This is a genomic window from Paraburkholderia phenoliruptrix (assembly GCF_902859825.1).
Lineage (GTDB): Bacteria > Pseudomonadota > Gammaproteobacteria > Burkholderiales > Burkholderiaceae > Paraburkholderia > Paraburkholderia phenoliruptrix.
In genome coordinates, this window is sequence record NZ_CADIKB010000001.1 from 570,642 (window position 1) to 619,706 (window position 49,065).

Below are 49,065 nucleotides of genomic sequence, written 5' to 3' on the forward strand. Positions count from 1 at the left end.
TCGCCGGGACAAGGCACCTGCGCGGGCTCGGTCGCGGGGCACCCGACCGAATGTCGCGACTGGTCCGTGATGCTCAAGTACGACGCGGCGAACTTCGGCGTCGCGGCATCGTATGAAGAGCAGCGCGGCGGCACCAGTGCGCAGGCCAATTTCTTCGACGGCATCACGCCCACGCCGCTTGCCAATGGTGCGGACAAGGACGCGCGCACTCATGTCAGCGCGTACGCGCAATACGCGGGCGCGAAGCTCGGCGCCGGCTGGCTGGGCCGGCGTGTGGTGACGGATTCGCCGGCGGTGCCGAACGTGCGCTCGGACCTTTTCTTCGTCGGCGCGTCGTATTTCGTCACGCCCGCGTTCATCGTCGACGGAGAAGTGTTCCGCATCATCAACAGCGCGCACGACTCGCGCGCGACGATGGGCACCTTGCGCACCACTTATCTGCTGAGCAAGCGCTCGTCCGTCTACGCGCAGGCCGCCTACCTCGCAAACAGCACGAAGGCGCGCTATTCGGTGAGCGGCGGCGGTGGCGGCACCACGCCCGCCGCCGGCATGGGACAGACCGGCGTGATGGTCGGCATCAAGCACTCGTTCTAGGAGACATCGAATGAACAGATCGGTGATTGCAGTGTGCGTGTCGGCCACGCTGGGCGCTTGCGGCGGCGGCTCGGGGGACAACCTGTCGGCACTCCCGCAACTGATCGCGGCCCAGCCGGCGGCGCTCGCTGGAAGCTGTGCGACATTGGCCGCCAAATTGGCGTTCGCGAACACGACGTTCAGTTCTGTGCAGGACGTGCCCGCCGGAACGCTCACAGTGGCAGGCAAACCTGTCGCCGAACACTGTCTCGTGCAGGGTCAGATGAACCAGCGCGTGAGCGCGGTCGACGGCAAGACTTATGCGATCGGCTTCGAAATGCGTCTGCCGATTGCATGGAACGGGCGCTTCTTTTATCAGGCCAACGGCGGGCTCGACGGCAACGTCGTCACGGCGACGGGCGAGATAGGCGGGGGCGGCCCGCTCAACGACGCGCTGAACATGGGATTTGCCGTGATCAGTTCCGACGCGGGGCACTCGTCGTCGCAGAATCCGCTTTTCGGCCTCGATCCGCAGGCGCGGATCGACTACGGCTATAACGCGGTCGCCACCTTGACGCCGATGGCCAAGCAGGTGATTCGCACTGCGTATGGCAAGGCGCCGGATCGCAGCTATTTCGAGGGATGCTCGAACGGCGGACGCCACGCGATGGTAGCGGCGGCCAGGTCGGCGGCGGAATACGACGGCATCATTGCAGGCGATCCGGGATTCCATTTGCCGAAGGCGGCCATCGGCGAAATGTGGGGCGCACAGCAGTTCGCGAAGGTTGCGACCGCAACGACCGCGAATGGGCTGCCCGACATCAAGACCGGCTTCACGACCGCCGAGCGGCAACTGGTCGCCTCGCGAATTCTCGCGAAATGCGACGCGCTGGATGGCGCCGCCGACGGCATGGTGCAGGACATCAAGGCCTGCCAGGCAAATTTCAGCCTCGCCGCCGACGTACCGACCTGCACGGGCAACGTGCGCGACGGCACGTGCCTGACCACGGCGCAGAAAGATGCGATCGGCAACGTGTTTTCCGGCGCGCGCAATAGCGCGGGCACGGCGCTCTACGCGAGCTTTCCGTACGATGCCGGCGTGAGCGGCGCGGGCTGGGCACAGTGGAAACAAAGCAATTCGATCACGCTCGATCCCGCCGCGGCTGCCTTCACGTTCACCACGCCGCCGCAAAGCGCGTCCCTGCTCGCGCAGTTGTCGTCGTACGCGCTCAACTTCAGCATGGACAGCGACGCGCCGAAAATCTTCGCGACGAGCGGCGCCTACACGGAATCGTCGTGGTCCTTCATGACGCCGCCGGACGAAACGAATTTGAGCGCACTCAAGCAACGCGGCGCGAAGCTCATGGTGTATCACGGCACGAGCGACCCGGTGTTTTCGTCGAATGACACGACCGACTGGTATCAACGCCTGATGGCAGCCAATGGCGGCGACGCGAGCAATTTCGCGCGGCTCTATACGGTTGCGGGCATGAACCATTGTTCGGGCGGCCCCGCAGCCGACCAGTTCGACATGCTGACGCCGATGGTCGCGTGGGTGGAGCAGGGCAAGGCGCCTGATAGCGTGATCGCGACCGCACGCGACGCGAGCAATGCGATACCGAACAGCGAAGTGCCGGCAGATTGGGGTGCGGGCCGCACGCGGCCGCTGTGTCCTTATCCGAAAGTGGCGCGCTACAAGGGCGGCGACGTGAACTCGGCCGCGAGTTTTTCGTGTAGTTGATCTTTGAGCGCGGCGCCGGTGTCGACTTGGCAAAGAGTCGACGCCGGCGCAGCACTCGAAGTTCGGATCACTGCTGCTCGTACCACGAGTAAGTCGCGAGCGTGCTGACTGCGGGCGTGCCGATCTGCAAGGTGATGTCGCGCAGCGACGTGAGCTCGATGTTGCGCAGATCGCCCATGTAGCGCCGCGAATCGCCGTTGTCGTTGATGTACGCCACCACGTTGCCTGTGATGCCCGCGACGTTCGTGCTGGAGAGCGGCTGCCCCCAGATGTCGAAGAACTGGCCCAGCGTGAAGGTTTTCAGGGTCGGCGTTTCGATGTGAATGATGCCGGTCTGGTCGTGCGTGTGCATCTCGTAGTTGCACTGCGAAAGAATGCCTACGTTAGCCGGCAAAGCGAGCCACTGGCCGTCCTTGACGATCGCGAGATGCGCGTGCACGTGATAAAGCTCGGCCATGCCGGCGGCGCAGATCAAGCCGTCGACCGCGCCGCCGGTACCGCCCGTCGACGTATTGCCGTTCGGCCAGTACGCCGTGCCCACCACGCCGCCGTAAGTGAGCGTGACGGGATTCGGGTCGAAGGGCGGCGGATCGGTCCACGTATAAGTGGGAATCTGCGTGAGCGGCGTGCCGACCATGATGGTGACCTCGCCATGCGGCGGCAGCACGAGGCTCGCCGGGTCGCCGGTGTATTTCGACAGCGTGCCGCCGTCGTTCACATAGATCGTCACCGGCGATCCGCTCAGGCCGGCGACATTCGAGGCGCCAAGCGTTTCACCCCAGATCGCGAAGAACTGACCGAGCGTGTACGACGCGCCGTTCGTCGTATCCATATGGATCTTGCCGCTCGCATCCACCGTGTGAAGCGGATAGGAGCAGCCGGTCTGCGCGGCCATGGTCGGCGCCACGGCGCCGATGTTGGCCGGCACCGCGAGCTGGCGCCCGTTCTGGTAGATGGACAGATGCGTATAGGTGTACACCTTGCTCGGCAGCGCGCAGTTCAGCCCGCTGACAGGCTGGCCGAGGCCGCCCGACGCTGTCGAGCCCGTGGGCCAGTTCGAATCGCCCAGCGCGGTGCCGTCGACCACGGGCGTGGCGGCGGCCAGCGTGGGTACCGTCGCGTTCGTGCCCGAGCCGGCCGGCGCCGCGGCGCCCGCGCCGTTGGCGCCGATGTTCGAGGAGCCGCCGCCGCCTCCGCCGCCGCAGCCGGAAAGAATCAGTAAGGCGCCGATCAGGGCGAATCGCAAATCCAGCCGTTCCAACATCGCGTGCTCCATGCCGTGGTTGAAAGTGAATACGAAACCGGCAGAGGCAGCGTAGCAGATGCATTTGTGGAATAAACCGATTGAATCACAACGTTTTGCGACTTTTTATGTCGCATTCTGGGGTGTCTGTAGAAATCGGCACGCGATTTAACCGACCTGCATCGTGGAATCGGGCAGCACTGTAAAATGCGGCTGCCGCCGCACTGTGCTGGCGTCGAACCTCCCGTCAGCGATGCGTGTCGATCTCTTTACCCTCTATCTCCTCATCATCGGAACGCTTCTCGCCAGTTCCGGCATGACACTATGGGAGCACCGAAGTCATCCGCGGCGCAGCCGGGAGTTGAGCGTGCTGGCCGCAGGGTATGCGACGCTCGCCATCGGTTGCGCGGCGGCCATGTTTCGCCGTGAGCTGCCCGGCGCGTGGGGCTCCGCGCTCAGCAATCTGGTCATTCTGACGGGTTACCTGCTCGTCCTGCATGGGGTGGCGCTGCTAAGCCGCCGGCAATATCGGGCCGTGTCTGTCGGGCTCCTCTTTGTCATGGCGCTGACATGGGCGGTGGGCAGCGCGCGCTGGGAGAGCACGATCTGGGCGTATGTCAGCGCGATCCCGATCGCGCTCGCGAGCGGCATGACGTCGCGCGAACTGTTGCGCGGCGACGACTTGAAGGCGTTGCCCTCGCGCTATATCGCGGTCGCCGTGACGGGCATTCATGCGCTCACGTATGCGTTCCGGGCGCTCGCGCTGCCATGGCTCGCGGCACGGTACGGCAACGGCCTGTTGCTGGTCTCGAGCGTCGTCACCATGTATGAGGGCGTGCTGTATTCGGTCGTCCTGCCGATGACGCTGCTCAAGCTCATCCGCGAGGAAACGCATGGGCAACTGCTGCAGCAATCGCAAACCGACTATCTGACCGGCCTCGGTAATCGCAGGTGGTTCTTCGAACAAGGCGAGCGCGTGATCGGCGAGGGTGGCAAAAGCCGGCCCTTGTCGCTGCTTGCGCTGGATCTGGACCGCTTCAAGAAGCTCAACGACCGCTACGGTCACAAGACCGGCGACGAAGTGCTCAAGTCTTTCGCGGAAGTGGCTCGCGGCGCGGTGGGACACGACGCGGTGCTGGCGCGCATCGGCGGAGAAGAGTTCGCGGCGCTCTTGCCTCGCCATGACGCGGCGCGCGCGCAAGCGGTGGGCGAGATGATCGTCGCGCGCTTCGCGCAGACCGTTTCGCACCGCGTGGACGGCAACGACATTCAGGCGACGGTCAGCATCGGCCTCGCGCATTCGGCTGACGCCGCAGAGTCGCTTGCGGAATTGCTGGCCGCCGCGGACGAGGCGCTCTATCGCGCCAAGTCGCTGGGCGGCAACCGGGTCGAGGGCGCGCACAAGGCCGTGAGCCTCAAGCTCGTCAAATAGCGCGTGTTACGCCGCGGCGAGCGCACTGCGCGAGCGCCGCGCCGCGCGAAACAGCACAGACACCATGCGTTTCGGGTTCGCTGCACGGACAGGCGTCAGCCCGCCGCCTGATTGCGCCGCAACCATTCGTCGAGACCGATGCGGCCGAGGCGCGCCTCGCCGAGCGGCACGAGCGAGCGCTCGTCGACGCGGCCGCCGAAGTAGAGCGCCTCTGAGTCGCGCACCACCTCGCGCGGGTCGCCAACGGACTTCAGGTAGCGGGCGACGATCTCGTCGAACGGCGCGCGCTCCGGTCCCGCGATTTCCACGGTGCCGTTGCGCGGCGCAGCGAGCGCGACGTCCGCAACGAAGGCGGCGACGTCGTCCGCCGCAATGGGCTGGAACGAGCCGGGCGAGAGGTGGATCGCGTTGCCTTGCACGCTGGATGCCGCGATGCCGCCGAGAAATTCCATGAACTGCGTCGAGCGAATGATGGTGTACGGAATGCCCGATGCCTCGACCAGTTTCTCCTGCGCGACTTTGGCGCGGAAATAGCCGTTTTCCGGCGTGCGGTCGGTGCCCACGATGGAAAGCGCGACATGATGCCCGACGCCCGCCGCGCGCTCTGCCTGATGCAGGTTGCGCCCGGAAGTCTCGAAGAATTCGAGCACGGCCTTGTCTTCGAACGACGGCGAATTGGCAAGGTCGACCACCACTTGCGCGCCGGCCAGCGCGTCGGCGAGTCCTTCGCCGGTGAGCGTATTGACGCCGCTTTTCGGCGACGCGGCGAGCACCTCGTGCCCGGCGTTGCGCAGAATGGCGTGCGTCTTCGAGCCGATCAGGCCGGTGCCGCCGATAATGACGATCTTCATGGTCCACTCCGAGTGTCGTTGGCGGCATGTGCCGCATGAAGTCAATGGTAGGCGGGCGCGGCGTGCCGCGGTAGGCGTCCGCGCCGGCTCACCATGTTGCCTTGGCGACACCAATCGCCCCACTTGTCATTCGACTGCCGATAACTCGGGGGCCGCCGCCGTTGTTGTCGTAGCGAGGCAGTGCAGATTCATGGCGCGCGTCGCGTCAGTCATGTAGTCGACGAATACGCGGATGCGGGCAGGCAGATGCTTGCGGCTCAAATAGCAGATGTAGTGGCCGCTGTCGTCCGGCGCGTGTTGGCCGAGGCAGCTCACGAGGCGCCGCTCGCCGAGCAGATCGCACACCTGATAGGCAGGCACCTGCGCGATGCCCACGCCGTCGAGCACCGCTTGCAGAATCAGATCCGCGTCGTTGAACGTATGCTGCGCCGCCGGTTGATGCCGCTGCGTATGGCCGTCCACCTTGAACTCCCACTCCTTGATGCGCCCGGAGGCCATGCGAAAGTTGATGCAGCGATGCTGCGCCAGTTCGTCGATGCGGCGCGGCAAACCGTGCCTGCGCGCATAGGCCGGCGACGCGCAGACGATCATCTGCATCGCGATCAGTTGCCGCGCGACGATGCCGCTGTCTTCCATCCGTCCTTCGCGAAACGACACGTCGACGCGGTCGCTCGTGAAGTCCGCGGGGCGCTCGTTCAGCAGCAGTTCGAGCGTGATGCCGGGAAAGCGCGAGTGAAAACCGCGCAAGAGGGGCGCGACGATCCGGCGGCCGAAGCCGGACGTCGACGCAATCCGCAGATGCCCGCGCGGCGGCCCGCTGCGCAGCTCGCGCATGCCGTCGAGCGCCTCCACGATACGCTCGACGCCCGGCTGGCAGCGCTCGTAGAACAGTTCGCCTTCGCGCGTGAGCGACGTGCTGCGCGTGGTGCGCAGGAAAAGACGCACCTCGAGCTGCGCCTCGAGTTTCTGCACATTGCGGCTCACCGACGAACGGCCGATGCCCAGCCGGTCGCCCGCGCGCGCGAAGCTGCCTTCGTTCGCGACGGCCAGAAACGAAATGACGCCGGCATACGTGGTCGCAAAACTGCTGGCGAATGGGTCGTGAGGATCATGAGGGTCGTGGGGGGCCTGACTCCCGGTAACGGGCGAGGGTGAGGGCGGGCGGTGATCTGGCATGCGGGCACGAGTGTTCCAGTCCAAAAACGGCTAGACGTATCAGCGGCGCCGTTTGTGACATGCCCGGCCGCCCATGCGTGGGATACGTGCGGGCAGCGGGCAGCGCCCGGCCGCGCCGCGTGGCGCGGCATCGGGCGGGGCCGCGTCAGGCGTTGGCGTAGGCCGCGGCAATGCGCGCGAGCTTGTCGGGATTGCGCTGCGCCAGAATGCGCAAAATGCGCTCGTTGTCCGTTTCGAACGACAGTGCGGATTCGAGCGTGCCTTCGATAAAGCGCAACAGCGCCCACTCGCCGTTGAGCAGCGTGAGCCTGACCTGAACCTGGCTGCCGTAACGCCGCGAGCCGGCGTAGAAGAGCTGCGCAATGCGCCGCCCGCCCTCCATCGGTTTGCCCGCGCTCGGCACCTTGCCGCCGCCGTCGCCGATCAGCAGGGCGTCTTCCGCAAGCAGGGCATGAATTGAAGGAAAATCGCCGCGCTCGACGGCCTGTGCGAACATCCGCAGCAGCCGATGGTGCGTCTCGCGCGGCACGACGTGGCGTGGCCGTTCGTCGCGCAATTGCGCTTTGGCGCGGCTCACCAGCTGACGGCAGGCCGCCTCGGTCTTGCCGATCGCTGCGGCGACTTCGTCGTAATCGGCGTCGAAAACTTCGCGCAACAGGAAGGCCGCGCGCGCCTCGGGGGTGAGCCGCTCCAGCAACAGCAGAAACGCCACGGAAACGTCGTCGCTGCGCTCGACGGCTTCCTCGGGAGTGGCGGGCGAGCCGCTCAGCTGCGGTTCCGGCAGCCACGTGCCCGTGTAGTGCTCGCGCTGCGTTTTGGCGGCGCGCAAGCGGTCGATGGCCACCCGCGTCGTCACCGCGACGAGCCATGCTTCGGCGTTATCGATCGTTTCACGGGACGCCGCGTGCCAGCGCAGCCAGACATCCTGCACGATGTCTTCCGCTTCGGCCACCGAGCCGAGCATGCGATAGGCGATCTTCTGCAAGCGCGGGCGAAGGCTGTTGAAGGCGCGCGCGTCGTCGTCCATGGACAGGTTTCCTGTTGCGTGAGCAGATGCCTCGCTCGAAGCCGAGGCAGAGGCCGAAGCCGACACCCGCATATTGCCATGGACCACGGCGTGTCTTGCCGCCGCCGGCGAAATCATTCGGGCGCCGGTTCGGCCTCCTTCGCCGACCAACTGACGCTCGAGACGCCTCTTTCCATGCTGATGCGACTGGCGACCTGCTCGATGCGCGCCTGATCCTTCGGATGCGTCCGGCAAGTCGCGGTGACCTGCACGCGCGGCGGCTGACCATCGCAGTCCTGACTCGTCAGACTCTGAAACGACAAGGGCTCCGAATACATCGCGTTCGACAGCACCGCGCGAATGTGCACCTCGTCGGCTTCGCGACACACCACCGAGAGCTCGTAATCGCGCACCACGTCCGCGTTCGCGACCGGCGCGGCATTGATCGCGCGGCTGAGCTCGCGCAGCACGGTATTGGTGGCGAGCACGACCAGCGTTCCCGCGACGGCCGGTGCGAAGTAGCCCGTGCCCGATAGCACGCCGACAGCCGCGGCGCACCATAGCGTGGCCGCCGTGTTGATGCCTTGTATGGAACCCTTGTCGCGCATGATCACGCCGCCGCCCAGAAAACCGACGCCGGACACCACATAGGCGGCGATCTGCGTGATGCCGCTGCCCATCAGCATTCCTAATGAAACGAACAGGCATGCGCCGCTCGTCACGAGCGTGATGGTGCGCAGGCCGGCTGTGCGTTGACGCAGCTGGCGCTCGACGCCGATGGCGACGCCGCAGCCAAACGCGACGAGAAGCCGCCAGACGAATTCGAGAGTCATGTGCAGTCCGGTGAAAAAAGCATTCATAAGCAAAAGGCGGACGAGTGCGCCGCCTGCAAGGGCGGTTAGCGTGACATGGATGTGTGTCAGGCAATTGACACGAGCCTCGCTGCCAGGCAGCGTCTGCGCATCGGCCGGCGCGGGCCATCGTGCAGGCGCGCACGGGCACCGCCGCCAGTCGAAGCTCGCAACGCGTGGGCCGTGCGGACGCGGCGAGACCGCATCCACATGGCGCTGATCGAGGTGCACGGAAAGTTTGCTGCGATGCGCACCGTTTGCCTGGCGGCAAGACGGCGGCTTGGGAAGAAGCGCGGGCGTCCTGCCGTTCAGGCGGCGAAACAACTGGATGATCGACTACTGCTGGTTTCCAAGGCAGGGCCCCGTTTTCGAAGAACGTCGAGATTGTAGATAGGCGGATAGAGTCAGGTCAACCGGAATTGATAAGCACAGCAAACGTCATCGGGTTGAAAGCTGGCTGCTCCCGCCGTCTCACGAACCGGCTCAGGCTAGCGCGATCACCGCGATTTCCACCAGCAATTCCGGCGCGGCCAGTGAGGCTTGCACGGTTGCGCGCGTGGGCGCGCAGCCTTGCGGAACCCACGCGTCCCAGACTTCGTTCATGCCGGCGAAATCGCGCGCGATGTCCGCGAGCCAGACTTGCGCGGAGACGAGCCGGGTCTTGTCGATACCGGCCCTGTCCAGAAAGCCGTCGATTTTCTCCAGCACTTTTGCGGTCTGGATTTTCACGTCCGGCGCGTGATCCGCGGAAGTCTGGCCGCCGATAAAGACGAGGCCGCCCGCCTTGACGACACGGCTCATGCGTTGATTGGTTTCGATGCGAACGATATCGGTCATGACAATCTCTCAGGTTGAGGTCAAAGGAGGCCGCCGCGCGCTTACGAAGACGGCGCGACGCAGCAGAACAGGGCCAGCAGGTTAATGCGCGACGAGGTGCCCGGCGTGCGCGTCCGCAGAGGCGGCATGGCGCGCGAAGCGGTCGATGGCAAACGCATCGAGCGAAAGGCTCGTGGTGCCGTCGAGCATCAGTTCGGACACGAGCTTGCCGCAGCCCGGGCCGAGCTGAAAGCCGCTGCCGCAATAGCCGAACGAGTAGTACAGATTCGACGCCTTGCGGCTCGCGGAAATGACGGGCAGTTCGTCTTCGGTGAAGGCTTCGACGCCGGCCCACGCGCGGTTCACGCCGAGATGGCGTAGATGCGGAAAGAGATCCGTGACCGTGCGCGCGCTGCGCACGAGCCGCACGAAATCCACTTCGCCGTGACGGTTGGCGAGATCCGCGATACCGATCAGCTTTCCGCCGATTACCACCGTGCCGTTGTCGAACTGCTTGAACGACAGCGGTCTGCCGGTGGCGCCGAGCGTTGCCCGGCAGAACGGCGCCACGCGATGAGTGACCATCAGCATCAAACCTTCCGGATGCACGGGCACGGGCTCGCCGACCTGCTTCGCGAGTTCGCCGGACCACGCGCCCGCGGTGACGAGCAGCTTGTGCGCGCTGAACGTGCCGCGCGGGGTGAGCGCGAACCAGCGCGTGCCGCGCTGTTCGATACGGCGCACGCCGGTGCCTTGCAGAAAACGCGCGCCGAGCCGTTCGGCGGCGAGGCGAAATGCCGTGGTGGTCCGATACGGCAGCGCGTAGCCGTCGCGCTCGACCCAGATACCGCCCGTGACATGGCGCGCAAGCGCGGGTTCGAGTTCGAGCACGGTTTCGCGGTCGATCACCGTCTCGTGCGAGAAGCCGTGCGATCGGAGCAGCGCGACACGCTCGCGGCAGGCGGTGAGCTCGTCGTCGGTTTCGGCGATCTTGAGCTGGCCGGAGGCCACAAAGCCGCCGTCCTCGCCGAGCAGATCGGTCATGCCGTGCCAGATTTCACGCGACATCAGCGCCAGCGGAATTTCAGGCAGCGGGCGCCCGAGCGTGCGCACGCCGCCGGCATTCACCCCCGACGAATGACGCGCGACGTAGTCGGCTTCGAGCACGACAACCTTTGCACCGCGGCGCGCGAGATGAAACGCGCTGCTCGTGCCGTGCAGCCCGCCGCCGACCACCAGCACGTCGGCTTCCTGGATGGCGGTCGTGTCATTCACCGGCGAGTTCTCCGAGCGTGAGCGGTTTGATCGGCGGACGGATGCGGTAGTAGCCGACCTCGGCGGGCGAGACGCGCCGCGCGTCCGCGATCACTTCCGTGACCGTGAGACCGCACATGCGGCCCTGGCACGGCCCCATGCCGCAGCGTCCGAACGACTTGGCCTGGTTCGGCCCGACGCAGCCGAGCCCGACGAACTTGCGCAGTTCGCCGGCAGTGACCTCCTCGCAACGGCACACAATGGTTTCGTCGCGCGGAATACGGTTGACGTCGCGCGGACGATAGAGGCTGTCGAGAAACGGCCGGATACGCATGACGCCCGCGAGCGCGCGCCGGTGCGCGGCGGCTTCAGCATCGCGGGCTGCCGCAGGGAGCGCGCCCAGTTGCGCGGCGACCGCGAGGCCCGCGAGCGTGCCCTGCAACGCCGCTGCCTGGGCGCCGCCAATGCCCGCGCCGTCGCCCGCGACGAAAATGCCGGGCACATCGAGCTCGCCCCACGCATCGAGCTGCGGCGTGAAGCAAAGCTGCGCGTCGTCCCAACGGTGCGCCGCGCGCAGCGCCTGCGTGAACTGCGTGTTCGGCACCACGCCCTGATGCAGCAGGATCACATCCGCTTCGAGGCGATGCGCTTTGCCTTGCGTCGTGAAATGAAGCGCGGCGGCGCGCTCCACGCGGTCGGCGCCCACGCGTGCCTCGACGCGCAGATCGTCGGCGGCTTCGAAGATCGGCACGCCTGCGTCGCGCAGCGTGCGAATCAGTTGCAGGCCTTTGCTCAGAAACGGCCACGCGCGCAGCGCCGAAAGCATGTGGCGCTTTGCGCGCCAGCGGTCCTCGTGCCGGGTGGTGTCGACGAGCGCACGAATCGGCACGCCGGCGCGTACGTATTGCCAGCCGAGCAGGTAGAGCAGCGGTCCGCAGCCGGCCAGCACGGGCGGCGCGGCGGGTACTTCGCCGGCGCTCTTCAGGAGGATTTGCGCGGCGCCTGCGGTCAGCACGCCCGGCAGCGTCCAGCCCGGAATCGGAAAGGGCCGCTCCAGCGCGCCGCTCGCGAGAATCACGCGTTGCGCGTCGAAGCTGCCGATCTTGCCGTCCTTCAGATAATTGACGCCGCGCTCGCGCGTGACCTGCCAGACGGTCGCGTTGGTCAGATGACGCGCGCCGGAAGCGGCGAACGCGTCGGCGATCGCGGCGCCCGCCGCGTAATCGGGACCGAGAATCTCCTTGCGGCGCGCATCGGCGCGGCCAATCGCGCGATAGATCTGGCCGCCCACGGCGTCCTGTTCGTCGATCAGCACGGTCTTCAGGCCCGCGCGCGCGGCGCGTGTCGCCGCGCTCATGCCGGCGGGACCGGCGCCGACCACGACCACGTCGACGGCTTCGGGTGCGAAATCAGCGGCCATGAGCGTTCTCCTGCAGGGCGTCAGCGAGGTTCGTGGGCGGCAGGTCGCGTGCGCCTTCCTGCGAGCGGATCCGCATGCCGGCCTTGACTTCGACCATGCAGGCCTGGCGGCTCGGCACGCCGTCGATTTCCACGAGGCACTCGAAGCAGGCGCCCATCATGCAGAACGGCGCGCGCGGTGCGCCGGAGACCGGCGTCGCGCGAAACCGCGCGATGCCCGCGGCGAGCAGAGCGGCTGCCACCGAACGGCCGCCGGGCACGGAAAGCGGCCGGTCGTTGAACCAGATGGCGACGTTTGCCGCGCTCGCGCCTTGCGCGCCCGGCAGCGGTTTGAACAGTGTGTGAGCCGGCGTGTCAGTCGATCGGATAGTCATGTCGGGTTCAATGAGCAGGAGTCAGTTGCGCTGCACGCTCGAAGCGTTGCGCGGAGAAGGTGGGCAGTTCGTCGGGCATGCGCGCGCCCATGATCCAGGGCGCGACGCGCAGCGCGTGCGCGGCGGCGAGCGTCACGCCGCTGTGGCACGTGACCACGAATGCGCCAGGATGCGCTTGCGACTGGTCGTAGATGGGAAAGCCATCCGGGCTATAGACGCGCAGCGCCGCCCACATGCGCACGAGCCGCACGTGCCGCAGCATCGGGAACGCGCGCACGCCGCGCCGGGCGATGTCGGCCAGCACGTGCGTCGTGGTGAAATCGTCGAAGCCGGCTTCTTCCATCGAATCGCCGAACTGCACGGTACCTTCGTCGGTCTGGCGCACGTTGAGCGTGGGGTAGTGAAGGAACGGCGCGACGCGCTCGCTCACCAGCACCTGCCCGCGATTGGGCGCGACCGGCGCGTTCAGTCCGACGAACGGCGCGAGCGCGCGATTGCCCAGTCCCGCGGCGAGCACGACTTTCGCAGCGCGATACGTGCCGAGTTTGCCGCGCACCATGAAGCCGTGTCCCTGCGGCTCGATACCGAGTGCCCGTTCGGCCGATACGAGCCGCACGCCGCGCGCCTGCATTGCCGTGTGCAGCGCGCGCAGCAGCTTGAGCGGGTTCACGTGGCCGTCCATCGGCGTATAGCTCGCGCCGATCACGGCGGGCCCGATCTGCGGAATGCGCGCGCGTACGTCGGCGGCATCGAGCATCTGGAACGGGTAGTCGCCCAGTTCCGCACGCAAGGTGGAGAGGCGCTTGTCGCGCTCGGCGAGTTCGTCGTCGTTGAAGCAGAAATGAAAGCCGCCGGGCTGTTTGAGCGCTACGTCGACGCCCGATTCATCGAGCAGTGCCTCCGCGAACTGGGGCCAGCGCGTCGCCGAGCTGCGCGACCAGCGTGCATACGGCGACAGGCCGTAGCCTTTGCCCTGAATCCACACGAGGCCGAAATTGCCGCGCGAGGCGCGAAAGCCGCCGTCGTCCTCGTCGAGCACGGTCACGCGCGCGCCTTCGCGGGCGAGTCCGTAGGCGACGGCGGAACCGACGAGGCCGCCGCCCACCACGATCACATCCGCGAGCGCGCCCGAGTCGGCGGTGCGTGAAAGCGTCATTGGGCTTCTCCGATCAGGATACGGTCGAGTCCGACCATGCGGTCGAGCAGGACCATCAGCAGGACCGTGCCGACGATCAGCACCGCCGACACCGAGGCGACGAGCGGGTCGATCGTCTGCGCGATCTGGTTGTACATGGCGACGGGCAGGGTGGTAGTGCCGGGCGTCGCGACGAAAATGGTCATGGTTAGTTCGTCGAAACTCTGGATGAACGAGAGCACCCAGCCGCCCGCGACGCCGGTGCGGATCATCGGCAGCACGACGCGGCGAAAGGCCGTGAAACGGCTCGCGCCACATGACAGCGCGGCGCGCTCTGCATCGCGATCGAGCCCGACGGCCGATGAAAGCGCGAGACGCAGCGCATACGGCAGCACGATGACCACGTGGGCGCAAACGAGCGACCAGAACGATCCCGACAGATGCAGCAGCGACAGAAAGCGCAGGAACGCGATGCCGAGCACCACGGCGGGGATCATCATCGGCGAGAGAAAGAAGCTCGTGAGCGCGGCGCGGCCCGGGAAACGATAGCGCGCAATGGCGAGCGCGGCGGGCACCGCGAGCAGCACGCCGATGGTCGCCGCCGCAAAGGCGAGCCGCACCGATAGCCAGAACGCCGCGACGATGTCGCCGTTCTCGAGGATCGCGCGGAACCAGCGCAGCGAGGCGCCGTCGAAAGGCATCGAAATAAAGCCCTTGTCGGTGAACGCGACGAGCATCACGACCACGAGCGGGGCGAGAATGAAGCTCAGGAAGAACGCGTTATAGATGAGGCCGGCCATGCCGTTCTGTTTCATTTCGCTCTCCTTCGCTTAATCGAAGATGTGCCGGAAGCGGCGTTCGGCGAGACGGTTGCAGCCCATCACGATCGCCACGTTGGCGATCAGCAGCAGTACCGCGATGCTCGCGCCGAGCGGCCAGTTGAGCGTGCCGAGGAACTCGTCGTAGGCGGCGGTGGCCACCACCTTCAGGCGCCGTCCGCCAATCAGCGCCGGCGTGGCGAACGCCGACGCCGACAGCGCGAACACGATGATCGAACCCGACAGGACGCCTGGCATGATCTGCGGCAGCACCACGCGGCGGAACACCGCGAACGGCGAGCCGCCGAGCGAGCGGCCGGCCCATTCCACCTGCGGGTCGAGCTTTTGCATGGTCGCCCAGACCGACATCACCATGAAGGGCACCAATACGTGCGTGAGCGCGATGATCATGCCGGTCATCGTGAAGACGAGACGGATGGGCTCGTCGGTGATGTGCAGCCACTGCAGCACATTGTTGAGCACGCCGTTGTTGCCGAGCAGAATCTGCCAGCCGAGCGTGCGCACCACGACCGAAATCAGCAGCGGTCCGAGCACGATCAGCAGGCACAGCGACTGCCACGGGCGTTTCATGCGCGCGAGCACGATGGTCTCGGGCACGCCGAGCACGATGGACAGCAGCGTCACGGCGAAGGCGAGCCCCGCGGTGCGCAGAAAGATCGTGCCGTAGTACGGGTCGCTCACCACCTGCCAGTAGTTCGTGAGCGTGTAGGCGGACGTGACGCCCGCGGTGTCGCTGAACACGCGGAACGACAGCATCAACGTCAGCAGAAGCGGCACCAGCAGCAGGCCGGCGAAAAGCAGCAGCGCAGGCCCCGACAGCAGCCATGGCGCGGCGCCGGGGCGGTCGTCGTCAAGCGTGGCCATGCGCGCCCTCCCGGCGGTCTTGCGTGAGCACGCGCAGGTCGTCGTCGGTCCATGCGAGGCCGACTTCGTGGCCCTCGGCGGGCGGCGGCGCGCCGAGGTTCGGCTGCGCGACGCGCAGTTTGCCGAGTTCGGTCTCCACTTCGAGCAGCCATTGATTGCCGACGAACACCCGCGTCGCGATGCGCCCGCGCACGCGGGCATCGCCATCGGCGAGATGCACTTTTTCCGGGCGAATATAGACGTGCACTGCGCCGTCCACTTCGCGGCCTTCATGCGGCACATGCAGCGTCTTACCCGCGACGGCGACTTCGGCGCAGCGCGGATTGCGGCGCAGCACTTCGCCGGTCAGCGTGTTGGTGCGGCCGAGAAATGTCGACGCGAAGGGCGTGGCGGGGCGCTCGTAGGCGTCGTAGGGCGTGCTCAGTTGCGCGATGACGCCGCGATGCATGACGGCGATGCGATCGCTCATCGTCATCGCCTCGACCTGATCGTGCGTGACGAGAATCGTCGTGATGCCCAGACGCTTCTGGATCGCGCGCAGCTCGATGTGCATTTCCTCGCGCAGCTTGGCGTCGAGATTCGACATCGGCTCGTCGAGCAGCAGCAGTTCGGGTTCCATGGCGATGGCGCGCGCAATCGCCACGCGCTGCCGCTGGCCGCCCGACAGCTCCTTCGGATAGCGATGCCCGAGGCCCTTCAGGCGCACGAGCGAGAGCGCTTCGGCAACGCGCTGCTCGCGTTCCTGGCGCCTCACTTTGCGCATTTCCAGCCCGAAGCCGACGTTGCCCGCCACCGTCATGTGCGGAAAGAGCGCGTAGCTTTGAAACACCACGCCGATGCCGCGCTTTTCCGGGCGTTCGTTCGTGATGTCGCGGCCGTCGAGCAGGATCCGGCCCGTGGTCGGCGAGACGAAACCGGCCACCATCTGCAGCGTGGTCGTCTTGCCGCAGCCGGACGGGCCGAGCAGCGCGAGCAGTTCGCCGCGTTCGACGTCGAGATCGAGCTGCTCGATTGCCGTGAAATCGCCGTAGCGTTTCGAAATGCCTTGCAGCGTCAGGAAAGCCATGCGCCTTGCTCCTTCATCGGATCGCGCGCCGCGCGAGAAACTTGCCGGTGCCGCACGTTAGCGCTCGACGGAGCGATTCCAGCGCTCGGTCCATTCGGTGCGATGCTGGTTGATCGTCGCCCAGTCCATCGCCGTGAGCTTCGAGATCTGCTCGGGCCCATACGGCACGCGCGCGGCGATCTCGGGCGTGAGCTTGACGGTCCTGTTGACCGGGCCGAGGCCGATGCCCTGCGCCTGCAACGCCTGCACCTCCGGACTCAACAGGTACTGGACGAACTGCTGCGAGAGCTGCGGCTGCGCGTTTTCGGCCACCACGCAGGCGGCGACCTGCAACGCGACCGCGCCTTCCTTCGGATAGACAAACTTGAGCGGAAAGCCGGTGTTCTGCAGGGCGACCGCGCGGCCGCTGCCGTAGGGCGCGAGAATCACGTCGCCGGCTTGCATCTGGCCGTCCATTTCGCCGGGCGTCGGCGCCCAGGAGAGCACATTCGGCGCGACCTGTTTGGTCATCGCGGTGAAGCCGGGGTCGATGTTCTTTTCGCCGCCGCCAGCGAGACGCGCGAGCATCACGAGCGTGTGCAGGCCGTAGGTGTTGGTGATCGGCGGGACGCCCAGTTTGCCTTTGATGCGGCTGTCGGTGAGCGCTTTCCACGAATCGGGCGGCGGCAGGCCGGCTTTCTTGAACGCTTCTTCGTTGTAGCCGATACCCGTCGCGACCATGCCCACGCCGATCGCGCTCGGACCCAGTTTCGCGAGCGGGTAGACGTCTTTCATGACGGGTGCGCCGTCGAGCTTCGCGCACAGGTTCAGCTGCATCGCCTGATACATGGGACCGTCGTCCATCACCGCGACGTTGATCTGCTGGTGTCCCTTTTGCGCCTGCAGCTTCGCGAGCGTGTCGCTCGAATTGCCCGCGACGTAGACGATCTTCACGTTGTGCGCCTTTTCGAACGGCGGAATGATCTTCTGCCGGTAGAGCTGCTCGTTGGAGCCGCCGACATTGGCGACATAGAGCGTCGTCTCGGCCTCTGCCACGAGCGGCGCGGCAAGGCTGGCGGCAAGCGAAACGGCCGCGATAACAGCGAAGGACGGGGCAGACGGGGCGAACAGGCGGCGATGCAGCGCTCTTTTCATGACGACGATCTCCAGTTCCAGGGTGTGGGGGCGGGCTTCGCTGCCCGTCAGGTGTCATGCAGTGTCGCCCCGGCTGGTCATGTCGTCCAATACGAATAAAATACCTATCCATACCTGGATGATATGGATTGGCCGGGCACTTCCTGGGGAAAATACGCATGAATCTCAAGCACATCGAGGCGTTTCGCGCGGTGATGGTGTCGGGGTCGATGACCGCCGCGGCCAAGGCGCTCTTTACGTCGCAACCGAACGTGAGCCGCCTCATCGCGCAACTGGAGCGCGACACGGGACTGCAGCTCTTTCAGCGCAGCGGCGTGCGGCTCATTCCGACGAGCGAGGGCGAGGCGTTCTTTCGCGAGGTCGAACGGGCTTTCGTCGGTTTGCAGGGTCTTGCGAATGCGGCCGCGCAGATTCGCAACCTCGGCAGCGGCCGCTTGCGCATTGCGGCCATGCCGTCGGCGGGCATGACGCTCGTGCCGCATGCGATCAAACGCTTCGTCGAGTTGTTTCCCGAGGTGACCGTGTCGCTGCATGTGAACACGTCGGCCACCGTCAATCATTGGACGGCGTCGCAGTTCTGCGATCTGGGCGTGGCGGTGTATGTGAGCGAGGCTTCGGATTGCGAAGTCGAACAGCTCTCCGACGTGGCCGCGGTATGCGTGATGCCGGCCGCCCATCGGCTCGCTGCAAAGCGCAGCATCAAGCCCGAGGATCTGGAAGGCGAGTCGTTCATCTCACTGTGTCACGGCGACGGCACGCGCGCGCTGATGGACGAAGTGTTCCTGCGTGCGGGCGTGCAGCGCATCCTCGCGATCGAGGCGCAATACACGGCCATGTGCTGCGAGATGGTGCGGCACGGCATGGGCGTGACGCTCGCGCATCCGATCGTCGCCCGTGACTATGCGGGCCCTGACATTGCGATTCGCCCGTTCGTGCCGGCCACGCGCTTTCAGACCTATTTGCTGTTTCCGCCGCACCGGCCGCGCGAACGGCTGGCTTCCGCGTTCGTGGAGGTGTTGCGCGGTTTGCACGACGAACTACTCGCGGAAATGGCGCCGCCGGTACGCAACACGGCGGCCCGCGGGCGGGTCAAGCAGCGGGTTGGGGCGTGATTCGCGTGGCGCTTGCCCTGCGCGGCGCTGCGCCGCGCCGCCCACGGGAGCCGTCGGGCAATTCGGGCAATCATGACGACCTTTTCACATTCGACACACTACGACGGCACCTCCCGCCGACATACCGACAGCACGAGCTGCCTGAGCCAACGATGAAGCGGATCGATGTCCAGACGCGGATGCCACATCTGCGAGACGGTGATCTCTTGCGTTGCGACAGGCAGTTCGAATGCATGGATGCCGGCGCTTGCAGCTCCTTCGCGGTAAGCCGTCTGCGCGCTCACGAACGAGGCGGGCACGAGCGCAACGAGGTCGGACGTGCGGGCGACCGCGAGCGCGGCGGGAAAGCCCGGAACCACTGCGACGATGCGTCGTTCGAGACCGAGAGCCGCCAACGCGTCGTCGACGGGGCCGGTCGCGCCCGAGCGCCGCGAAGCGACGACGTGATCAAAGGCGACGTACCGTTCGGGCGTTATCGCGCCTTCACGTTCGAGAGGATGACCTTTTCTCACCACGCCCACGAAACGATCGCGGAAAAGCGCCTGTAACCGTACTTCGGGGCCCATGTTGCCGAGCACGCCGATTTCGAGGTCCACGGAACCGTCGCGCAGAGGCGTCGCATTTTTTTCCGCTTTCGATGTGAAGCGCAAGCGCACATGCGGCGCGAGCTTCGTTGCCGCCTCGATCAGCGCCGAACCGAAAGCTTCGACGAACCCGTCGTTCGCTCGAATGGTGAAGGTGTGCCGCAGTGTCGACAAATCCGGCTCGGTCCGCGACGGACGCAGCACCGCCCGCGCTTCATGAAGCGCATTTCGCGTGCGCTCGCGAATCGCCTCGGCATACGGCGTCAACACCATCTCGCGGCCCGCGCGAACCAGCAACGGGTCGCCGGTTGTGGCGCGAAGCCGCGCGAGCGTCCGGCTCATTGCGGATGCGCTTAACCCGAGGCGGCGGGCAGCGCCGGCCACGCTTCCATCGTCGAGCAGTGTTTCGAGCGCAATCAGCAGGTTCAGGTCGATTTCGGGCATGCCTGATCGTAACATCGGCGCACGGGACGAGGCGTTCGATGCAGGTTATCAATGCATGTGGCGCGCCTTCCGGCAGGGCTCGCGCGCCGCTATATTTTCCTGGTCGAGTCATTCACAGGATCAGATCATGGAAGCTAACCCTCCGCAGAAAACCGTCCTTCTCATTGGTGCATCGCGTGGTCTTGGCCTCGCCATGGCCGAGGAATACCTGAAACGCGGCTGGCGTGTGATCGCAACCGCGCGCGCCCATTCCACGCAGAGGCTGTGCGAACTTCGAGGCGCACTCGAAGTCGAGGTGCTGGACATCACCGTTGCACAGCAGGTGGCGGACTTGCGCGCTCGCCTCGCCGGCCGTCGGCTGGACGTGCTGTTCGTGAACGCAGGCGTCAAGAACGATGACCGCGAAACGATAGCGGACGTCTCCACCGACGAGTTCGTTCGTGTCATGGTGACCAATTCGCTGAGTCCGATGCGGGTAGTCGAGGCGTTCCATGACCTCGTTAAGCCGAGCGGCACCATCGGCGTTATGTCCTCCGGGCAGGGCAGCCTGACGAACAACGTGAATGGGAACTACGAGGTTTATCGCGGCAGCAAGGCCGCGCTCAACATGTTCATGCGCAGCTTCGCGGCACGTCACGCCGATGATCCGCGAACCTTGTTATTGATGGCGCCGGGCTGGGTGCGCACGGACATGGGCGGTCCGGAAGCCCGCCTGAGCATCGAAGAGAGCATTCCCAACCTGCTCGCTACGATGGAGGCTTACGAGGGCCGCTCCGGATTGCACTACCTCGATTACCTTGGGCGAGTCGTGCCGTGGTGAAGGGCTGACCGGAACGGGCATTCGCTTTAGCCTTCAGGCGATGTATCGGTGAACAGCGTATGGCGTGCATACGTGCCACTTGCGTCTGATACAGGAGCCGAATGGCCCGGCCTGTCATGCACCGGATTCTCGGCCGCAGTGAACGCGTAGCGCGTGAGCCATTCGCCATAACCCGCGACGAGAAAACCTCCCGAGCGTGCGATGTACTGCTCGCGGGACGCCTCATAGACGGTCCGTAGTGCGAACCATGGCACATGCGGCAAGTCATGGTGGACGAGATGAAAGTTGTTGTTCAGGTACAGCAGCCGCCAGAACACCCCCACCTCATTGATCACCGTGCGGTGCTCGCACGCATGCGCCGCGCGATGCTCGCGGAATGAGCGAATGGAGCCAAGCGACAGCGACCCGTAGCCCACGCCGAGAATGAAGAGCCAGGCTGGAAGTGAGCAAACATAGTGCAGCCACGCGGTGAGCGCGGCCAGCGCGGCGAAGTGTGCGAGCCATGCGGGGACATCGCGCCAATCGCGGTGTCCGATCTTGCGCAGTGCATCGACGCCAGTTGCAGCAATGGCAAATGCCGGTCCCAGCAGCAGGCGGCCGGCCAGCGTATTGCGGCAAGCGAGCAGCGCGCGCATCGCCCAGCCGGCGCGCTGCCACATTTCTCTGTCGACGAAGTAGCTTTCCGGATCGTGCCCCGGCTCGGTCAGGTGTGCATCGTCGTGATGCTGAAGATGCGAATCGCGATACACGCGGTACGGAAACCACACCGCAAGAGGCGCGAAACCAAAGAGTGCATTCAGCCGCGGCCAGCGTGTGGGATGGCCGTGGAGCAATTCGTGTTGCAAGGACATGTACCACGTGCTTGTCACGGCGAGCAGGGCGGTGGTCAGCGGCAAGCCCAGTTCGCGAGCATGCGTGGCAAGGCTCAACCATCCGCCGTAGATTGCGACGATCAGCAGCCATGTGGGCCACTGGGTGCGCCATGTGAGGCTCTTTGCGAGCGTGGCGATTGCGTTGCGCTGCGTGTCGTCGAGGTAAATCGCCATCGGCTGAATCGGTCCAATCCGTGTTTCAGACCGATGCTACGGGCCATTCGGCTTCGGCAGAACCAATTTGTTCGGGATTGCATTGCGCCATGGATGGCAAGGGCGCGTGCGTTGACTCCCTGCGATGGCCTCGGGGCACGCCTTCCCATTTTTGCACGTAAGAGTCGCAATTTGGAATGATGCGCCGCAAATGAGCGGCGCAAGTGCGCCACGCGCGGCGAGGCCGCCGCGGCACAGGGCCGTCAAGTTTTGCCTTGCTCCTGTTCATGCCCCGGTTGCGTATGCTCATGTTTGCCGCCCTGGTTTGCATGCTCTGGTGGATGAACGTCCCCCGCGCCCCGCTCGCCATTTTCGGGCGCCCCGCCGGTCACCGGCGCGCCGCGCTGGTTGCCGAACGACCCGCCGCCGGAAGCACCGGTGCTCTTCGATGGGTTGCCGCGATCGTCCCGTTCATCTGACGCAATGTTTGTCATGCCGTGCTCCTGTTCCAGTGCAATGGTGATTTCATCGGAGCAAAGGGCGCGCCTGCACCGCCGCTCTTCCTGGCGTTAACTGTTGGTGAGAGCCCACGACGAGCGCGCAGTGATTCGCATTTGCGACGCAGTCGCGAATGTGTCCTACCGCACAGAGTGGGAGCGATGGGCGGCTATTCTCAAAGAGGGAGATCTGTGCAATCTGTGCATCCAGGCGGCTAAACACGAGGTGACGATGGCTCAAGCGAGCGTACCCCTTTGCGTGGACCTTGATGGCACGCTGACAAGCACGGACCTTCTCGTCGAATCGTTCCTCGTACTTGTCAAGCGCAACCCGTTGTATGCACTGTTCTGCATTGGCTGGCTGTTTCGCGGCAAGGCTTATCTGAAAGAGCAGATTGCCCAACGCGTCGCGATCGATGTGACATTGCTCCCCTATAACGCACGCCTCATCGAATACCTGCGGGAAGAGCGGTCTTACGGCAGGGACCTGTATCTATGCACCGCCGCAAACCGCAAGTTCGCCGAGCAGATTGCGTTGCACTTCGGTTTCTTCAAAGGAATTCTGGCGAGCAATGAAGTGTTCAATCTGTCTGGTAATAACAAGGCGTCCGCATTGTCGGAGGAATTTGGTCCGCGCGGTTTCGACTATTGCGGCAACGCGCTGTCCGACGTGCCGGTTTGGAAACAGTGCAGACGGGCTATCGTCGTGGGCACCCGCCCGATTGCGGAAGCGGCAGAACTCGTGAATCAGAAGGTGGTGTTCTTCGAAGAACGGCGATCGCTCGTTGGCCTTACCGTTAGGGAAATGCGCGTTTACCAGTGGGTCAAGAACCTTCTGATTTTTGTGCCGCTGCTCGCCTCACATCGCTTTACGGAACCCGATACGGTCAAAGCCGAAAGCATTGCGTTTTTTTCTTTCTGTTTCTGCGCGTCGGCGGTCTATCTGCTCAATGACATGCTTGATCTCGACGCGGACCGCCGTCACGTGCACAAGCGCAATCGGCCGTTTGCGTCGGGGCAGTTATCTCTCGCGTTCGGCATGTTTCTGGGGAGCGTGCTTATCGTCGCCTCAGCGGGCTTTGCGCTGTTGTTACAGCCTATGTTTCAACTCGTGCTGGCCGGCTATTTCGCCACCACGCTCGCCTATTCGCTTAGTCTGAAACGGTTCATGCTGATCGACGTCTTTGTTCTCGCGGCGCTCTACACCGCGCGCGTCGTGGCGGGCGGCACGGCGGGGGATATTCCGCTGTCGGACTGGTTGATCATGTTTTCGATCCTCATTTTCCTGAGCCTCGCTATGGTCAAGCGCTACGCCGAACTGGACGCGCTGTTGCGCGAAGCGAAGGTCTGTGCGGTGGGGCGTGGCTATGTCACCCAAGACATGGCTATTCTGCGGTCGTTCGGCACGGCTTCGGGCTATGTGGCCGTGCTGGTTCTCGCGCTCTATATGAATTCTTCCGACGTTCGCCTGCTTTATCGGCACCCGCACGCACTATGGCTGTTATTCGGCTTGCTGCTCTTCTGGATCAGCCGTGTGTGGATGCTGGCGTTTCGCGGGGAGATGCACGACGACCCGATTGTATTCACCATGAGAAATCGTCTTAGTCTGCTTGTGGTTTGCCTTTGCGTGGCGACGGTAGTCGCGGCCAGCTGACTTTCGCCCTGACTCTCACCATCGGACCATGCCATTTTTCTTTCTGTTTTTGAGCGGCACGTGTAGTGCTCTCGCGAGTATCCTTTTGCGGCTCGCGGGGCGCGTCGACAACCACGCGCTGCTGTTCGGAATAAGCGGCCGGCCTGCTCTTTATCGACTAGCGGCGATAGCGGCCTATGGTGCCGGCTTCCTGCTCTATGCGCTGGCGCTCAAGCGGGTGGAACTGAGCGTGGCATATCCGCTGATGGTTGCGGTGACTATCCTGGAGATCCTGCTGTTCGGCGTCGTGTCCGGCGAGGCCATGACGCTTCGAACCGTGCTGGGCGCTGCGCTGCTTCTCGCAAGTGTGCTGCTGCTCTATCTGCCGGCCAAAGCTGGGCCTTGAATACTGACCGGCCGGGCTTTTTCAAGTACTTGCGATGCATCTGAACGAACAATATGGTTTGACACTGCATAATCAATAAAATCAGTGGGCTGGCCAAGCCGCATGGAACAAACGCCGACAAGCGCGCGCCAAGTTCGGCCAACGAACGTGAACGAGGTCGCCTTGATGGTGAACGAGCCCGGACAGTGGAACGTCATGTTGCCGCCCTCGATCTCAAGTGACGCCCCGCCGCTGTTAAGCGCGATCTTCGACTTCGCCGACACCTGCACGTCCGCACTTTCGCTGGCCATGCGCACCTGCTGCTTCGCGAACAGTTCCATGCCGTCAGTAAGAGCCGAGGCCGTGAACTTGCCCTTCGCCGCCGTGAGATTGATGCCGAGCCTGTGCGCGCACAGCGAGATCATGCCGCCCACCGCCATGCGCAAGCGTTGGACGACGCTCACGTCCATGTCCTGGTCTGCCGTAACGATCACGTTCTGCCCCGCCGAATGCTGCATCGATTTCGGCGTCACGAACGCCATGCCGCCGGGGGGCGCTCGCGAGCAACCCCGCGTCGCGCAGCTGGTTCAGGCCGTCGAGCAGCGAGGACTGTGTGGCACGATCGGCAGGATCGGCCCCGGCCTGCGTGGTCGCCGATGCCAGATCCGTCACACGCTGCAGGGCCGCCTTCAGTTGCGCGACGGCAGCGGGCATGTCCAGGTGCGGCGTGTCGGCGCCGGCTGCTGCGTCCGCCGAAAAAAACAGCCCCTTCGCTGCGCGAATGGTTGCCCACGCCTGGGTCGTCGCCTCGTAGCCCGTCCCGCGCGGGAGCTTTTTGCCATTGAGCAGATAACCGAGGTTCACCGCCGACTGGCTGCTCACTGTCGCGAGCCGCGCGCTTTCCTTCCCCTTCAGATCGTTAAAAACGACTTCAGCACCGAGCAATGGAGAGCGCCAGATGGCATAGCTATACAACGCATCCGTGCCCCGAACGGGATCGCGGTGCGCATAGTCATGCAGGGCGCCGGTGATATGCATGCGGTCCACGTCTGCGTGCGCCCCCTCCAGCAGCACCTCGGTTCCCGGTAGCAGTGGCGAGTGCAAACCGCCCTGATCCGATGACGAGACACGCACCAGGCGCAGTTTCAGCAGTTGCCGGTCGGTGTTGCCCGCACCCTGCAGGAACTTCGGCAGGACGGGATAACGGCCGTGCTCGTCCATACACCCGTAGGGCGTCGAATCAAAAGTTGTGACGACGCCTACAACGGGACCTTTCAGAAACCGCCAGTCCCGCTCGTAGTCAAATTTCGGTCGGTATGTCAGATGCGCAGGCATCGCCTTGAAGCGGGCATATGCCGGTTTCGTGCGACTGCCTTTCATGACCATCGACGTAATTACGAACCCGTATTCGGCGCGCGGCACCTTCACATTGGTCGTTTTCATGACGACGCCCGGCGCAATGCCCAGAGCGTTCGTCGTGCCCGATAGCGTCACCTGGCGCGCAATCTGTTCGTCACGCCGCGTCTCCGAGAGTGCCTCGCCCTGCTGCTGCGTCAGGTGGAACTCCGCGCTGCGGCTGACCTGTCCGAACACCGATCGGTCGTCGGCTTCACTGGATACGTTTGCCGTCGCCCGTAACGGAGCGTCCGGCGTGCGGTAGTTGCGCTCGTAAAGTTCGATCGTGGCGGGCACGAGGGTGCGCGCGTCGTTGAGGGACAGCACCGCCTCGTGGCACCCGGCCGAGAGGCCCGAATCCGGGATGAGCGGGACATCGATAGAACGGATATAAGCGCGCGGATTATTGGCAAAGACGATCGTATCGAGCTGGCCGCTCTTGCCTCGGCCCTGCTTGTAGAACCAGAAAACGCCCTTACGGCGGCAGTGCCGGGTGATGAAGTTCCATAAGGACTCTTCGTACATCACCACTTCTTCCATCTTCTCCAGCAGCCCTTCGATCTGGAACTCCACGTCGACGGCGTGGAAGTTCTTGCGATCAACCAGCGCCTGTCTGATCATCTCCTGCAACGTCACGTCCTTGAAGGTGTCTGACTTGACGATCCGCTTGCAGAGAGCGGCAAAGCGCGGCTCGATGCGCAGCCGGTAGGTCGCTTCGTCGCGGCTTACGCCGATACGCTCAATGCGCGTGATCACGCCGTTGAAGGTGGCAGCTTCATGATCGACCGGTTTGACGTAGCTGACCGAGGGCACGGCCACGCGCTCGTCGATCTGCAGCCCCGCGCGCCGTCCGACGTACTGCTTGCCGTCGAGATCGAGCTGCGACGAAGTCACGGTTACATCAGCCGTATACTCCTTGCAGAATCCCCCGCGCACCCGGAACTTGACCATGTCGAAGTCGTGTTCGAATATCCCGACCCAGACCCGCAGGCGCTGACTGAGACGCGCGCTCGGGTGGCGCAGTGCATCGGCGAAACTTCTGGTCACTGCATTCATACACACATCCCATTCCGGTTGAAAGGCGCGAGGTGAAATCGTTGCATTCGCAGCTATCGGCACCGAAAGTTAGGGGTTGCACCAGAAAAACGTCAATCGAATTGGACAGAGACGTCGGAATCAATCCACGTTTATGTTAAGCAAGGTCAAATTCGATGCATCTCATTTATTGAGATGCGATTGAGTGATAGAAGGCTGCGCGAACGAGTGGAAGGGGGTACCGCGCACGCATTTTCAGTGAGCGGTGTTAGCACCGACTGCCGAGCTTGATGACTCTCGATCCGCCTCACTTCCGACGTCGATATGCCCGGCCCCCGATAGCCTGACCTAGCCACGCAGGGGGCATCCCACTTCTTCGTAATTCCCGCTCGGACAGTTTTTCCAGCACATCGATATTTGCAGCCAGTGGTAACAAATGCTCCCATCCGCAGTGTTCGATGATTGCCTGGGCAGCGTATGGTCCTACACCGGATAGAACTACAGCTTCGACCATCGGCGGTGCGTCCCCCGTGCGCTCAGCACGGCATATGCCCACCACAACCGCCTTGCCCTGAAGTGCCACGTTGACTCGCGGTTGTCGGTAACCCGCTTGACCGTGCGTGGATATCGTTCGCTGTGCCGGGGGTGTCCGCGAGAGACACAGGGAGCGGTGCGAACATGCGCTCCTTCGTCACCTGCACGTGCGATCCCCATGCAAAGTCGAATTCGCGAATACGGTTCTGATAGGCAGCACGAAGCCGAAGGCGATCTATCTGACCCAGTGGGTAGTTAAGCAGCGCGTGGGCGAAACGGGCGTACTCAAGCATGGCCCGCATGTCCGACGCACTCTTGTCCTCCGCGCCTGCTACCTCCCAGCCACAGTGGCAAGCGTGCGACGGTTGACGCAGCAGGCGTGCGCGAAACTGGAAGGGTTGGCGACATGGACGGCAACTCGACAGCAAGCGCCCGCCGTGTCGCCAACATACCCCGACGCCCGGCAAATGGTGAGCACGGCGCCAGTAACCCATGCCGAACGCGTTGACGTCCTCTTTCACGCAGGCTCGACACAACCGCGGTTCTCCGTGATGGCCGACCACGCGGCGAGGTAATCGACTCACCAGGGTGCCCGACAGCACGTGATGTCGGGCAACGCGCGACTGGATGGTCTCGTCAGGCAGCGACGGAACAAAGAACAGGAGTACCAGCATCGATGTCATAAGGCAGCATACGCCGTCGAAAACTCAAGAGCATCTTCCGGCGGCCATCCGGCGTCTCTTAATGCAACATGCGGCGCTTCATGCCCGGCAAGGGCGCATGCTTCGGACGGAATCCGCTCTCCAGCGTTCGTCGTGCTGGTCACTGGATTGCGGGTCCTTTCGCGCGCCTCCGGAGGAGATGGCGTAGCGCTCGCAGCGACCGGTCGCCGCATATCACGACGCGTCGACAGCTGTGACGGCACACGCGCGTCGCTCTCGATTACTCCCATCATCGCGGCCGTGTGGCTGTCGGGTGGAAACAGATCCTCGAACTTCGCCATGCGTTCGGTCTTGCCGCTACGCAATGCATCGAGCGCGGCTTTGAGCAACTGCATCCATGTGTCGGCGATGGTGCGCAACCGCCTGACAGTCAAGCGTTCTTCGCCCGTATGGATCGCGTGCCGCTGTGCGAGAACGAGCAGCTTGATCAGGATGTCCGTTACCCCGTGCGTCAGGTCGTACAACACGTCGCGCAGCTTAGCGATAAGTGGCTCTGCATGGCGAATCCACTGGTACTGCCATGCCGCATCCACCAGGAGCGCCCACGCCGGATCGTCGCACGCTGGTTGCCTCAAGTCGGTCAGCCCGAGCCCCGTGGCGCGTCTTGCATTGCACATCACATCCGAGAAGAGATCGATCATCATCGAATTTGTGCCCACGAACACGACCGGTATGCCGATAGAGTTGACGAGGGTCACGAAGAAGTTGAGCATGTTGTCTTTGCCACCGGTCTTCGCCACGCGCAGATGCTGCAGCTCGTCGACAATCAGCACGCCGACGCAATGCGTGCTCGCGATCTGTTCAATCTGGTGAACAAGCGGGACGATCCCACGTACTGAACTGTAGCGTTTGCATAGCGCGCGTGTTCGATCGCCCGGTCAATGGCGCGAAAGAAAGCGTGGCATAGCCCTGTGAGCGAACCGTCGAGCGGACATTCGATCTTCAGCCAGGGGATCTGCACCTGAACAAGCTCGTGGCCCCTGTACTGCTGGCGACGAATTGCCTGCGGATAGAGCCGGAGAATGGATTTCAGTGCCGTAGATTTGCCGATCCCGCTCAGCCCCACGACGCTCAGTGTGGATGCGGTCGGTCGAACTTCCACAACGAAGGTCGCGACAGCGCTCGCCTTTTCCTATGCATTATGTGTTGCGGTCATTGGGCCGCGTCACGAGCGCGCGCCCGTTTCTTGCCTGCATCGCCAGCCGCGGAAGCGAACAGGCGGCACTCCACAGTATCGGCCAAAACGGCGAATTTTTTGAAGCGCAGCGTGCGCAAACGCGCATTCGGGAATCGATGCTGGGCATGTCACGGTGGCAATTCACATAATCTGGGTGTACTGCAGGTCGCCCAGACGACTCGTTGTTCGAACGAATTTCGTGAGGTGGTTAATACCTTCCTGTCCCGGCACCTATTATTGTTGACGCAAAATATGAACAGCTTCGATACCAGCATCGAGACTTTCTTGAGCGGATTCAATGCCTGCGCACTGTGCAACCATGCGGTGCAAGCCATCGCGGATATGTACACCTTCAAGGGCCTCGTCCTGATCCCGGTGCTGTGGTGGATATGGTTTCAGTCGTCGGAGCGCCGCGAATGGCGGCGCGAAGTCGTCATTGCGACGGCCGTAAGCGGGCTTCTCGCTCTTCTCGTGGGAAGGCTCCTCGCGCATTTCCTGCCGTTCAGGACGCGCCCCGCGTTTACTCCCGAACTACACCTTCATTTTCCATTTGTCCCGCAACAGGAGAGCATGCTGTCCGCGTGGAGTTCGTTTCCGAGCGACCATGCCATGCTGTGGATGTCGATTGCAGTCGGTATTTTTATTATTTCGCGCCGGGTCGGGACGCTGGCGCTGCTCTACGTCATCCTCTTCATCTGCCTGCCGCGCGCCTACCTCGGCTTTCATTATCCGACTGACCTGTTGGCCGGTGCGGCCATTGGTATCGTCATCACTTACATCATGACGCGCGACGCGGTAAGAAGCCGCTATGCGCCGCATGCGCTGCGTTGGATCGAGCGCTACCCCGGGCTGTCGGCGATGCTCGGCTTTGTGCTGTGTCTGGAACTGGTTACTCAGTTTGACGAAATCAGAACCTTCGCGACATCGGTGTTTAAAGTCGTTTGATCTGTCTGTTATCCGTAAGAATACCGAAATGATCGGCGCATAGCCCGCGGTGAAAGGCGTGCGGGCGCGCACGGACTGAACGCTTCCAATAGTCTGAGAGGAACCTCGATGATTGATCGGCAACGAATCGCTCAGGGCGCCAAGCCATTGCATCTGTGGGGCGTGTGGTTCGTAGCCACTCTCGTAGCTTCTTCACCGCTCTTCGTCACCTCGATTCCGCCGTTGGGTCAGCACTTTTATAACATCGTCAGAATAGACATTCTGTCGCGTCCGGACGTCTACGCAGGCAACTTCGTCGTTCAGTGGGACGCCTTGCCCGATCTCGCGATGGACCTGACGCTCCCATGGATTGCACGGCTCATGCCGGTGGAATGGGCGGCGTGGTGGTTTATTGTTGTCGAGCTGGCGCTGCTCACGTCGGGTTGCCTCGTGTTGAGCCGTGCGGTCAATGGGCGCTGGTCGTGGTTCCCGCTGACAAGTTTCCTGCTGCTTTACAACTGGATCCTGATACGCGGCTACGACAACTTCCTCTTCGGTGTGGGTCTTTGCTTGTGGGCGATTGCTCTGCACGTGGCGCTGCGCCAGGCAACGCTCGCGCGGATCGCCGTGTCGTCATGCAGCGCGCTTCTGATCTACTTCTGCCATCTGTTTCCACTCGCGGTTTTCGCGCTCGTAACAGGAACGTGGGAACTCGGCTGTCTGCTGCAGGAGGGCAGGCTGCGCGGTCGTTCGCTCGCGACGCATGCAAGCGCAAGCCTCGTTCCGTTGATCGTGCCCTTTGTACTGCTCGCACACAGCAGTACCGGCGGTCTTCGCGGATCGATTGACTTTGGCTTCGTTCATATCTTTGCCAAGGTGAGCCGTTGGCTCGATGTATTTGCGGTGGGTAATCCGCGGGCCGATGTCGTCATTCTGGTAGCGCTCGTCGTGACGTTAGTCGCCGGCTTTCTGCTGAGATGGTGGACGTGCAGGCCAGAGTGCCGGATAACGCTCATCGCGCTGCCACTGGTCGCGTTATTTGCGCCGTTTTCGGCATTTGCCTCGTACGGTGTTGTCGAGCGATGCGCATTGAGCTTCGCATTTCTGCTCACTGCGCTGGTCGATGTGCGCGCGTCTGCACCGCGGCTGCAACGTATCGGCGCTGTGGCGCTTGCCATTGTGTTCGTGTTCCGCATTGCGACGGTGACTTCCGACTGGCGTGCGGCCAAGCCCGGCATTCAGGCATACAGGGACACGTTTGCGTCGTTGAAGTCGGGCTCGGTGCTGCTCCAGTACAAACAGGATACGACATACCCGTCGCCGAGAACCGCGCCTGACCGCTGGAATCCGTATCTGGACAAAGTCGTCGCACTCGCAACGCTCGACGGTATTCTGGTGCCGGACCTCTATTTGAAAGCCGGCCAACAGCCTGTGCTTTATCGCAGCGAAAATGCGGCGTTAAGGAAGTTCCAGGACGATGTCGAGAACGGCGACAACGCTTTCCGCGCAGACGATCGCATGTTGCGCGCGTGGGCGGCGGAGTTGCAGAACAGATTTCCGGATCTTCACAGCCGGTTCACGGAGGTCTATCTCGCCGTCTTCGATCCGCGCCGACGCCTTTCCGAAACGCTGGCCGGCTGGCAGCTTGTCGCGACCCTACCGGAGCATCGGCTTTACCGCATGCTTCCATGATGGTTGCGAGAAATGTTCCACTTCACTATCGCGCGATCGTCATGAACGATCAGGTGTGACACAGGCGGATCGCCTTGGATGTTGCAGCGACCCGCCTGAAAGCGTGAGTGCCCGCAAGCGCACATGACTCCTGCTAGTGCGTGGAGAATACCGATATCCCGCCGTTCGGAAAGCCAGCCGCACCGCCCTGGAAGGGGACGTACACTTGCCCCAGCGTACTGTCGACAGCGACGGAGTGCGCGCCTGTGCCGACCGGAACCTTAAAGAGCAATTGTCGCGACGCACCGTCTATCACGCCCATCTGCGGACTGAATCCCGAAGAAGCCGCAGTGCCGCTTGTCACGTAATGCCGCGCCGGCAGGAAATAGCGGTTGGAAACCGGGTCGTAGTCGACCTGATCTACGCCGCCGAATGGCACCGTGGCGCGGATTGCCCCGCTCGTGCGGTCAAGAATCAGCGTGATCAACGGATCGCCCGGCGATGGGTCGCATCCAACCAGCACGTCGTTATTCGGCCCGAGTACGATGCCCGTCGGCGCGCATTTGCCGAGCGGAAACGATTTGCTCACTGAAGGATTGCCGGCCGCCGCGGAACTCGCGCTAATCACATCGAGCTCTCCGTCGGGATTGGCCGCGGTTCCGTCGTTGTTGATGAGGAAACTCCTCGAGCGGGAGTCGTACGTGCAGGCCTCGAGCCCCGATGAACCGTTGAAAGGCAGTTTCACGACGACCTGTTGAGTCTGCGTCGAAATGAAGGTGACAAATGGCGGCGATTCTCCCGGACTCGCAAACATCACAAGATGATCGTCCGGGTCGTAACAACCTTCATCCACGCGCGATCCGGAGCTGCTGATGGCAATGGTATTGATGGTTTTTCTCGCAGATGTGTCGATGACCTTCACCGAGCCGACGTCGCCCACGTAGATGGTGTGGGTGCCGGTAATGCCGACGATTCCGTCAGGACCGGACGCATCTGTCGTTGCACCGATACCGGCGAACGGTCCGGGAATTTGCGCGACCAGCGTGTTGGATTTCGTATCGACGACATCGACTGCCTTGTTATTGCGGTCCGCCAGAAAGTAGTTGCCGGCCTCCACATAGCCGATATCGAAACTGAACGATGGGCTCGACGCATTCGGCACCACGATATTCGTCACCAACTTCGGCGGCGTTGGGCTGCTGACGTTGTCTCCTCCTCCGCAGCCGGACAACGCAGCCACACCGACCAGCGTCAGGGCGATCAGGCGCTTTTCCATACTCGTCTCCTTTACTTTATTAGCCCAGATACTCATTCCTTAAGGAATCTTAAGAAATGGTATTTGGGGTCTGTCAATACGCTTCACACAATGGGCGTCTGAAGGGCAATCGGAAAGTAAAAGTTATTTATGGTCTGCATTGGGGGGACGCTATACGTGTAACCCGATTTGAAGCTTCACAGAGCCGATGCGCATGGTTCAACTCCGCCGTCATGGCGCCCGTCTCATGGAATTCCCCTAAGAAAACCGGGGTGTGATGAAAGCGCAGAGAAGGATTTGTCCTCTCATAATCGCGCCGTGAATACAGGGTGAACGTAAGCGATGAGAGGGGGCGTCGACACTCCTGCGGCGTCAGCGAAACTGTCGATTAGCCCTACATATCACAACATTTTGCTTTCATATCGGCTTGCATTCAGCTTGGCGCGACTATATGAGAAGCCAATTGAAAGCGTGGCAGGCGCGCGAACGACGCGAGGAAAAGTGAATCATGATGCGAAGCCTGCGCGCGCGGCTGCTTGCGTGGCTACTGGTGCCGGTTGCCGCGTTTATGTGCGTCACTGGGCTCATGTCATATGACGCGGCTCGCGAGACCGCCAGCCTTCTGCAGGACAACGCCTTATTTGCGTCAGCGCGAATCATCGGAGAAGACGTCAATTGGGAAGAGGGGGAACTGATCGCGAGGATCCCGCCGGCCGCGCTGGAGATGTTCGAGTCGCCGTACCAGGACCAGGTGTTCTACCGAGTGGTAAAGGGGCGAGCGCGCCTGCTCGGAGGCAATCCGGATCTTGCGCTGCCTGCGCATGCAACCCAGGGGCCCGTGTTTTACGACACGATGCTCGACGGCCACCGCGTTCGCGCGGTCGCATACGAGCGCGAGTTGTACGACTCAGGCGCAACCGAGCCGGTGACGGTTGTCGTGGGCAAGACCCAGGCATCGTATCGAGCGATGCTGGAAAACCTCTGGCGTCCGCAGTTGCTGCGCGAGGGATTCATGCTCGCGCTCGTGATTGCGTTTGTACTGCTTGGGCTGACGTTCGAATTGCGGCCGCTCGTGAAGCTGAAGGACGACGTCGCCGATCGCGACGCGCTGCAACTGCAACCGGTCAATATCGAGCGCCTGCCTTCTGAGTTGCGTCCTGTTGCCGACGCGATCAATCAATGTATTGCGCGTCTGAAACTGCATGCAACGACGCAGCGCAAGTTTATTGCCGACGCCGCGCATCAGCTGCGCACGCCGCTCGCACTGCTTGGAACGCAGGTTCAGTGCGCCCGCCCGTGCGGACGTTGCGGCCCGCTTCTGACCGATGCGCTGGCTGGCATCCGCCGCAGCACCGCGAAGATGACCGAGATGACGAATCAGTTGCTGATGCTGGCGCAGGCCGAGTCGTCGCCGCGTGACAGCACACCTGCCAAAGTCGACGTCGCCGCTGTCCTCTCATGCGTGCTGGAAGATCTCGTTGACGCCGCGCAGCGGCGCGGGATCGATATCGGCGCGGAGTTGGACGGCGAGGCGTACATTGCGGGCAGTTCGATGCTGTTGACTGCTCTCGTTTCAAACCTTGTCGATAACGCCATTCGCTACACGCAGAACGGCGGACGGGTCACCGCAACGTGCCGGACGGAGGGCGGCGAGGTCGTAGTGCAGGTTATCGACAACGGGCCCGGCATTCCGGCCGAGGCGCGCGCGCATGTCTTCGAGCGCTTCTATCGTGGGACGACCGATGCAGAAGGAACGGGACTGGGTTTATCGATTGTGCGCGAAGTTGCGCACTCGCATGGTGGAACCGTCGAATTGGAACCGGCGGCCGGGCGTACCGGTCTCGTCGTGACGGTTCGAGTGCCGAAGTGGCGCGATTGAGGAAAGTGCGATGAAGCTACTACTGGTTGAAGACAACACGGAGCTTGCGCATTGGATCGCCAACCTGCTGCGCCTCGAGAACTTCGCAGTGGACAGTGTTCCGGATGGCGAGTGTGCCGATGTAGTGCTTACGACACAACGCTACGACGTCGTCGTGCTCGATCTTCGGCTGCCGCGAATGGATGGTCGCGAGGTACTCGCGCGTTTGCGCCGCCGCGGCGACAACGTGCCGGTCATCATGCTGACGGCGCACGGTTCGACCGACGACAAGGTTGACTGTTTCAGCACGGGTGCGGACGACTATGTCGTCAAGCCGTTTGACGCCCGCGAACTGGTCGCGCGTATCAAGGCGCTGATTCGCCGGCAATCGGGCGGCATGTCGTCGTGCCTCACGTGTGGTGACCTGCAATACCTATCCGATACGCGGGAGTTCTTTCACAACGACGCGCGACTCGCGCTGCGGCGCCGCGAGCATACGGTTCTGGAAACTTTGATGTTGCGAAAGGGCAAGACCGTATCGAAAGCCGTGCTGATGGAGAGCGTGTTCAGCCTGGATGACGAGCCGAGTGCCGACGCCATCGACATCTATATCCACCGGCTGCGCAAACATCTCTCCAATTCCAGTGCGCAAATCACCACGCTGCGCGGTCTCGGCTACATTCTCCGGCCGAAAGAGTTCGAATAGCGGGGACGAGGAGCAGAGTTATCGGATGAATCGGTAAATCCACTTAGTTGTACAAAAGGTACAGGAAAGGAGGGTGAAGGATTCGGATCGCTACGATTCGTCCATTAGGTGCCGTATGGCGCTACACGATTAGAAAAGCCGCGCACTCGCGAGCAGAGAAGGCAGATTTTCAACGCAGCAACTTGAGGAGACGAACTTGAAGAAAAGATACCTGACGCTGGCTGTCGCAGCCGGTGTTTGCGGGGCAACGGGCGCGCATGCGCAATCGAGCGTGCAGCTGTACGGGCTGATGGACCTGAGCGTGCCGACTTATCAGTCGCATGCGAATGCCAAGGGAGATCACGTCATCGGTATGGGTATTGATGGCGAGCCGTGGTTCAGCGGCAGCCGGTGGGGCTTGAGGGGCGCAGAAGATCTCGGCGGCGGGTCCAAGATCATCTTCAGGCTCGAAAGCGAATACGTCGTGGCTAACGGCGAAATGGAAGATCCCGGTCAGATCTTCGACCGCGACGCGTGGGTGGGTATCGAGAACGATGCCTTCGGCAAGATTACGGCAGGGTTTCAGAACACCATTGCCCGCGACGCCGCGGCCATTTACGGCGACCCTTACGGCAGTGCGCGCCTGACGACGGAAGAGGGCGGCTGGACCAACTCCAACAACTTCAAGCAGATGATCTTCTACGCGGCCAGCGCGACCGGCACGCGGTACACCAACGGCGTGGCGTGGAAGAAGCTCTTCAATAACGGTATCTTCGCCAGCGCGGGTTACGCATTCGGTAACTCGACCAGTTTCGGTTCCAACTCGAACTATCAGGCAGCGCTGGGTTACAACGGCGGCCCCTTCAACGTGTCGGCCTTCTATAGCCACGTGAATCGCGCCGGCATCACCAACCAGTCGTATTCGGTGGGTGGCAACTACACGTTCGGCATTCTGCGCGCCAACGCGGGCTATTTCCGGTATCTGGGCAACCAGGGCGCACTCGGTCAACGTCAGGACAACGCGTGGACTGTGTCGCTCAAGCTGTCGCCCAAGGGCCCGTTCGATTATGAACTCGGCTATCAGCAGATGCGCGTGAAGAACGCGGCGTATAACGCGGACGGCAACATTCCCAACGCGAACATCGGCGCATTCGATCCGACGTCAGGTCTGCACAATGGCTACAAGGAAACGCTCTACTGGTCCGGGTTCTATCACCTGTCCAAGCGTACTGAGGTATATCTGGCCGGCGACTATATGAGACTGCACGGCGGCTATACGGTTGGCAGCACATTCGGTGCGACGAACCAGCTCGAATTGACGACGGGTGTTCGCACGCGCTTCTGATCGTTCAGCACTCACGCGCCGGCAGGCCGGCGATGAGCGCATTCCTCGCATTTCCTTTAAGGCGGCGAACCGTGGGTTCGCCGCTTTGTTCTCCTACCACCAAAAGGTTATGGAAACCTTAAGGGCGCGCGCAATTCACGCCAATTGCCAGTGTGCGACCGGCACCGCAACGGCGTTATAAAACCGAAAGCACCGATTCATCTGGAGGACTTAAAGTCACTGCACATTTGCGTCCGTATTACCGATTCTTTCGCGACCATGCCAAAAGGACAGGACATGAAGACGATCAGGAGATGGATGCGCGTGCATGCAGCAATTGGCGCCGGAGTTGTGCTAGGTGGCCTCTATTCGCAAGGCGCCGCTGCGCACAACGGTCAGGACGACGAGCACCGGCATGATGCGGTGAAGCACGTATTGCTGATCAGCTTCGACGGTTTGCATGAGCAGGATGTGGCGCGTTGCATCAACTCGAACGCCTGCCCTAATCTCGCGTTGCTGGCGAAAGCCGGGACGACCTATACGAATACCTATACGCCGGGTCTTTCGGACTCATTTCCGGGGCTCGCGGCGTTGGTGACCGGCGGCTCGCCCAAAACGGCGGGTCTTTTCTACGATGTGTCGTACGACCGCACGCTCTACGCTCCTTCCGATACCAGCTGCACAGGCAAGCAGGGTTGGAATGTGGTGTTCGACGAGACGACCGGCATCGACGCGGAGAACGGCGGTGCACTGACGCACCTGAACGGCGGCGGCGCATTCAATCCGCAGGCGATTCCCCATGCGCTCGTCAACGGCGTATGCCAGTCCGTCTATCCCCACAACTATGTGCAGACCAACACGATTTTCGAAGTGGTCAAGCAGAACCTGACCGGCGCTCGCACGGCGTGGGCGGATAAGCACGCGTGGGGCTACGACTGGTTGAATGGGCCATCGGGCGCAGGGGTCGACGACCTCTCGCGCACGGAGATCAACTCGATTGATCCGGCCACCAACACCGACTACACCGACCGCTACACGCACACGGAGAGCTTCGACAATCTGCACGTGCAGTCGCTTATCGACGAGATCGACGGAAAGGATTCGACAGGTCAGTCGAGCGCAAGTGTGCCCACGGTGTTCGGCGCCAACTTCCAGACACTGAGCGTGGCGCAAAAAGCGCCGGTCGCGAAGGGCGGCGGCTACCTGGATGCGAGCTTCACGCCCGGGCCGCAGGTGAGCGCCGCGATTACCTATCTGGATGGCGCATTGGGCCGGATCGTGTCCGAACTGAAACAGCAGAACCTTTATTCGTCGACGGCGATCATCGTGACGGCCAAGCATGGACAGTCGCCGACCGATCACTCGAAGCTCGTCAAGAACGGCGACACGCTCACAAAGTTGCTTGAAGCGAATAACTATCTTGATGCGAACGGCAACTTCGGGCAGGCCAATACGAAAAGCGGAAACCTCAATGACGGGACCGGCCTCGTCGATACCGGCATGGTGCAAACCGACGATGTGGGCCTCATCTGGTTGCGCGACCAGCGCCAGCTGTCCGCAGCGGTGAAAACGCTGAAGGACAACCTGGGCTGCAACGCACCGGGGATTTGCGCGGATGGTCCGAACGCGTACATCCTTTACGGACCGCAACTGGCGGCAAAGTTCGGCGATCCGGCTCGCGGACGCACACCCGACATCGTGGTACAGCCCAATCCGGGCGTCATTTACACATCGAGCACGTCAAAGGACGAAGAACACGGCGGCAATGCGCCGGACGATAGCCATCTCGGCCTCGTGGTCTATACGCCTCGCGCGCATCGCGCGGGGCAGATCGTCGACGAGCGCGTAGTGACGACGCAGGTGGCCCCCACGATCCTGCGCATGCTCGGTCTTGCTCCTGAGTTACTGCATTCTGTTGCCCGCGAAGGAACACGCGCGCTACCCGGCCTGGAACGCGGGCATTTCTAGGCGCGGTATTTTCTCTTCGGTTTGATGGGCGCGTCCGTTACTGCAGCGCAGACTGCAGCGCGGACGTGCCGCCCACTAGCCCCGTCCACGGCAAATGGAGGGGGCGTAGTCATTCGGGCGCATTTTCGCTACTGTGTGGGTTCGAGTGCAGGCGATCGGACGGGCGGGTCATTGTGCCCCTATGCCGTCAGAGGTGGCGCGCGACACGTGCGATACGTCTGATGAATGCGTCCGCAAAACGCCCCGATTGCACGCACGACGGCACACCCGCGGAGACGAGATCATGTGGGGCGACTGGAAAGTGCGCGTCAGACTGTTCGTGCAGCGCTTCTGGCAACCGACCAGCGCGTGCATGACCTGCATGCCGGGCAGCTGGACCAATGTTCTGAGCGTGGGCCACTGGGCCATCGCGCTTCAGACAGGGCTATTCACCGGCATTCTGGCGGTCCTTCTGACGTTCACTCCTGCGAGAAAGCTCTACGCACATCGATACGGCAATGCACTTATCGTAGGGTGCCTCACAGCTTTGGGCGATGCCTACTCGCACCGCAGTCACTATCGCATTCCCATTGTCGAGCACCTGCTGACCGGCGTGATGTCGGGTTTGATCGCGCTGGCCGCTTCGTATCTGCTGGAAGATCGCGGGCGGAGAATTCGGGCCGTCTGGGCTCGCGTGTTCGGATAAGCCGTTCCTGAACTGCGCCGTTAGAAGAGCCCGGTTTCAGCGATAATCATGATGTACGCGAGCCACATGGGTGCTCATCCTGTGCTGATCGTCTGCGAAACGGGCCCAACCTAAATGAAACGACTGCTTATCGCTGCACTAGCGGCCACCTGTGTCGCCAGTTCCCTTCACGCTCAAACCCACGACGCAGGCCCGCTCGATACCCCCACGGGCAAACTGCAATTTGCACGCGACGGCCACGGCTTTGTTGCATTGCTTCAAAACGACGCCTTCGATCGGTTCAGTGCCAATACGCTGACCCATTTCGACGAGTTGAACAACGCGGACGACACCGTTGCGCGCACACTCGTACAAACGGACGTAGGGCCCGTGCTGTACGACTTGCGGCGCCGTCCACCGCTTGTGCAGCATATCGGCACGCGTATGACAGTCAGACGCCTGTTCTGGCAAGGCGACGAGGTGGTGATGCAGGGCTCACAAGGCTGGTTCCGCTTCCAGCGCGGTGTGTTGACCAGGCTGCAGTCGTCCACGACCACGTACCATTGATTGTCCGCATGGGCGAGCCACATCCCGATTGCATCCTCGTCGCCGCCGGCAAACTCGCGCCCGCTGCTCAAGGCGCGTCGGCGACATGGCACGCGTGATCGAGCAGGCCCTCGGCTGAACCGCTGCCGTTGTTCGCATCCAGACCGCTGCTCACCAGCAGCCAGCCGTCTTTGTCTGCCGACGGCCCCGCGCCCGTCACGAGGATGGTTTGCATCGCCATCGCATCGGCGTTCGGGTTGTCGCGTGCAACGACGCGGAACGGATCGCTCGCACCGGTCAGCGCAGTCACGCGCATGATCCGGTAGCGGCTGCCGTCCAGCGTGTCCCACTGCCAGTTGCCGGGCGCGTCTTTCGAATGTCGTGCGAGCGCGTGGCTGATGTCGTCGCGCATGCAGTCGATATGAATATGCAACTGGTTCTGCGTGCGGCGGAATTGCGAATTGATTTCGAGCCCTAAGTGATTGTCCGGCAGCGTGCGCTTGACCGAGCGATTCACATAACCCCGTGCGGCCCATGCGTCGGCCCAATAGGCTGGCGCACGCGGCGCGAGCACGAGCGGACTTTCGATGCCGGTGACGCGGTCCGTCGGAATCAGCAGATATTGCGAACGTCCCACGATATCCTTCAGGATTGCATAGCGTTTCTCGAGATCGACCAGCGTGCATTGACCGGGCGTGCCGCTGGCCTGTTGCGAGGGCACGCAGCGGATATCGACGATTTTCCACAACGCGTCGGGATCGACTGCTGCGAGGCGGGCGCAGCCCGCCACGGCCAGCACCATGCCGAGCACGGCCGCCGTTCGCCTGACGTGTTGCGCGCCGCGATGCATCATGCGGCGCTCTGGGGATGGGGAAACAAGAAGCTCGCTAGCAGGTGTCGGCGATGTCGGCGCGTGAGCGTGGGTTGTCGGTGGCAGCATCGTTTATCGGTTTCAAAGCACGGGCGGCGGGACTTCGCCGAGCAGCTGTTCAAACGCCACGCCGATGGCGAGCAGGTGCCTGTCGCTGCCGAGCGGTCCGTCCAGTTCGAGGCCGACCGGCAAGCCTTGCGCGCTGATTCCCGCCGGCAGGGACAAACCGGGAATACCGGCGGTGCTGGCGGGGTCGGTATTGCGCAGAAAGGCTTCCATGGTGTCGACAGGCGGCGCGCCGTCGATCGAAACCGTCGACGAACCGTTGATCTCGTCCATGGGCACAGCGGTGAGCCGCGTGGTCGGAAAGAGGAGCGCATCGAGCCGTTCGTCGGCGAAAGTTGCAGCCATATAGGCCTGCAAAAGCGGTCGCCAGTGATTGAGCGCGGCCTCATAGCGCGAGTCGAGCGCGCCCGCGAGCACCGCGTCATAGATCTCCCGCACGTCCGGACTCGCAATGCGCGCGGCCAGCTCCGCGACCGTCTGCACCGGCGCATGGTTCGCAACGAGCCACGCTTTTACATCGACGCGCGCTTCGTAAATCGCAATCGGGCCGCCGACCATGCCGTTCAGGTCTTCCAGTTCGCTCATTTGAACCGGCACAAAAACGACACCCGCGGCCTCGAGCTTTTTGAGTGCGGCACGCGCGACGTCTTCGACCTGTTGCGCAAGGCCGGACCACAGCGGCGCCGGCAAGCCGATGCGCAAGCCGTTCAGCGCGATGGCCGGCAGTGGACCGGCGCCGCTTATCACGCCGTCGAGCAGCGCGATGTCGGCAGCGCTGCGGGCCATGGGGCCGACGGTATCGCGCGTGTGGCTGATCGGCACGACGGCGTCGGGGTCGTGATAGCGCCGCTCGCTGCCGCCATTGCCGACCGACGGACGAAAGCCCGCGGTGCCCGTCAACGCGGCGGGAATGCGCGTGGAGCCGCCGGTGTCGGTACCGAGCCCCGCGGGCGCAATGCGCGCTGCAATGGCCGCGGCCGTGCCGCCCGAGGAGCCGCCGGGAATCAGCGTGGGATCGTACGGATTGCGCACGGGGCCCGCGTGCGCGGCCAGGTTCGTGCTCGTGATGCCGAACGCGAGCTCGTGCATATTGGCCTTGCCGAGGATAATCGCGCCCGCGTCGAGCAGGCGTTGCACCGACGGCGCATTGGCGTCCGGCACGAAACCTTCAAGAGCGGGCGTGCCTGCGGAGGTGGGCAGCCCTACGGTATTGATGTTGTCCTTGACGACGATCGGCAAGCCGGCAAGCGGCAGTTGCGCCTTTGCTTCGGCGGATAGCGCATCGATGCGGCGTGCGGCGGCAAGGGCGCCGTCGAGGTCGATCACGGTCAGCGCGTTGAGCGTCTCTAATGCGGCTGCGCGCGCGAGCAATGTCGCGACATAATCCGTTGCTTGAAGCCGCCCCGACTGGATCGCGGCGACGGCTTGTGTTGCGCTCAACGCGAGTTGTTCATCGACGGTCCATGTCATCGCCGGGCTCCGGATGGTTCAGTGCCCGGTGCGCGCGAACGGCTGACGAGGCGCAGCGTGAATGCCCAGTGGCGCAGGCTGTGGTGTTTCGCAACATCTGTCAATGTAGGGGACATGGCAGGCGTAAAGAGAGCGACTCGAGGTGTCGCCTATTCTGTCACAATGCCCCGACATACGGTGCCGGCGCTGCCTGTCGCCGGCACGCGTCATCTTCCATTCCGTGTCACTGGTGATTGTCGACCCACATGCGTGCCCAGCGGAATGCATAGGCGAGCGCGTGCTCTTCGTCGAAGAAATAGTCGAGCGCGTCAAAGCAATAAGACTGGCGGCGGCTCGAGCTCGCTTTTTCGATGGTCAGGTTTGCGGCGAATAGCCCATTGGGCAAACGTTGCGCCGCTGGCGCGACTTCGTAGCCCTTGTAGCGGATATGTGAATTCATGGTCGTGGCGGTGAAGTGCCCGCATATTTTGCAAAGAGCCGGTACACATGACGCCTCGCGTTCGCGTTTGCGTCGGCATCAGGCGGCGGATGAGTCGGCGGGCAGGCTCAAGCGTAGGCCGCGCTGAAGGGCCCGTGAACCAATCATTCTTCGCACGCAAATCAGCGGGGATCCGGAACGCTCTTCAGAAGGCCGGATAACGGCGTGTTTGGCGGGTTCGCACACACTATCGCGCGCGTCGCCCAAGGAGTCTGTTATGTGCCGCACGGTGCGCATGAGCGCGAGGGCCCCCATCCGCGAATGCAAATGTAAATGCGAGGCGAGGGCGCTGGCGGGAAGCCGAACTCAGTCTCAACTTAAGGGCAGAACTGAAGGACTGAACCGAGGCGTAGCGCGGCCTTTACACCGCGTGCAGAAGTCGGGCGGGCTGCGCGGGCTGAAGCGGATCGCGTGCGGCGTTCGGGCCTCGCGCAGCCTGCGCGGTGAACGTCAACGCAAATTGCGCGGCTTGCTGGCCGACCGTGGCGAGCTGGTCGACCACCTTTGCGTCGGAACAGGTGTCCACGCTGTCAAAGCGCGTTTCGAGCGTATTGATGCCGGCGCCGAACGGCGTCGGCCAGCCGCGCAATGCATGAACGATAGAGCGGAGCGAAGTCAGCACGGAACCTGCCGCCTGCCAGCCGTAAGCCGTGACGATGCAGCCGACCGCCCGGCCGTCGAGATACGGACGTTCGTCGGCGCGCAGTTCCTCGAGCGTGTCGAGCGCATTTTTTACAAGGCCCGACACGCCGCCGTGATAACCGGGCGTCGCAATGATTAGCGCGTCTGCATGACGCACGGCTTCGATCAGTTCGAGCTGTTCGTCGGTGCGAATGCTGTTTTCGGGCGCGTAGTGCGGCAGACTATGCAGGAACGTGCCGCCGAACAGCCGGGTTTTTGCACCCGCCGCTTCGGCGCCTCGCAACGCGAAGCCGAGCGCGCGCTCGGTCGACGAGGCCGCGCGCGTCGTGCCGCCAATGCCGACGACGAGCGGCCGGCGGTGATGATCGAAACTGGTCAACGAAATGCTCCTTCGGTAGCGGCTCACGGCGCTCGTGCGCGGGTTGCGCGGAAGCGAACCGGGGCGAACCGGGGCGAACCGGACTTTGAAGCACCATCTTAATGAGCGCGGAACGCGGCACGAAGCGACTTTTTGTTCTAACCATATAACCGGGAACCATGGCGGCATGCGCTTCGATTTCACGCGCTACCCCTGCCGATAAGCATATGGCGAACAATTGTTTGGGCGCGAGGGCGTGCGCCGTTATGATCGAGCCGTCTCCTCCATGACACTCCTTGACATGGGACTCGCCTCGCCTGCTTGCTGGCGGGGCTTTTTTTTCGCCGGTCCGCCGCCGGTTTTCTGCCGCTTCCCGGCGGCGCGCGGACAGCTCGCTTCACGATTGCGCCGTTTATCGCGTGCTACGATGGTCCGCGACACGATACCCGGCAAGCTCGACGAGGCAAATGGCAACTCTCTATGACACGCTCGGCGTGCCCATGCACGCCACCGACGAAGAAATCAAGCGCGCCTACCGCAAGGCGGCGATGAAGTGGCACCCGGACCGCAACGCGGGTTCCGAGGACGTGGCGCGCGCCGCGTTCCAGGAGATCAGGGACGCCTACGCGATTCTCTCGGACGCCGCGCAGCGCAAGGTGTACGACGCCGTCTACGCCGAGCAGATGCAGCAATGGGAAGCGCAGCGCGCGCGCCATCAGAAGGCGCAGGCGGAGCGCGAGGCAGCGGCGCGCGCGGCGGACGAGGCCGCCTATGCAGAGATGGTGTCGCTCGCCATGCGTTTCGCCGACGAAGGCCACAACCGGGACGTGCTGTTTGGCGTGCTGCTCGGGCGCCAGTGCGAGCCGGCGCGTGCCGCGCAGATCGCGGACAGCGTGGCGGCATTGCAGGCGGCACGGCGCGAGGCCGCGGCCAGCCGCGCTTCTACGGAAGAGGCGGCGGACATTGCTTTTGACGGGGGCGCCGACGCGTCGTCGCCCGAAGCCGTCAAAACGGGCTCCGGCGCTCACCAGACCGCCGCCCGTGGCGCCCACGCCACGCACGCTCAGCGCGACCGGCGCGAACAAAGCGACAGCGAGGCGCAGCCCGCCGGAGGTTTTTCCACACTGTGGTTCCAGTTTCTCAACGGCCTGCGGTTCTGAGCATCCCATTTTGGTGCTGCTTGAAACCGGCCGCTCCAGGGGCAAATTCCCGTAGCGCGCGGAATAAAGACATCGTAGTGTCACGGGGGCGCAAGACTCTGCGAGCACAATCGCGCATACAAGAGACAAAAACACGTACGGGGTAAGCGTGACCGAGAAATATAAAGTGCTGTTTCTCTGCCGTGAGAATTCAGCACGCAGCATCATGGCCGAAGCTTTGCTGCGGGAGTTGGCCGGACACCGGTTCGAGGTTTTCAGCGCGGGGCCGGAGCCGGCCTTGCGGATCCATCCGTTGACGGTGGCGCAACTGCGGCCCGGCGTTTCCGACCTGGGCGTGCTTTGCCCGAAAAGCTGGCTGGAATTCACCGGCGAATGGGCGCCGCGTATGGACCTCGTGGTTGCGCTGGACGAGAGCGTCGCCGCTCCGCACGCGCCGGTCTTTCCCGGCGAACCCGCGTTCAGCGTGTGGAATTTCGCCGATCCGCTCGCGGACTTCCTGTCCGAGCCGGAACGGATTCGTCTATTCGAAAAGGTGTTCTGGCAAATCGTGCGTCAGTTGAGCGGCTTTATCGAGGCGCCGAAATGCGCGCGGCCGCCGCGGCCGACACCGGTGCGCGGCGCAACCAGTCGTGCACTGGCCGGCTTGCCGACCTGCGATGTGCCGCGATAGCACGGCGCCTTGCCGCTTAGCGGTCGTTCGAGCGCGCGAGGCGGCTGCCTGCAAACGGGTCGTTTTTCCAGTCGACGTGCTTTTTAGGCTGCGGCGCGGGGGCGGGCGGCGCCGATAATTCGAAGTGGTCGATTGATTGGCCGGCGCTGATGGCCTGCTTGAGCCATTGCGGCATTTCACCCTGGCCGTCCCAGCTGTCCCCCGTCGCGCTGCGGTAGCGCGCGTTCTTTTGCGCGGCCGGTTCGGATGCCAGCACGGCGGCAAGGTCTTCCGGTTTGATGCCAAACTCTTCCATGCGATGGCGGAGATACGCAATCATGCTATCTCGCTTCCTTTCGTCCATAAGATATTCGTCCTTCTAAAGCGTCCAGCGTTCTGTCAAATGCAGATTGCGAGGAAAACCCGCGAGAGCTTCGAGTCCATTTAAATGGCGCCGGTCCGCGGTGAGGTTATTAATCGAAATTGGAAAAACGATGGTGACGATGCACTGATTTTGGGCGGCTGGTCTCACGTCCACGCTCCGTCTCGCAACGGCGTTTGCGCGGGGCCCTATCTTGTGGTTATGTCGCCATCATAACGCACTGCGCGCGCAATGCACGCACCGTTTCAACTGATTTTCGGGGATTTGAACGCGCTTTGGAGACTGTCCGCTCCGCCCCTAGTATCTTTCACCAGTTCCGAGCCGCCATTTGAATTCCGCAGTGCCCGAACTATAAAAGAAATAGCGGAGAGGACAATCCGTGTTTTCCAGCCTGAGGCGCCGTTTCGCAATGGTAGTGAACGCAGGCGGCGTCGGCACGGCGCGGGCGGCTCGTTGCCCGTTGCATTTCACGAGTCCATGCAGCAGGCCCGCGTGACATGGCTTTTTCCGACGGCCCCGATCGGGCGGCCGGCCTTTTACACGGATCGATTCTCGGGAGGGACGACACTGCTGCGCCGGATTCAAGGAGTCTGGACATGAAGCTACGTTTATTGATGGCGGTCGTGAGCGCCGTTCTTTTTCTCGCGCCACGCGCGGCCAGCGCCGACGACACGACGACGCAGCGCGGGGCCGAGCTATCCACCGGCACACCCGCCGGCAGTTCGGCCAGTCACAGGCTGATGCAGCATGCCAACGAGTCGGCACAGGCCACCACGGACATGTCGTTGAGCGAACCGGCGACAAGCGGCTCGCAGTCCGTTCAGAACGTCTCTTATGGAGGTGTGGCGACAGGGCGGTCGGAGACCGGCGCCCGGCAAAATATGCGTTGTTCCGCAAGGCCGCAATGCATGATTTACTTCGGCCAGTGAAGCCGCGGGTTCGCCGGGGCGGTGCGTCGCGGACTCACTGCCTCGTGTTTTTCATGCCAACGCGGTCTGGGTGGCCGCGTCCTCGGTATTTTCGACGATGCGGCTCACCATGGCCTCGACCCCCGGCCCCTGCATGGCCGCGCGTTCGCCGAAGCGGCGGAACTCGTCCAGCAGCGAGCGCCACGACGCGTGCCAGTGCGTTTCCTTGATGCACGTACCGGACGGATCGGCGATTCGCAGTACACCGTTGTCCGGATAGAAGGTGAGAGTGACCGGCATGCCGTCGATAACGCAGGTCGCGGTGCAGGGGCGGGTGCTAACCATATTCAATGTCCTTTCATTAGGCGAGGAGTCCACTGGATGCTGTTGGCGCATTCAGCAAACCCCGTGCCCGGCGCTTTCTTCAGCAGACGCCAATGAAATTCCGGCGATATCGCCTGAAAGGTCCCACCTGTGCGCAATGCGGCGGAGCCGTGCCTCTGCGCATGTGTCCGCAGCGCTTTTTGGCCGCCGCAATCAAATCAGTCGAGCGGCACGGTCAGACGATCGATGACCGCAGACGTCTCCGGGCGCACGCCGCGCCACCAGGCGAACGCCTCGGCGGCCTGCTCGACCAGCATGCCGACGCCGTCGGCAATGCCGCGCACGCCCGCGTTGCGCGCGAGCCGCAGAAACGGCGTGAGCCGCTTGCCGTACACCAGCTCATAAGCGGTGCCGGTCGGACTGAATACGCCCGGCGGGACGGGCGGCAGGTCGCCAGTCAGGCTTGCCGAAGTCGCGTTCACCACGAGATCGAAGCGGCCCAGCGCCGGCAGATCGCCATAGCCGCGGGCATGCACAGAAGCGCCGCCTGAGTCGACCTCGGCCACGAGCGCCTCGCCCTTCGCCACGTCGCGATTCGCGATGACGAGTTCGGCGGGACCCGCGGCGAGAAACGGCAGCAGCGCGCCGCGTGCTGCGCCCCCGGCGCCGAGCATCAGCACGCGCTTGCCGGCAAGCGGAACGCCGAGATTGACCTCGATATCGCGCGCGAGTCCGATGCCGTCGAAATTCTCTGCGATGATCCGGCCGTTCTCGAACTTGAGCGCATTGGCGGCGCCCGCCAGCGCCGCCCGTTCGCTGCGTTCATCGGCGAGAGCAAAGGCCTTGAGCTTGAAGGGCGCGGTGATGTTGATGCCCTTGCCGCCTTGGGCCGCAAAGGCGCGCACCATCCGCTCGAAACCGTCGTCGGGAACAAGCGGGCCCTCCATCGCGACATACGACATGGCCTGCTGTGTCGCCTCGGCGAACAGCCCGTGAATCAACGGAGACTTCGTGTGTCCGATCGGATTGCCGATCACAGCATACTGGTCAGTCATCTCTCTCTCACCTGGCGTAAAGCACGCCTTCCGTTTGCATGATGTCGATTTCGGCGGCTGAGAAACCGAGCGATTGGGCGACGTCCGCATTGTGCTGCCCGAGGTCCGGCGCGACTTCGCGGATGGTCGTGTCGCAATCGGAGAAGCGGAACGGCAGGTTCGGCAGGCGCACCGTCCCGTAACGCGGATGTTGCTGCTCGAGCACCATGCCGCGCGCCTGGATTTGCGGATCGTCGAGCACCTCGTCGATGCGCTGCACCTTTGCGCAAGGCACGTCGATACCGTCCAATAGTTCGAGGACCTCCGCGACCGGCCGCGCGGCGACCCAGGGCTGGACGACCGAAAGGATCGCCTGGCGATGCGTGTTGCGGCCCACGCTATCGTGAAAGCGTGCATCGCTGCCGAATCCGGCGGGCCCGCCGTGCGTTTCGATCAGGGCGGCGAAGCGCTTCCATGCGTCGTCCACTTGTGCCGCGATCACGAGATCGCCGTCGGCGGCGCGAAACACGCCGTATAGCGTCGAGGTCGGCATGTCGTGGCCCGTCTGTTCCGGCAGCACGGCAATGTCCCACAGACAGTTGAAGGTTGGGACGGCGGGTGCGGCATAGATTATGCGACCTTGCGATCATGGTCAATGTTGGATTTCGAGGGCGAACGCTTCAGGGCGGCG

The 49,065-nt window shown here is 63.2% G+C and carries 44 protein-coding genes and 3 pseudogenes (1 of these 47 cut by a window edge); 18 read left to right on the forward strand and 29 right to left on the reverse strand.

The genetic code is table 11. The annotated features are described in order from the left end of the window. Both HV711_RS02610 and HV711_RS02615 read left to right on the forward strand, forming a co-directional pair. On the forward strand, window positions 1–594 hold the 3' portion of the coding sequence (locus HV711_RS02610; RefSeq protein WP_035476940.1) for a porin. Its footprint begins 549 nt before the window's first position; only the last 594 of its 1,143 coding nucleotides appear in the window; its start codon lies beyond the left edge, outside the window; its stop codon occupies window positions 592–594. A gap of 10 nt (window positions 595–604) precedes the next feature. Next, on the forward strand, window positions 605–2,314 hold the full coding sequence (locus tag HV711_RS02615; RefSeq protein WP_035476937.1) for a tannase/feruloyl esterase family alpha/beta hydrolase: 1,710 nt from the start codon (window positions 605–607) through the stop codon (window positions 2,312–2,314). Window positions 2,315–2,381: 67 nt separating this feature from the next. Here HV711_RS02615 and HV711_RS02620 read toward each other — a convergent pair whose 3' ends face one another. Beyond that, window positions 2,382–3,578 carry a hypothetical protein gene (locus tag HV711_RS02620; protein WP_175144979.1) on the reverse strand — a complete coding sequence of 399 codons (1,197 nt, stop codon included), beginning with the start codon at window positions 3,576–3,578 and terminating at the stop codon, window positions 2,382–2,384. Window positions 3,579–3,810: 232 nt separating this feature from the next. Here HV711_RS02620 and HV711_RS02625 point away from each other — a divergent pair, with 232 nt between their 5' ends. Then, entirely contained in the window at window positions 3,811–4,989 is a 1,179-nt protein-coding gene (locus HV711_RS02625) for a GGDEF domain-containing protein (RefSeq protein ID WP_035476934.1), read from the forward strand. 95 nt (window positions 4,990–5,084) lie between these two features. Here HV711_RS02625 and HV711_RS02630 read toward each other — a convergent pair whose 3' ends face one another. The 13 genes from HV711_RS02630 to HV711_RS02690 all read right to left on the reverse strand — a co-directional run bounded on the left by HV711_RS02630 (window position 5,085) and on the right by HV711_RS02690 (window position 17,774). Then, window positions 5,085–5,840: an SDR family oxidoreductase gene (locus tag HV711_RS02630; RefSeq protein ID WP_035476931.1), complete on the reverse strand. Its 756-nt coding sequence runs from the start codon at window positions 5,838–5,840 to the stop codon at window positions 5,085–5,087. A gap of 126 nt (window positions 5,841–5,966) precedes the next feature. Next, on the reverse strand, window positions 5,967–7,016 hold the full coding sequence (locus HV711_RS02635) for a LysR family transcriptional regulator (RefSeq protein WP_028359737.1): 1,050 nt from the start codon (window positions 7,014–7,016) through the stop codon (window positions 5,967–5,969). A 145-nt stretch (window positions 7,017–7,161) separates the two neighbouring features. Beyond that, window positions 7,162–8,043 (reverse strand): RNA polymerase sigma-70 factor, encoded by an 882-nt coding sequence (locus HV711_RS02640; protein ID WP_035476928.1) that lies wholly within the window; start codon window positions 8,041–8,043, stop codon window positions 7,162–7,164. A 113-nt stretch (window positions 8,044–8,156) separates the two neighbouring features. Beyond that, window positions 8,157–8,855: an MgtC/SapB family protein gene (locus HV711_RS02645; protein ID WP_028359739.1), complete on the reverse strand. Its 699-nt coding sequence runs from the start codon at window positions 8,853–8,855 to the stop codon at window positions 8,157–8,159. Window positions 8,856–9,356: 501 nt separating this feature from the next. After that, window positions 9,357–9,710 (reverse strand): RidA family protein, encoded by a 354-nt coding sequence (locus HV711_RS02650; protein WP_028359740.1) that lies wholly within the window; start codon window positions 9,708–9,710, stop codon window positions 9,357–9,359. Between the two features lie 81 nt (window positions 9,711–9,791). Continuing rightward, a complete protein-coding gene (locus HV711_RS02655) occupies window positions 9,792–10,964 on the reverse strand; it encodes an NAD(P)/FAD-dependent oxidoreductase (RefSeq protein WP_035476925.1) in 1,173 nt (390 codons plus the stop codon). Further along, window positions 10,957–12,363: an FAD/NAD(P)-dependent oxidoreductase gene (locus HV711_RS02660; protein ID WP_013590426.1), complete on the reverse strand. Its 1,407-nt coding sequence runs from the start codon at window positions 12,361–12,363 to the stop codon at window positions 10,957–10,959. The genes HV711_RS02655 and HV711_RS02660 overlap by 8 nt, the downstream gene beginning before the upstream one ends. Beyond that, entirely contained in the window at window positions 12,353–12,736 is a 384-nt protein-coding gene (locus HV711_RS02665; protein WP_013590425.1) for a (2Fe-2S)-binding protein, read from the reverse strand. The genes HV711_RS02660 and HV711_RS02665 overlap by 11 nt, the downstream gene beginning before the upstream one ends. Window positions 12,737–12,743: 7 nt before the next feature. Continuing rightward, the gene (locus HV711_RS02670; protein WP_035476922.1) at window positions 12,744–13,892 is read right to left on the reverse strand and encodes an NAD(P)/FAD-dependent oxidoreductase; all 1,149 of its coding nucleotides are present in this window, start codon (window positions 13,890–13,892) and stop codon (window positions 12,744–12,746) included. Next, entirely contained in the window at window positions 13,889–14,686 is a 798-nt protein-coding gene (locus HV711_RS02675) for an ABC transporter permease (protein ID WP_013590423.1), read from the reverse strand. Before HV711_RS02675 ends, HV711_RS02670 begins: the two co-directional genes overlap by 4 nt. A gap of 15 nt (window positions 14,687–14,701) precedes the next feature. Then, the gene (locus HV711_RS02680) at window positions 14,702–15,574 is read right to left on the reverse strand and encodes an ABC transporter permease (RefSeq protein WP_013590422.1); all 873 of its coding nucleotides are present in this window, start codon (window positions 15,572–15,574) and stop codon (window positions 14,702–14,704) included. After that, window positions 15,561–16,640: an ABC transporter ATP-binding protein gene (locus tag HV711_RS02685; RefSeq protein ID WP_035476918.1), complete on the reverse strand. Its 1,080-nt coding sequence runs from the start codon at window positions 16,638–16,640 to the stop codon at window positions 15,561–15,563. The genes HV711_RS02680 and HV711_RS02685 overlap by 14 nt, the downstream gene beginning before the upstream one ends. A gap of 57 nt (window positions 16,641–16,697) precedes the next feature. Then, a complete protein-coding gene (locus HV711_RS02690; protein ID WP_035476916.1) occupies window positions 16,698–17,774 on the reverse strand; it encodes an ABC transporter substrate-binding protein in 1,077 nt (358 codons plus the stop codon). Between the two features lie 158 nt (window positions 17,775–17,932). Here HV711_RS02690 and HV711_RS02695 point away from each other — a divergent pair, with 158 nt between their 5' ends. After that, the gene (locus HV711_RS02695) at window positions 17,933–18,886 is read left to right on the forward strand and encodes a LysR substrate-binding domain-containing protein (protein ID WP_014971986.1); all 954 of its coding nucleotides are present in this window, start codon (window positions 17,933–17,935) and stop codon (window positions 18,884–18,886) included. Between the two features lie 98 nt (window positions 18,887–18,984). Here HV711_RS02695 and HV711_RS02700 read toward each other — a convergent pair whose 3' ends face one another. Beyond that, a complete protein-coding gene (locus HV711_RS02700) occupies window positions 18,985–19,914 on the reverse strand; it encodes a LysR family transcriptional regulator (protein ID WP_035476913.1) in 930 nt (309 codons plus the stop codon). Between the two features lie 127 nt (window positions 19,915–20,041). Here HV711_RS02700 and HV711_RS02705 point away from each other — a divergent pair, with 127 nt between their 5' ends. Next, complete coding sequence (locus HV711_RS02705; RefSeq protein WP_035476987.1) at window positions 20,042–20,734, forward strand: SDR family NAD(P)-dependent oxidoreductase; 693 nt, start codon at window positions 20,042–20,044, stop codon at window positions 20,732–20,734. 26 nt (window positions 20,735–20,760) lie between these two features. On the opposite strand, the gene HV711_RS02710 is transcribed toward HV711_RS02705, so the two are convergent. After that, window positions 20,761–21,780 (reverse strand): fatty acid desaturase, encoded by a 1,020-nt coding sequence (locus tag HV711_RS02710; protein WP_035476912.1) that lies wholly within the window; start codon window positions 21,778–21,780, stop codon window positions 20,761–20,763. 242 nt (window positions 21,781–22,022) lie between these two features. After that, window positions 22,023–22,253, reverse strand: coding sequence for a hypothetical protein (locus HV711_RS02715; RefSeq protein ID WP_035476909.1), 231 nt, complete (start codon window positions 22,251–22,253; stop codon window positions 22,023–22,025). A gap of 235 nt (window positions 22,254–22,488) precedes the next feature. Here HV711_RS02715 and HV711_RS02720 point away from each other — a divergent pair, with 235 nt between their 5' ends. Together HV711_RS02720 and HV711_RS02725 are read left to right on the forward strand one after the other, a co-directional pair. Further along, window positions 22,489–23,910: a UbiA family prenyltransferase gene (locus HV711_RS02720; protein ID WP_035476908.1), complete on the forward strand. Its 1,422-nt coding sequence runs from the start codon at window positions 22,489–22,491 to the stop codon at window positions 23,908–23,910. Between the two features lie 85 nt (window positions 23,911–23,995). Then, the gene (locus HV711_RS02725; RefSeq protein WP_244142627.1) at window positions 23,996–24,295 is read left to right on the forward strand and encodes a DMT family transporter; all 300 of its coding nucleotides are present in this window, start codon (window positions 23,996–23,998) and stop codon (window positions 24,293–24,295) included. Here HV711_RS02725 and HV711_RS33375 read toward each other — a convergent pair. The 3 genes and pseudogenes from HV711_RS33375 to HV711_RS02735 form a co-directional block, all read right to left on the reverse strand. Continuing rightward, window positions 24,268–24,816: a DUF2345 domain-containing protein gene (locus tag HV711_RS33375; protein WP_341809878.1), complete on the reverse strand. Its 549-nt coding sequence runs from the start codon at window positions 24,814–24,816 to the stop codon at window positions 24,268–24,270. The two genes, HV711_RS02725 and HV711_RS33375, sit on opposite strands and share 28 nt — an antisense overlap. Before the next feature lie 172 nt (window positions 24,817–24,988). Continuing rightward, window positions 24,989–26,725, reverse strand: a pseudogene (locus tag HV711_RS02730) (type VI secretion system Vgr family protein); the annotation flags it as partial. A 1,192-nt stretch (window positions 26,726–27,917) separates the two neighbouring features. Beyond that, a pseudogene (locus tag HV711_RS02735) lies at window positions 27,918–29,062 on the reverse strand (ATP-binding protein). A gap of 327 nt (window positions 29,063–29,389) precedes the next feature. On the opposite strand from HV711_RS02735, the gene HV711_RS02745 reads away from it, so the two are divergent. Both HV711_RS02745 and HV711_RS02750 read left to right on the forward strand, forming a co-directional pair. Further along, window positions 29,390–30,082 carry a phosphatase PAP2 family protein gene (locus tag HV711_RS02745; protein WP_013590412.1) on the forward strand — a complete coding sequence of 231 codons (693 nt, stop codon included), beginning with the start codon at window positions 29,390–29,392 and terminating at the stop codon, window positions 30,080–30,082. 108 nt (window positions 30,083–30,190) lie between these two features. Beyond that, complete coding sequence (locus HV711_RS02750) at window positions 30,191–31,753, forward strand: hypothetical protein (protein ID WP_035476894.1); 1,563 nt, start codon at window positions 30,191–30,193, stop codon at window positions 31,751–31,753. 133 nt (window positions 31,754–31,886) lie between these two features. Here HV711_RS02750 and HV711_RS02755 read toward each other — a convergent pair whose 3' ends face one another. After that, the gene (locus HV711_RS02755; protein ID WP_035476891.1) at window positions 31,887–33,008 is read right to left on the reverse strand and encodes a YncE family protein; all 1,122 of its coding nucleotides are present in this window, start codon (window positions 33,006–33,008) and stop codon (window positions 31,887–31,889) included. A 487-nt stretch (window positions 33,009–33,495) separates the two neighbouring features. Here HV711_RS02755 and HV711_RS02760 point away from each other — a divergent pair, with 487 nt between their 5' ends. The 6 genes from HV711_RS02760 to HV711_RS02785 all read left to right on the forward strand — a co-directional run bounded on the left by HV711_RS02760 (window position 33,496) and on the right by HV711_RS02785 (window position 40,053). After that, window positions 33,496–34,866, forward strand: a complete 1,371-nt coding sequence (locus tag HV711_RS02760) for a sensor histidine kinase (RefSeq protein WP_035476890.1) — start codon at window positions 33,496–33,498, stop codon at window positions 34,864–34,866. Between the two features lie 10 nt (window positions 34,867–34,876). Beyond that, a complete protein-coding gene (locus HV711_RS02765) occupies window positions 34,877–35,551 on the forward strand; it encodes a response regulator (protein WP_013590408.1) in 675 nt (224 codons plus the stop codon). A 196-nt stretch (window positions 35,552–35,747) separates the two neighbouring features. Further along, window positions 35,748–36,875 (forward strand): porin, encoded by a 1,128-nt coding sequence (locus HV711_RS02770; RefSeq protein WP_035476887.1) that lies wholly within the window; start codon window positions 35,748–35,750, stop codon window positions 36,873–36,875. Window positions 36,876–37,151: 276 nt separating this feature from the next. Next, window positions 37,152–38,822 carry an alkaline phosphatase family protein gene (locus tag HV711_RS02775; RefSeq protein ID WP_035476885.1) on the forward strand — a complete coding sequence of 557 codons (1,671 nt, stop codon included), beginning with the start codon at window positions 37,152–37,154 and terminating at the stop codon, window positions 38,820–38,822. Window positions 38,823–39,105: 283 nt separating this feature from the next. Next, a complete protein-coding gene (locus HV711_RS02780; RefSeq protein ID WP_013590405.1) occupies window positions 39,106–39,507 on the forward strand; it encodes a hypothetical protein in 402 nt (133 codons plus the stop codon). Between the two features lie 114 nt (window positions 39,508–39,621). Next, complete coding sequence (locus tag HV711_RS02785) at window positions 39,622–40,053, forward strand: hypothetical protein (RefSeq protein WP_035476882.1); 432 nt, start codon at window positions 39,622–39,624, stop codon at window positions 40,051–40,053. A 67-nt stretch (window positions 40,054–40,120) separates the two neighbouring features. On the opposite strand, the gene HV711_RS02790 is transcribed toward HV711_RS02785, so the two are convergent. The 4 genes from HV711_RS02790 to HV711_RS02805 form a co-directional block, all read right to left on the reverse strand. Next, a complete protein-coding gene (locus HV711_RS02790; RefSeq protein ID WP_013590403.1) occupies window positions 40,121–40,885 on the reverse strand; it encodes a CDP-diacylglycerol diphosphatase in 765 nt (254 codons plus the stop codon). Window positions 40,886–40,984: 99 nt separating this feature from the next. After that, window positions 40,985–42,439, reverse strand: a complete 1,455-nt coding sequence (gene iaaH / locus HV711_RS02795) for an indoleacetamide hydrolase (protein ID WP_035476880.1) — start codon at window positions 42,437–42,439, stop codon at window positions 40,985–40,987. A gap of 223 nt (window positions 42,440–42,662) precedes the next feature. Next, window positions 42,663–42,878 carry a DUF6566 family protein gene (locus tag HV711_RS02800; protein WP_013590401.1) on the reverse strand — a complete coding sequence of 72 codons (216 nt, stop codon included), beginning with the start codon at window positions 42,876–42,878 and terminating at the stop codon, window positions 42,663–42,665. A gap of 400 nt (window positions 42,879–43,278) precedes the next feature. Further along, window positions 43,279–43,938: an NADPH-dependent FMN reductase gene (locus HV711_RS02805; RefSeq protein WP_035476878.1), complete on the reverse strand. Its 660-nt coding sequence runs from the start codon at window positions 43,936–43,938 to the stop codon at window positions 43,279–43,281. A 446-nt stretch (window positions 43,939–44,384) separates the two neighbouring features. Here HV711_RS02805 and HV711_RS02810 point away from each other — a divergent pair, with 446 nt between their 5' ends. Together HV711_RS02810 and HV711_RS02815 are read left to right on the forward strand one after the other, a co-directional pair. Beyond that, on the forward strand, window positions 44,385–45,077 hold the full coding sequence (locus HV711_RS02810; protein WP_014971963.1) for a J domain-containing protein: 693 nt from the start codon (window positions 44,385–44,387) through the stop codon (window positions 45,075–45,077). Window positions 45,078–45,282: 205 nt separating this feature from the next. Next, window positions 45,283–45,747 (forward strand): low molecular weight phosphatase family protein, encoded by a 465-nt coding sequence (locus HV711_RS02815; protein ID WP_244142629.1) that lies wholly within the window; start codon window positions 45,283–45,285, stop codon window positions 45,745–45,747. Window positions 45,748–45,763: 16 nt separating this feature from the next. On the opposite strand, the gene HV711_RS02820 is transcribed toward HV711_RS02815, so the two are convergent. Continuing rightward, entirely contained in the window at window positions 45,764–46,090 is a 327-nt protein-coding gene (locus HV711_RS02820) for an H-NS histone family protein (RefSeq protein WP_013590397.1), read from the reverse strand. A gap of 614 nt (window positions 46,091–46,704) precedes the next feature. On the opposite strand from HV711_RS02820, the gene HV711_RS02825 reads away from it, so the two are divergent. Continuing rightward, window positions 46,705–47,037, forward strand: a complete 333-nt coding sequence (locus HV711_RS02825) for a hypothetical protein (RefSeq protein WP_035476985.1) — start codon at window positions 46,705–46,707, stop codon at window positions 47,035–47,037. 51 nt (window positions 47,038–47,088) lie between these two features. Here HV711_RS02825 and HV711_RS02830 read toward each other — a convergent pair whose 3' ends face one another. The 3 genes and pseudogenes from HV711_RS02830 to HV711_RS02840 form a co-directional block, all read right to left on the reverse strand. Beyond that, window positions 47,089–47,361, reverse strand: a complete 273-nt coding sequence (locus HV711_RS02830; RefSeq protein WP_028359760.1) for a hypothetical protein — start codon at window positions 47,359–47,361, stop codon at window positions 47,089–47,091. Window positions 47,362–47,558: 197 nt separating this feature from the next. Next, on the reverse strand, window positions 47,559–48,395 hold the full coding sequence (aroE, locus tag HV711_RS02835) for a shikimate dehydrogenase (RefSeq protein ID WP_035476871.1): 837 nt from the start codon (window positions 48,393–48,395) through the stop codon (window positions 47,559–47,561). Between the two features lie 7 nt (window positions 48,396–48,402). Beyond that, window positions 48,403–48,954, reverse strand: a pseudogene (locus HV711_RS02840) (CoA transferase); the annotation flags it as partial. Window positions 48,955–49,065: the final 111 nt, after the last annotated feature.

What these genes read in the sequence shown, in the direction of transcription:
- HV711_RS02715 (WP_035476909.1), bottom strand. Translation starts at nt 22,253, where the DNA reads ATGACAAACATTGCGTCAGATGAACGGGACGATCGCGGCAACCCATCG.
- HV711_RS02625 (WP_035476934.1), top strand. Translation starts at nt 3,811, where the DNA reads ATGCGTGTCGATCTCTTTACCCTCTATCTCCTCATCATCGGAACGCTT.
- iaaH (WP_035476880.1), bottom strand. Translation starts at nt 42,439, where the DNA reads ATGACATGGACCGTCGATGAACAACTCGCGTTGAGCGCAACACAAGCC.
- HV711_RS02675 (WP_013590423.1), bottom strand. Translation starts at nt 14,686, where the DNA reads ATGAAACAGAACGGCATGGCCGGCCTCATCTATAACGCGTTCTTCCTG.
- HV711_RS02680 (WP_013590422.1), bottom strand. Translation starts at nt 15,574, where the DNA reads ATGGCCACGCTTGACGACGACCGCCCCGGCGCCGCGCCATGGCTGCTG.
- HV711_RS02825 (WP_035476985.1), top strand. Translation starts at nt 46,705, where the DNA reads ATGAAGCTACGTTTATTGATGGCGGTCGTGAGCGCCGTTCTTTTTCTC.
- HV711_RS02745 (WP_013590412.1), top strand. Translation starts at nt 29,390, where the DNA reads ATGAACAGCTTCGATACCAGCATCGAGACTTTCTTGAGCGGATTCAAT.
- HV711_RS02820 (WP_013590397.1), bottom strand. Translation starts at nt 46,090, where the DNA reads ATGGACGAAAGGAAGCGAGATAGCATGATTGCGTATCTCCGCCATCGC.
- HV711_RS02615 (WP_035476937.1), top strand. Translation starts at nt 605, where the DNA reads ATGAACAGATCGGTGATTGCAGTGTGCGTGTCGGCCACGCTGGGCGCT.
- HV711_RS02665 (WP_013590425.1), bottom strand. Translation starts at nt 12,736, where the DNA reads ATGACTATCCGATCGACTGACACGCCGGCTCACACACTGTTCAAACCG.
- HV711_RS02660 (WP_013590426.1), bottom strand. Translation starts at nt 12,363, where the DNA reads ATGGCCGCTGATTTCGCACCCGAAGCCGTCGACGTGGTCGTGGTCGGC.
- HV711_RS02640 (WP_035476928.1), bottom strand. Translation starts at nt 8,043, where the DNA reads ATGGACGACGACGCGCGCGCCTTCAACAGCCTTCGCCCGCGCTTGCAG.
- HV711_RS02700 (WP_035476913.1), bottom strand. Translation starts at nt 19,914, where the DNA reads ATGCCCGAAATCGACCTGAACCTGCTGATTGCGCTCGAAACACTGCTC.
- HV711_RS02815 (WP_244142629.1), top strand. Translation starts at nt 45,283, where the DNA reads ATGGCCGAAGCTTTGCTGCGGGAGTTGGCCGGACACCGGTTCGAGGTT.
- HV711_RS02790 (WP_013590403.1), bottom strand. Translation starts at nt 40,885, where the DNA reads ATGATGCATCGCGGCGCGCAACACGTCAGGCGAACGGCGGCCGTGCTC.
- HV711_RS02620 (WP_175144979.1), bottom strand. Translation starts at nt 3,578, where the DNA reads ATGTTGGAACGGCTGGATTTGCGATTCGCCCTGATCGGCGCCTTACTG.
- HV711_RS02760 (WP_035476890.1), top strand. Translation starts at nt 33,496, where the DNA reads ATGATGCGAAGCCTGCGCGCGCGGCTGCTTGCGTGGCTACTGGTGCCG.
- HV711_RS02720 (WP_035476908.1), top strand. Translation starts at nt 22,489, where the DNA reads ATGGCTCAAGCGAGCGTACCCCTTTGCGTGGACCTTGATGGCACGCTG.
- HV711_RS02785 (WP_035476882.1), top strand. Translation starts at nt 39,622, where the DNA reads ATGAAACGACTGCTTATCGCTGCACTAGCGGCCACCTGTGTCGCCAGT.
- HV711_RS33375 (WP_341809878.1), bottom strand. Translation starts at nt 24,816, where the DNA reads ATGGCGTTCGTGACGCCGAAATCGATGCAGCATTCGGCGGGGCAGAAC.
- HV711_RS02685 (WP_035476918.1), bottom strand. Translation starts at nt 16,640, where the DNA reads ATGGCTTTCCTGACGCTGCAAGGCATTTCGAAACGCTACGGCGATTTC.
- HV711_RS02800 (WP_013590401.1), bottom strand. Translation starts at nt 42,878, where the DNA reads ATGAATTCACATATCCGCTACAAGGGCTACGAAGTCGCGCCAGCGGCG.
- HV711_RS02705 (WP_035476987.1), top strand. Translation starts at nt 20,042, where the DNA reads ATGGAAGCTAACCCTCCGCAGAAAACCGTCCTTCTCATTGGTGCATCG.
- HV711_RS02630 (WP_035476931.1), bottom strand. Translation starts at nt 5,840, where the DNA reads ATGAAGATCGTCATTATCGGCGGCACCGGCCTGATCGGCTCGAAGACG.
- aroE (WP_035476871.1), bottom strand. Translation starts at nt 48,395, where the DNA reads ATGACTGACCAGTATGCTGTGATCGGCAATCCGATCGGACACACGAAG.
- HV711_RS02810 (WP_014971963.1), top strand. Translation starts at nt 44,385, where the DNA reads ATGGCAACTCTCTATGACACGCTCGGCGTGCCCATGCACGCCACCGAC.
- HV711_RS02670 (WP_035476922.1), bottom strand. Translation starts at nt 13,892, where the DNA reads ATGACGCTTTCACGCACCGCCGACTCGGGCGCGCTCGCGGATGTGATC.
- HV711_RS02695 (WP_014971986.1), top strand. Translation starts at nt 17,933, where the DNA reads ATGAATCTCAAGCACATCGAGGCGTTTCGCGCGGTGATGGTGTCGGGG.
- HV711_RS02780 (WP_013590405.1), top strand. Translation starts at nt 39,106, where the DNA reads ATGTGGGGCGACTGGAAAGTGCGCGTCAGACTGTTCGTGCAGCGCTTC.
- HV711_RS02690 (WP_035476916.1), bottom strand. Translation starts at nt 17,774, where the DNA reads ATGAAAAGAGCGCTGCATCGCCGCCTGTTCGCCCCGTCTGCCCCGTCC.
- HV711_RS02750 (WP_035476894.1), top strand. Translation starts at nt 30,191, where the DNA reads ATGATTGATCGGCAACGAATCGCTCAGGGCGCCAAGCCATTGCATCTG.
- HV711_RS02650 (WP_028359740.1), bottom strand. Translation starts at nt 9,710, where the DNA reads ATGACCGATATCGTTCGCATCGAAACCAATCAACGCATGAGCCGTGTC.
- HV711_RS02645 (WP_028359739.1), bottom strand. Translation starts at nt 8,855, where the DNA reads ATGACTCTCGAATTCGTCTGGCGGCTTCTCGTCGCGTTTGGCTGCGGC.
- HV711_RS02755 (WP_035476891.1), bottom strand. Translation starts at nt 33,008, where the DNA reads ATGGAAAAGCGCCTGATCGCCCTGACGCTGGTCGGTGTGGCTGCGTTG.
- HV711_RS02765 (WP_013590408.1), top strand. Translation starts at nt 34,877, where the DNA reads ATGAAGCTACTACTGGTTGAAGACAACACGGAGCTTGCGCATTGGATC.
- HV711_RS02635 (WP_028359737.1), bottom strand. Translation starts at nt 7,016, where the DNA reads ATGCCAGATCACCGCCCGCCCTCACCCTCGCCCGTTACCGGGAGTCAG.
- HV711_RS02830 (WP_028359760.1), bottom strand. Translation starts at nt 47,361, where the DNA reads ATGGTTAGCACCCGCCCCTGCACCGCGACCTGCGTTATCGACGGCATG.
- HV711_RS02775 (WP_035476885.1), top strand. Translation starts at nt 37,152, where the DNA reads ATGAAGACGATCAGGAGATGGATGCGCGTGCATGCAGCAATTGGCGCC.
- HV711_RS02710 (WP_035476912.1), bottom strand. Translation starts at nt 21,780, where the DNA reads ATGGCGATTTACCTCGACGACACGCAGCGCAACGCAATCGCCACGCTC.